Source organism: Halomicrococcus pelagicus, from assembly GCF_050954125.1.
In genome coordinates, this window is record NZ_JBPBWC010000023.1 from 1 (window position 1) to 54,208 (window position 54,208).

The 54,208-nt window shown below is 68.8% G+C and carries 60 protein-coding genes (1 of these 60 cut by a window edge); 34 read left to right on the top strand and 26 right to left on the bottom strand.

The annotated features are described in order from the left end of the window. The coding region (locus ACRYA2_RS23800) for a phytoene/squalene synthase family protein (protein WP_433633770.1) at positions 1 to 477 on the top strand (477 nt) is incomplete at its 5' end. Here ACRYA2_RS23800 and cruF read toward each other — a convergent pair. From cruF to ACRYA2_RS23815, 3 genes are read right to left on the bottom strand one after another with little or no spacing between them, the layout of a single operon-like run. Next, a complete protein-coding gene (gene cruF / locus ACRYA2_RS23805; RefSeq protein ID WP_433633772.1) occupies positions 474 to 1,328 on the bottom strand; it encodes a bisanhydrobacterioruberin hydratase in 855 nt (284 codons plus the stop codon). The two genes, ACRYA2_RS23800 and cruF, sit on opposite strands and share 4 nt — an antisense overlap. Further along, positions 1,321 to 2,181 carry a prenyltransferase gene (locus ACRYA2_RS23810; protein WP_433633775.1) on the bottom strand — a complete coding sequence of 287 codons (861 nt, stop codon included), beginning with the start codon at positions 2,179 to 2,181 and terminating at the stop codon, positions 1,321 to 1,323. The genes cruF and ACRYA2_RS23810 overlap by 8 nt, the downstream gene beginning before the upstream one ends. Beyond that, positions 2,178 to 3,659, bottom strand: a complete 1,482-nt coding sequence (locus ACRYA2_RS23815) for a phytoene desaturase family protein (protein ID WP_433633777.1) — start codon at positions 3,657 to 3,659, stop codon at positions 2,178 to 2,180. The genes ACRYA2_RS23810 and ACRYA2_RS23815 overlap by 4 nt, the downstream gene beginning before the upstream one ends. A gap of 333 nt (positions 3,660 to 3,992) precedes the next feature. On the opposite strand from ACRYA2_RS23815, the gene ACRYA2_RS23820 reads away from it, so the two are divergent. Next, positions 3,993 to 4,337, top strand: coding sequence for a hypothetical protein (locus ACRYA2_RS23820; RefSeq protein ID WP_433633779.1), 345 nt, complete (start codon positions 3,993 to 3,995; stop codon positions 4,335 to 4,337). A gap of 10 nt (positions 4,338 to 4,347) precedes the next feature. On the opposite strand, the gene ACRYA2_RS23825 is transcribed toward ACRYA2_RS23820, so the two are convergent. Both ACRYA2_RS23825 and btuC read right to left on the bottom strand, forming a co-directional pair. Next, positions 4,348 to 5,613 (bottom strand): heme ABC transporter ATP-binding protein, encoded by a 1,266-nt coding sequence (locus ACRYA2_RS23825; RefSeq protein ID WP_433633916.1) that lies wholly within the window; start codon positions 5,611 to 5,613, stop codon positions 4,348 to 4,350. Between the two features lie 23 nt (positions 5,614 to 5,636). Next, the gene (gene btuC, locus ACRYA2_RS23830; protein ID WP_433633781.1) at positions 5,637 to 6,653 is read right to left on the bottom strand and encodes a vitamin B12 ABC transporter permease BtuC; all 1,017 of its coding nucleotides are present in this window, start codon (positions 6,651 to 6,653) and stop codon (positions 5,637 to 5,639) included. Between the two features lie 61 nt (positions 6,654 to 6,714). On the opposite strand from btuC, the gene ACRYA2_RS23835 reads away from it, so the two are divergent. Then, the gene (locus ACRYA2_RS23835; protein WP_433633783.1) at positions 6,715 to 7,800 is read left to right on the top strand and encodes a PGF-CTERM-anchored ABC transporter substrate-binding protein; all 1,086 of its coding nucleotides are present in this window, start codon (positions 6,715 to 6,717) and stop codon (positions 7,798 to 7,800) included. Between the two features lie 9 nt (positions 7,801 to 7,809). Here the strand turns inward: ACRYA2_RS23835 and ACRYA2_RS23840 are convergent, their stop codons facing one another. Beyond that, positions 7,810 to 8,382, bottom strand: a complete 573-nt coding sequence (locus tag ACRYA2_RS23840; protein WP_433633918.1) for a GNAT family N-acetyltransferase — start codon at positions 8,380 to 8,382, stop codon at positions 7,810 to 7,812. Positions 8,383 to 8,472: 90 nt separating this feature from the next. Between ACRYA2_RS23840 and ACRYA2_RS23845 the strand changes: the two genes are divergently transcribed. Then, positions 8,473 to 9,042: a class I SAM-dependent methyltransferase gene (locus tag ACRYA2_RS23845; RefSeq protein ID WP_433633785.1), complete on the top strand. Its 570-nt coding sequence runs from the start codon at positions 8,473 to 8,475 to the stop codon at positions 9,040 to 9,042. A 50-nt stretch (positions 9,043 to 9,092) separates the two neighbouring features. Beyond that, positions 9,093 to 9,506: a DUF3054 domain-containing protein gene (locus tag ACRYA2_RS23850; RefSeq protein WP_433633787.1), complete on the top strand. Its 414-nt coding sequence runs from the start codon at positions 9,093 to 9,095 to the stop codon at positions 9,504 to 9,506. Here the strand turns inward: ACRYA2_RS23850 and ACRYA2_RS23855 are convergent. Next, the gene (locus ACRYA2_RS23855) at positions 9,503 to 10,144 is read right to left on the bottom strand and encodes an SdpI family protein (protein WP_433633789.1); all 642 of its coding nucleotides are present in this window, start codon (positions 10,142 to 10,144) and stop codon (positions 9,503 to 9,505) included. The genes ACRYA2_RS23850 and ACRYA2_RS23855 overlap by 4 nt on opposite strands. Positions 10,145 to 10,286: 142 nt before the next feature. Here ACRYA2_RS23855 and ACRYA2_RS23860 point away from each other — a divergent pair, with 142 nt between their 5' ends. Together ACRYA2_RS23860 and nucS are read left to right on the top strand one after the other, a co-directional pair. Continuing rightward, positions 10,287 to 10,790 carry a DUF6735 family protein gene (locus ACRYA2_RS23860; protein WP_433633791.1) on the top strand — a complete coding sequence of 168 codons (504 nt, stop codon included), beginning with the start codon at positions 10,287 to 10,289 and terminating at the stop codon, positions 10,788 to 10,790. 78 nt (positions 10,791 to 10,868) lie between these two features. Then, on the top strand, positions 10,869 to 11,621 hold the full coding sequence (gene nucS, locus ACRYA2_RS23865; protein WP_433633793.1) for an endonuclease NucS: 753 nt from the start codon (positions 10,869 to 10,871) through the stop codon (positions 11,619 to 11,621). A 54-nt stretch (positions 11,622 to 11,675) separates the two neighbouring features. On the opposite strand, the gene ACRYA2_RS23870 is transcribed toward nucS, so the two are convergent. Then, positions 11,676 to 12,260 (bottom strand): DUF420 domain-containing protein, encoded by a 585-nt coding sequence (locus ACRYA2_RS23870; RefSeq protein WP_433633795.1) that lies wholly within the window; start codon positions 12,258 to 12,260, stop codon positions 11,676 to 11,678. 173 nt (positions 12,261 to 12,433) lie between these two features. Between ACRYA2_RS23870 and mutS the strand changes: the two genes are divergently transcribed. Continuing rightward, complete coding sequence (gene mutS, locus ACRYA2_RS23875) at positions 12,434 to 15,109, top strand: DNA mismatch repair protein MutS (RefSeq protein ID WP_433633797.1); 2,676 nt, start codon at positions 12,434 to 12,436, stop codon at positions 15,107 to 15,109. Between the two features lie 115 nt (positions 15,110 to 15,224). Here mutS and ACRYA2_RS23880 read toward each other — a convergent pair whose 3' ends face one another. Continuing rightward, the gene (locus ACRYA2_RS23880) at positions 15,225 to 15,494 is read right to left on the bottom strand and encodes an HAH_0734 family protein (protein ID WP_113277254.1); all 270 of its coding nucleotides are present in this window, start codon (positions 15,492 to 15,494) and stop codon (positions 15,225 to 15,227) included. Positions 15,495 to 15,668: 174 nt separating this feature from the next. Between ACRYA2_RS23880 and ACRYA2_RS23885 the strand changes: the two genes are divergently transcribed. From ACRYA2_RS23885 to ACRYA2_RS23905, 5 genes are read left to right on the top strand one after another with little or no spacing between them, the layout of a single operon-like run. After that, positions 15,669 to 15,950, top strand: coding sequence for a 50S ribosomal protein L44e (locus tag ACRYA2_RS23885; protein WP_113277256.1), 282 nt, complete (start codon positions 15,669 to 15,671; stop codon positions 15,948 to 15,950). A gap of 2 nt (positions 15,951 to 15,952) precedes the next feature. Beyond that, a complete protein-coding gene (locus ACRYA2_RS23890) occupies positions 15,953 to 16,126 on the top strand; it encodes a 30S ribosomal protein S27e (RefSeq protein WP_113277257.1) in 174 nt (57 codons plus the stop codon). After that, complete coding sequence (locus ACRYA2_RS23895) at positions 16,123 to 16,923, top strand: translation initiation factor IF-2 subunit alpha (protein ID WP_113277258.1); 801 nt, start codon at positions 16,123 to 16,125, stop codon at positions 16,921 to 16,923. The genes ACRYA2_RS23890 and ACRYA2_RS23895 overlap by 4 nt, the downstream gene beginning before the upstream one ends. After that, on the top strand, positions 16,920 to 17,102 hold the full coding sequence (locus ACRYA2_RS23900; RefSeq protein WP_113277259.1) for an RNA-protein complex protein Nop10: 183 nt from the start codon (positions 16,920 to 16,922) through the stop codon (positions 17,100 to 17,102). The genes ACRYA2_RS23895 and ACRYA2_RS23900 overlap by 4 nt, the downstream gene beginning before the upstream one ends. Positions 17,103 to 17,107: 5 nt before the next feature. Further along, positions 17,108 to 17,869 (top strand): proteasome assembly chaperone family protein, encoded by a 762-nt coding sequence (locus ACRYA2_RS23905; RefSeq protein ID WP_433633801.1) that lies wholly within the window; start codon positions 17,108 to 17,110, stop codon positions 17,867 to 17,869. 10 nt (positions 17,870 to 17,879) lie between these two features. On the opposite strand, the gene ACRYA2_RS23910 is transcribed toward ACRYA2_RS23905, so the two are convergent. From ACRYA2_RS23910 to ACRYA2_RS23920, 3 genes are all read right to left on the bottom strand, one after another. Then, complete coding sequence (locus ACRYA2_RS23910) at positions 17,880 to 18,416, bottom strand: DUF7344 domain-containing protein (RefSeq protein ID WP_433633803.1); 537 nt, start codon at positions 18,414 to 18,416, stop codon at positions 17,880 to 17,882. Between the two features lie 165 nt (positions 18,417 to 18,581). Beyond that, positions 18,582 to 18,893 (bottom strand): hypothetical protein, encoded by a 312-nt coding sequence (locus ACRYA2_RS23915; RefSeq protein WP_433633805.1) that lies wholly within the window; start codon positions 18,891 to 18,893, stop codon positions 18,582 to 18,584. Beyond that, positions 18,890 to 19,699, bottom strand: coding sequence for a M99 family carboxypeptidase catalytic domain-containing protein (locus ACRYA2_RS23920; protein WP_433633807.1), 810 nt, complete (start codon positions 19,697 to 19,699; stop codon positions 18,890 to 18,892). Before ACRYA2_RS23920 ends, ACRYA2_RS23915 begins: the two co-directional genes overlap by 4 nt. Before the next feature lie 132 nt (positions 19,700 to 19,831). Here ACRYA2_RS23920 and coaBC point away from each other — a divergent pair, with 132 nt between their 5' ends. Further along, positions 19,832 to 21,001, top strand: coding sequence for a bifunctional phosphopantothenoylcysteine decarboxylase/phosphopantothenate--cysteine ligase CoaBC (gene coaBC / locus ACRYA2_RS23925; RefSeq protein WP_433633809.1), 1,170 nt, complete (start codon positions 19,832 to 19,834; stop codon positions 20,999 to 21,001). A gap of 26 nt (positions 21,002 to 21,027) precedes the next feature. Here the strand turns inward: coaBC and ACRYA2_RS23930 are convergent, their stop codons facing one another. Continuing rightward, on the bottom strand, positions 21,028 to 22,506 hold the full coding sequence (locus tag ACRYA2_RS23930) for a DHH family phosphoesterase (RefSeq protein WP_433633811.1): 1,479 nt from the start codon (positions 22,504 to 22,506) through the stop codon (positions 21,028 to 21,030). Positions 22,507 to 22,674: 168 nt separating this feature from the next. Between ACRYA2_RS23930 and mvaD the strand changes: the two genes are divergently transcribed. The 8 genes from mvaD to leuD all read left to right on the top strand — a co-directional run bounded on the left by mvaD (position 22,675) and on the right by leuD (position 31,601). Then, positions 22,675 to 23,649 carry a phosphomevalonate decarboxylase MvaD gene (gene mvaD / locus ACRYA2_RS23935; protein ID WP_433633813.1) on the top strand — a complete coding sequence of 325 codons (975 nt, stop codon included), beginning with the start codon at positions 22,675 to 22,677 and terminating at the stop codon, positions 23,647 to 23,649. A gap of 371 nt (positions 23,650 to 24,020) precedes the next feature. Beyond that, a complete protein-coding gene (locus ACRYA2_RS23940) occupies positions 24,021 to 25,232 on the top strand; it encodes a LeuA family protein (RefSeq protein WP_433633920.1) in 1,212 nt (403 codons plus the stop codon). Positions 25,233 to 25,638: 406 nt separating this feature from the next. Then, complete coding sequence (gene ilvB / locus ACRYA2_RS23945) at positions 25,639 to 27,459, top strand: biosynthetic-type acetolactate synthase large subunit (RefSeq protein WP_433633815.1); 1,821 nt, start codon at positions 25,639 to 25,641, stop codon at positions 27,457 to 27,459. Continuing rightward, positions 27,456 to 28,157 carry an acetolactate synthase small subunit gene (gene ilvN, locus ACRYA2_RS23950; RefSeq protein WP_433633817.1) on the top strand — a complete coding sequence of 234 codons (702 nt, stop codon included), beginning with the start codon at positions 27,456 to 27,458 and terminating at the stop codon, positions 28,155 to 28,157. The genes ilvB and ilvN overlap by 4 nt, the downstream gene beginning before the upstream one ends. 7 nt (positions 28,158 to 28,164) lie before the next feature. Continuing rightward, the gene (ilvC, locus tag ACRYA2_RS23955) at positions 28,165 to 29,211 is read left to right on the top strand and encodes a ketol-acid reductoisomerase (RefSeq protein WP_433633819.1); all 1,047 of its coding nucleotides are present in this window, start codon (positions 28,165 to 28,167) and stop codon (positions 29,209 to 29,211) included. Next, positions 29,204 to 29,572, top strand: coding sequence for a DUF7989 family protein (locus ACRYA2_RS23960; protein WP_433633821.1), 369 nt, complete (start codon positions 29,204 to 29,206; stop codon positions 29,570 to 29,572). The genes ilvC and ACRYA2_RS23960 overlap by 8 nt, the downstream gene beginning before the upstream one ends. Continuing rightward, complete coding sequence (leuC, locus tag ACRYA2_RS23965; protein WP_433633823.1) at positions 29,569 to 30,987, top strand: 3-isopropylmalate dehydratase large subunit; 1,419 nt, start codon at positions 29,569 to 29,571, stop codon at positions 30,985 to 30,987. The genes ACRYA2_RS23960 and leuC overlap by 4 nt, the downstream gene beginning before the upstream one ends. Continuing rightward, positions 30,984 to 31,601, top strand: coding sequence for a 3-isopropylmalate dehydratase small subunit (gene leuD, locus ACRYA2_RS23970; RefSeq protein ID WP_433633825.1), 618 nt, complete (start codon positions 30,984 to 30,986; stop codon positions 31,599 to 31,601). The genes leuC and leuD overlap by 4 nt, the downstream gene beginning before the upstream one ends. 153 nt (positions 31,602 to 31,754) lie before the next feature. On the opposite strand, the gene ACRYA2_RS23975 is transcribed toward leuD, so the two are convergent. After that, complete coding sequence (locus ACRYA2_RS23975; RefSeq protein ID WP_433633827.1) at positions 31,755 to 32,072, bottom strand: methyltransferase domain-containing protein; 318 nt, start codon at positions 32,070 to 32,072, stop codon at positions 31,755 to 31,757. Positions 32,073 to 32,118: 46 nt separating this feature from the next. Between ACRYA2_RS23975 and ACRYA2_RS23980 the strand changes: the two genes are divergently transcribed. After that, positions 32,119 to 32,415, top strand: coding sequence for a hypothetical protein (locus ACRYA2_RS23980; protein ID WP_433633829.1), 297 nt, complete (start codon positions 32,119 to 32,121; stop codon positions 32,413 to 32,415). Then, positions 32,412 to 33,392, top strand: coding sequence for an isocitrate/isopropylmalate dehydrogenase family protein (locus ACRYA2_RS23985; protein ID WP_433633831.1), 981 nt, complete (start codon positions 32,412 to 32,414; stop codon positions 33,390 to 33,392). Before ACRYA2_RS23980 ends, ACRYA2_RS23985 begins: the two co-directional genes overlap by 4 nt. 288 nt (positions 33,393 to 33,680) lie before the next feature. On the opposite strand, the gene ACRYA2_RS23990 is transcribed toward ACRYA2_RS23985, so the two are convergent. From ACRYA2_RS23990 to ACRYA2_RS24020, 7 genes are all read right to left on the bottom strand, one after another. Next, a complete protein-coding gene (locus tag ACRYA2_RS23990; RefSeq protein ID WP_433633833.1) occupies positions 33,681 to 34,991 on the bottom strand; it encodes an aspartate aminotransferase family protein in 1,311 nt (436 codons plus the stop codon). 24 nt (positions 34,992 to 35,015) lie between these two features. Next, positions 35,016 to 36,350 carry a dicarboxylate/amino acid:cation symporter gene (locus ACRYA2_RS23995; protein ID WP_433633835.1) on the bottom strand — a complete coding sequence of 445 codons (1,335 nt, stop codon included), beginning with the start codon at positions 36,348 to 36,350 and terminating at the stop codon, positions 35,016 to 35,018. Between the two features lie 342 nt (positions 36,351 to 36,692). Beyond that, positions 36,693 to 38,408, bottom strand: a complete 1,716-nt coding sequence (gene ilvD / locus ACRYA2_RS24000; protein WP_433633837.1) for a dihydroxy-acid dehydratase — start codon at positions 38,406 to 38,408, stop codon at positions 36,693 to 36,695. A gap of 66 nt (positions 38,409 to 38,474) precedes the next feature. Beyond that, positions 38,475 to 38,765: a DUF8152 family protein gene (locus ACRYA2_RS24005; RefSeq protein WP_433633839.1), complete on the bottom strand. Its 291-nt coding sequence runs from the start codon at positions 38,763 to 38,765 to the stop codon at positions 38,475 to 38,477. Positions 38,766 to 39,165: 400 nt separating this feature from the next. Next, positions 39,166 to 40,677, bottom strand: coding sequence for an Hvo_1808 family surface protein (locus ACRYA2_RS24010; RefSeq protein ID WP_433633841.1), 1,512 nt, complete (start codon positions 40,675 to 40,677; stop codon positions 39,166 to 39,168). Between the two features lie 159 nt (positions 40,678 to 40,836). Further along, complete coding sequence (gene sppA, locus ACRYA2_RS24015; RefSeq protein ID WP_433633843.1) at positions 40,837 to 41,844, bottom strand: signal peptide peptidase SppA; 1,008 nt, start codon at positions 41,842 to 41,844, stop codon at positions 40,837 to 40,839. 71 nt (positions 41,845 to 41,915) lie between these two features. Beyond that, positions 41,916 to 42,779, bottom strand: coding sequence for a coiled-coil protein (locus ACRYA2_RS24020; RefSeq protein WP_113277283.1), 864 nt, complete (start codon positions 42,777 to 42,779; stop codon positions 41,916 to 41,918). Positions 42,780 to 43,140: 361 nt separating this feature from the next. On the opposite strand from ACRYA2_RS24020, the gene ACRYA2_RS24025 reads away from it, so the two are divergent. Genes ACRYA2_RS24025 through ACRYA2_RS24040 form a run of 4 tightly spaced genes read left to right on the top strand, consistent with a single transcriptional unit; the run spans position 43,141 to position 45,155 of the window. Continuing rightward, a complete protein-coding gene (locus tag ACRYA2_RS24025) occupies positions 43,141 to 43,293 on the top strand; it encodes a hypothetical protein (RefSeq protein ID WP_433633845.1) in 153 nt (50 codons plus the stop codon). Positions 43,294 to 43,345: 52 nt separating this feature from the next. Beyond that, positions 43,346 to 43,768, top strand: coding sequence for a DUF371 domain-containing protein (locus ACRYA2_RS24030; protein WP_433633847.1), 423 nt, complete (start codon positions 43,346 to 43,348; stop codon positions 43,766 to 43,768). Between the two features lie 41 nt (positions 43,769 to 43,809). Then, the gene (locus ACRYA2_RS24035; RefSeq protein WP_433633849.1) at positions 43,810 to 44,313 is read left to right on the top strand and encodes a hypothetical protein; all 504 of its coding nucleotides are present in this window, start codon (positions 43,810 to 43,812) and stop codon (positions 44,311 to 44,313) included. A gap of 38 nt (positions 44,314 to 44,351) precedes the next feature. After that, positions 44,352 to 45,155, top strand: coding sequence for an endonuclease III domain-containing protein (locus ACRYA2_RS24040; RefSeq protein WP_433633851.1), 804 nt, complete (start codon positions 44,352 to 44,354; stop codon positions 45,153 to 45,155). A 1-nt stretch (position 45,156) separates the two neighbouring features. On the opposite strand, the gene ACRYA2_RS24045 is transcribed toward ACRYA2_RS24040, so the two are convergent. After that, positions 45,157 to 45,483, bottom strand: a complete 327-nt coding sequence (locus tag ACRYA2_RS24045) for a hypothetical protein (RefSeq protein ID WP_433633853.1) — start codon at positions 45,481 to 45,483, stop codon at positions 45,157 to 45,159. A gap of 144 nt (positions 45,484 to 45,627) precedes the next feature. Here ACRYA2_RS24045 and ACRYA2_RS24050 point away from each other — a divergent pair, with 144 nt between their 5' ends. Further along, positions 45,628 to 46,536 (top strand): beta propeller repeat protein, encoded by a 909-nt coding sequence (locus ACRYA2_RS24050; protein ID WP_433633855.1) that lies wholly within the window; start codon positions 45,628 to 45,630, stop codon positions 46,534 to 46,536. 42 nt (positions 46,537 to 46,578) lie between these two features. Here the strand turns inward: ACRYA2_RS24050 and ACRYA2_RS24055 are convergent, their stop codons facing one another. From ACRYA2_RS24055 to ACRYA2_RS24065, 3 genes are all read right to left on the bottom strand, one after another. After that, on the bottom strand, positions 46,579 to 47,832 hold the full coding sequence (locus ACRYA2_RS24055) for a sialidase family protein (protein WP_433633857.1): 1,254 nt from the start codon (positions 47,830 to 47,832) through the stop codon (positions 46,579 to 46,581). Positions 47,833 to 47,903: 71 nt separating this feature from the next. Further along, complete coding sequence (locus ACRYA2_RS24060; RefSeq protein WP_433633859.1) at positions 47,904 to 49,301, bottom strand: NAD-dependent succinate-semialdehyde dehydrogenase; 1,398 nt, start codon at positions 49,299 to 49,301, stop codon at positions 47,904 to 47,906. Positions 49,302 to 49,383: 82 nt separating this feature from the next. After that, positions 49,384 to 49,923 (bottom strand): DUF7097 family protein, encoded by a 540-nt coding sequence (locus tag ACRYA2_RS24065; RefSeq protein ID WP_433633861.1) that lies wholly within the window; start codon positions 49,921 to 49,923, stop codon positions 49,384 to 49,386. Positions 49,924 to 49,984: 61 nt separating this feature from the next. Between ACRYA2_RS24065 and ACRYA2_RS24070 the strand changes: the two genes are divergently transcribed. Then, positions 49,985 to 50,326 (top strand): DUF192 domain-containing protein, encoded by a 342-nt coding sequence (locus ACRYA2_RS24070; protein ID WP_433633863.1) that lies wholly within the window; start codon positions 49,985 to 49,987, stop codon positions 50,324 to 50,326. Here ACRYA2_RS24070 and nikR read toward each other — a convergent pair. After that, the gene (gene nikR, locus ACRYA2_RS24075; protein WP_433633865.1) at positions 50,323 to 50,751 is read right to left on the bottom strand and encodes a nickel-responsive transcriptional regulator NikR; all 429 of its coding nucleotides are present in this window, start codon (positions 50,749 to 50,751) and stop codon (positions 50,323 to 50,325) included. The two genes, ACRYA2_RS24070 and nikR, sit on opposite strands and share 4 nt — an antisense overlap. Positions 50,752 to 50,933: 182 nt before the next feature. Between nikR and ACRYA2_RS24080 the strand changes: the two genes are divergently transcribed. The 4 genes in view from ACRYA2_RS24080 to ACRYA2_RS24095 are tightly spaced (each overlapping or abutting the next) and all read left to right on the top strand, a layout consistent with a single transcriptional unit that may run on beyond the window. Continuing rightward, positions 50,934 to 51,920, top strand: a complete 987-nt coding sequence (locus ACRYA2_RS24080; protein WP_433633866.1) for a DUF4129 domain-containing protein — start codon at positions 50,934 to 50,936, stop codon at positions 51,918 to 51,920. Further along, on the top strand, positions 51,917 to 52,486 hold the full coding sequence (locus tag ACRYA2_RS24085; RefSeq protein ID WP_433633867.1) for a DUF7269 family protein: 570 nt from the start codon (positions 51,917 to 51,919) through the stop codon (positions 52,484 to 52,486). The genes ACRYA2_RS24080 and ACRYA2_RS24085 overlap by 4 nt, the downstream gene beginning before the upstream one ends. Further along, the gene (locus tag ACRYA2_RS24090) at positions 52,483 to 53,754 is read left to right on the top strand and encodes a DUF58 domain-containing protein (protein ID WP_433633869.1); all 1,272 of its coding nucleotides are present in this window, start codon (positions 52,483 to 52,485) and stop codon (positions 53,752 to 53,754) included. The genes ACRYA2_RS24085 and ACRYA2_RS24090 overlap by 4 nt, the downstream gene beginning before the upstream one ends. Beyond that, on the top strand, positions 53,751 to 54,208 hold the 5' portion of the coding sequence (locus tag ACRYA2_RS24095; protein ID WP_433633871.1) for a DUF7519 family protein. The gene runs 46 nt beyond the window's last position; the window shows 458 of its 504 coding nt (coding positions 1-458); its start codon is at positions 53,751 to 53,753; its stop codon lies beyond the right edge, outside the window. The genes ACRYA2_RS24090 and ACRYA2_RS24095 overlap by 4 nt, the downstream gene beginning before the upstream one ends.

Genomic DNA, 54,208 nt, shown 5'->3' on the forward strand with positions numbered 1-54,208 from the left:
TTCCAGCTGACGAACTTCCTGCGGGACGTCCGCGAGGACGTCGTCGACCGCGACCGCATCTACCTCCCCGCGACCACCCTCGAACGCCACGGCGTCACCCACGACCAGATAATACGGTTGGAGTTCTCGGAGGGGTTCGCGGCGGCGATACGCGAGGAACTTCGGCGCGCGGAGACCCTGTATCGCGAGGGGGTCGCCGGCATCCGATATCTCCCCGAGGACTGCCAGTTCGCCGTCCTGCTCGCCGCCGTCCTCTACGCCGAGCACCACCGGCTGATTCGGGCGGTGGACTACGACGTGCTGTCGACGACGCCCGAACTGGAGACGTTCCGGAAGCTACGGCTGGTCGCCCGGACGTGGTGGGAGTGGCGGCGGACCCGCGACCCCGAGACGGTGTTCCGGCGCGTCAGCGCCGTCGGCGAGGGCGACCGCGCGCCCGCCAGCGGGGGAACGCCGGCACCGACGCAGTCGGACTAGCGTTCGGCCGCGCCGGCCGGCCCGAACACGTCGAAGTCGAAGCGGTCGGTCCACAGCAGGCCGCCGCCGAGCAGTCCGGCGATCGCCACCGGCACCCAGTTGCCGAAGTAGGCGTTCATCGCGCCCCAGAGGAGGACGAAGCTCACCATGTCGTCGAGCATGAACTCACAGCGCCGGAGTCTGGTCCGGAGCGCCCGCCAGTCGAACCCGAGTTCCACGAGGGAGACCGCGACCGCGCCGCTGAGAATCCAGCCGAGGAAGTTAGAGAGCGGCACGCCGTAGTACGCGCCGCCGTCGGCGTACGCCCAGAACCCCAGCGCGACGGCGGCCGGGTCGAGTACGAGGTCGACGACGAGCACAACGGCGAGCGACGCCAGCAGGCGTGCCGGCAGCGAGTCGGTCCGGGGGCCGAGCAACAGCAGACAGAGCAGGTAGCTGTTCAGCACGAGCGGAAAGAAGAAGACGGGCAGGCCGACGGGGACGGTCCCGAACAGCATCGGCCCGAGCTCCAGCAGGTAGCGAAACTCGCCGTAGGGAAAGCCGGTCGTCACGCCGACGAACTCGACGGCGTACGTGTAGGCCGTCAGCGCGAGCAGGGCGATGCCGGCCCGCCGGTCGACGAGCGGTGCGAGTCCGGCGACTAGCGGCGACCGCATCACCAGCGTTCCGAAGAGGATGAGGGCGGGGTCGCGCGCCAGCCACGCCGGCAGCCAGGCCTCGTGACCCGCGACGAACAGCAGCGCGCCGACGAGCGGGAAGACGACGGCGATGGTGAACCGGTTCTCGCGGACGACCCGCGACAGGGTCGCCTCCACCTCGCGGCGGGAGACGGCGGGGAGAGGACTACCCACGGACGACCCTCCAGAGGCCGCCCAGGGTCAGCACCATCCCGACGACGGCGTTGATGGCGGGATACCACCAGTACGCGCGGTCGACGGCCACGCCGGTCGCGCGCCAGACGACGACTAGAACGGGATAGACCAGCAGGAGCGCGCCGGCCCGCCGGTCGAGCAGTCCGAAGGTCACCGCGGCGAGCAGCCAGACGACGCCGCAGTACGCGAGCGTCCTGCCCTCGCCGAGCACGGTCGCCGTGGTCCGGATGCCCGCCTCGCGGTCCGGTTCGACGTCGGGGATGGCGGAGAAGGTGTGCATCGCCATCGCCCAGAGCCAGCCGCCGGCGACGGCGAGCGCCGGAGGGTGGCCGCCGGCGAGCGCGGCGTAGGCGGCCGCCCCCGGCAGGACGTACAGGCCGTTCGACGCGGAGTCGAGCAGCGGCGTCGTCTTGAACCGCAGGGGCGGCGCGCTGTACTCCGCGCCGAGCAGCAGGAACCCGACCAGCCACGGCCACGCGACGCGCGGGGTGACGGCCACGAGCGCGACCCCGAGCAGCGCCGCGACCGCGACCGTGACCGGAACGAGGCGGTCGCCGCCGTACCGCACCTCTCGCCGTTCCTTCTTCGGGTTCCCCTCGTCCACGTCGGCGTCGAACACGTCGTTGACGCCGTAGAGGAAGACGTTCGCGGGGAGGAGGAAGTACGCGAACAGCGCGAGCGCGAGCGGGGAGAACAGCTCCGCTACCGACGACGCGCCGTAGGCGACGCCGACGACCACCGGCCCCGCGAGGTAGAGCCAGAACCGCGGGCGCGACAGCTTCAGGAGGTACCGCAGCGTCGTCGGTCGTCGGCTCTGGCCGGTCGTCGTCATTCCTGGTAGTCTTCGATCATCGCGTCGGCGGTGTGCTGGCCGCTGATGAGACACATCGGGACGCCGATGCCGGGCGTGGTGTACGACCCGGTGAAGTAGAGACCGTCGACCGCGGGCGAGCGACGCGCCGGGCGCATCGGACCGGTCTGGCGCAGCGTGTGCGCCAGTCCGAGCGCCGTCCCCCTCTTGCTGTTGTAGCGGTCGGCGAACTCCGAGACGGCGAACTGCTCCTCGAAGACGATGCGGTCGCGCAACTCGACGCCCGTGTTCGCCGCCACGTCGTCGAGAATCCGCTCACGGTACCGTTCGCGCCGCTCCGGGCCGTCGTCCAGGCCAGGCGCGACGGGGACGAGCACGAACAGATTGCTATGTCCCTCGGGTGCGACCCCGTCGTCCGTCTCGCTGGGGACGCAGAGGTAGTACGCCGGGTCGTCGGGCCACTCTCCCTCCTCGAAAATCTGGCGGAAGTGCTGGTCCCAGTCGGTCGGCAGGACGAGCGTGTGGTGGGCCAGCGGTTCCACGTCGCCCTCGACGCCGAGGTACAGGAGGAACGCGGACGGGGCGTAGGTGCGAGAGTCCCAGTAGTCGGCGTCGTACGCGCGGTGTTCGGGCGGGAGGAGCTCCTGCTCGGTGTGGGCGTAGTCGGCGTCGCTGACGACGAGGTCCGCCGGCATCGTCCGCTCGCCGGCGTGGACGAGGAAGTCGCTCTCGTGGCCGGTGATGGCCGTCACCTCGTGGTCCGTGCGGTACTCGACGCCGAGTTCGGCTCCGAGTTCGGCGATGCCGTCGACGACGCCGCCCAGTCCGCCCTCCGGATAGTGGACGCCGAGGTTGAAGTCGACGTGGCTCATCAGGTTGTAGAGCGCGGGCGTGTTGTGCGGCGACCCCCCGAGGAAGACGAGGGTGTACTGCATTATCTGCTGGAGCTTCGGGTGGTCGAAGAACCGCTCGACGTGGTCCTGCATCGTCCCGAGCAGGCTCAGCCCGCGGGCGTTCTTCGCCACGTCCCACGAGACGTAGTCGCGGAACCGACTCCGGTCGGTGTAGACGAACTTCGACATGCCGACGCCGTAGTTCGTCTCGGAGCGCCGGAGGTAGTCGTCGAGCGCGTCGCCCGCCCCCTCCTCGTAGGATTCGAAGACGGCGCGGTTGTGCGCCATGTCCGGTCGGATATCGACTTCGTCGCCGTCCTTGAAGAAGATGCGGTAGTGGGGGTCGAGCTGTTGCAGTCCGTAGTAGTCGGTCGGCTCGCGGTCGAAGTGGCCGAAGAACCGCTCGAACACGTCGGGCATGAGATACCACGACGGCCCCATGTCGAACTCGAACCCGTCGGCCTCCAGCCGGCTGGCTCGCCCGCCGAGCTGTTCGTTCTTCTCCAGTACCGTCACGTCGGCCCCGGCGTCGGCGAGGTAACACGCCGTCGACAGGCCGCCGAATCCGCTCCCGACCACGGCGACGGACTGGTCAGCGAGGTCCATACCGATTTCTGGGGCGCAACCCCAATAAAAGCGCTACACTGGGTCGTCCTCGGCGCTATCGCTGGGAATTTGCCAGTGGTATCGGTTCCGGGACCGGTCGTTTAGCAGGTGTATAACAAAGGGATTGCCTCCCCAAGGTCGAAGTGCGCCCACCCTGACTCGGGCGCGACAACGTGCCAGTGTGAACGCGTATCCCGGCGGCGCCAGGGGCTCTGGCGATGGGCTGGCCTCCCATCACTGTGTCACCAACCCCCTCACGAAAGTTCTCATCCCGGGGTACCACAGACCCCGCACGGCACATTTCTACTCTCTGACCTGTTATCCGGTATACTTATGTCTTCGTGCCGCCCGCTCACGGGCAAGGAGTTCATGCGCGTCATACCGTTCGTCCTGCTCGTCGGTGTCGCCGTGCTCTCTCTTCTCGTCGTTATCACGTTGTACGTCGTCTGGTCGCGGCTCGTCGGCCTCGACCCGACCGTCGCCAGGGAGTTCACGGCGCTGTCGGGTCTGCGACGGACGCTGCTCGCGCTCGTCTCCGGGGCGGTGCTCGGCGGCGGTGCCCTCATTGCCCCGTCCGTGCCGGTGGGGATAGCCGCCATCGTCATGCTCGCAGCGAGCACGTTCGCGGCGCTGATGGCGTTCGAACTCGTCAACGGCCGCCAGCGGACCGACGGGTAGGTTCCCCCGTCTACACCGCGTCCTCGACGGCGGCGAGCAGGTCGTCGGAGTCGACGACGGTGCCGCGTTCGCAGAGTTCCCGGTAGGTCGCGGCCGCCTCGCTGCCGGCGTAGTTGCGCTCCGCGAACGGTCGCTCCTCCACGACGACCACGTCGTCGGCGGCGCGAGCCGCGTCGAGGTTCGGAAGGTTGCCCGCGCCCACCTCGACGTCGGCGAGCACGGTCACGTCGGCGTCCTGGACGTACCGCTCGACCGCCTCGCGGGACTCGCCCGCGATGGGAGCGAACGGCTCCTCGGTCACGACGTCGAGGCCGAGCGTGCGGGCGGTTTCGAGGTCGGAGTCGCCCTCGTTGAGTACGCCGACCGACACCTCGTACCCCGCCGCCGACAGCAGGTAGAGGAGTCGCGAGACCGTGCCGCCCCCGCCGACGACGTGGACCCGGCCCTCCCGGGGGTCGGGGCGGTCGGGGAGCGCGGTGACGTACGTCGACCCCGTCACGGGGTGGCGCGAGACGACGGCGTTCGCGTCGAACGCCGCCTGGAGCGTCTCCTCGGCGAGGACGTCCCCGGGCGGTCCCTGGGCGACGAGTTCGCCGTCGGAGAGCAGGAGGAGTTCGTCGCAGTAGTGGGCCGCGAGGTTGAGGTCGTGGATGGCCGCGACGACCGTCTTGCCGTCGGCGACGAGGTCGTCGACGAGTTCGAGCGTCCGGACCTGGTGGTTGATGTCGAGGCTGGCCGTCGGTTCGTCCAGCAGGAGGACGGGGGCGTTCTGGGCGAGTGCCCGGGCGAGCAGGACGCGCTGGCGTTCGCCGCCGCTGACGGCGGTGATGGAGCGGTCGGCGAACTCGGCGACCGCCGTGCGCTCCATCGCGTCCGCCACCGCGTCGCGACCCTCGCAGTCCTTACCGCCGAACCGCGACCGGTGGGGGTGGCGGCCCATCGCGACCACGTCGCGCACGGCGAAGTCGAACGAGAGGGAAGTCTCCTGTGGCACCGTCGCGACCAGCCGACTGGCCGCCTTCGAGGAGAGGTCGTGGACGTTCCGGCCGCCGACCGTGACGCGGCCCGACTCGGGGGCGAGCACGCCGGCGATGGTCCGGAGCAGGGTCGTCTTCCCCGCGCCGTTCGGGCCGACGAGGCCGACGAACTGCCCGTCGTCGGCGGTGGCGTTCACCTTCCGGAGGACGGCCGCGTCGCCGAGCCTGACCGTGACGTCCTCGACGGCGATCGCCGCGTCGCCGTCTCCGGCGCCGTCGCTCTCGTCCTCGTCCGCCACACCGCGCGCGTCGGCGTACCGGCTCACAGGGCCGTCACCTCCCGGTTCCGGAGCAGGTAGAGGAAGAAGGGCGCGCCGAGGAAGGCGGTGACGACGCCGACGGGGAGTTCCGCGCCGCCGACGGCCGAGCGGGCGACGGTGTCGGTCGCGACGAGGAAGGTCGCGCCGGCCAGCGCGCTCGTCGGCAGCAGGATGCGGTGGTCGGGGCCAACGAGCAGGCGCATGACGTGGGGAACGACGAGACCGACGAACCCGATGACGCCGGAGACGGCGACCGCGGCGGCGGTGACGATGCTAGCGACCGCGAGCAGGAGTCGTTTCGTGCGTTCCACCTCGACGCCGAGCGTCTGTGCGTCCTCCTCGCCGAGGAGGAGGACGTTCAGGTCCTCGGCGTACGCGAACAGGACGACGAACCCGACCAGCGACACCGGGAGTGCGACGAGTATCTTGTCCCACGAGGAGTAGTTGAGGTGTCCCATGAGCCAGAAGACCGCCTCGCGGAGGCTCTCGCCGCTGTGCAGCAGCAGGAAGGAGACGACCGCGCCGAGCAGCGTCTGGACCGCGACGCCGGCCAGGAGCAGCGTGGCGACGGGCGTCCGGCCGTTCTCCGTGGCGAGCAGGTAGACGCCGAACGCGGCCACCAGTGCGCCGACGAACGCGAAGAGGGGGAGCGCGAACGGGACGGCGACGGAGAAGGCGATGGTCGCCACCGCGCCGACGGCCGCCCCGGCGGAGACGCCGATGATGGAGGGGTCCGCCATCGGGTTGCGGAAGAATCCCTGCATCACGACGCCCGCGGTGGCGAGGGCGAACCCGACCACGGCGGCGAGCGCGATGCGGGGCAGTCGGAGGACTACGACGATGCGCCGGGCGACGTCCGGGACCTCGTACGAGAGGGCGGGGAGCGCGTTCAGCACTGCCTTCCCGACGACCACGTAGTCGATGCTGACCGGCCCTGTCGCGGCGCTCGCCAGCATCGTGACCACCAGGGAAAACAGCAACCCCCCGCACCACAGCGTCGTCCGCGCACCCAGTCGCATGTAAGCAACTCTACTTGCTTTAGGTAAGTATTTATTGAATCCCTCCGATACGTCGACGTGCATGAGACGCGCGACATTTCTGGCGACGATACTCCTCGTCGCCGTCGTCGCACCCGTCACGTCGGCGGGTGCCGTGGAGGACGTATCGAAGAACGGACCGAGCGCAGTACAGCAGACCTGTTCGTTCCCGGTCACTGAGACCGACGCGACGGGAACCGAAGTGACGGTGGAGGGGGAACCGCAGCGAATCGTCACGCTCTCGCCGAGCGCGGCACAGACGATGTGGGAAATCGGGGGTAAGAGCAAGGTCGTCGGAGTGACGAAGTACGCCACCTACCTCGACGGCGCGGAGGCGAAGACAAACGTCTCCGGCTCCGGGATGACCACCGTCGTCGCCGAGAAGGTCGTCTCCCTGAAGCCGGACCTCGTGCTCGCCCCGAACGTCGTCCCCGACCAGACCGTGAAGCAACTCCGGTCGGCCGGACTGACCGTCTACAAGTTCGAGGAAGCGAAGTCCCTCGACGACGTCTACGCGAAGACGAACCTCACCGGTCGGCTCACCGGCGAGTGCGGCGGTGCGAGCGAGACCGTCGCGTGGATGAAAGACCGGGTCTCGACCGTTCGCGAGGCGGTGAAGGGCGAAGATAACCCGCGCGTCCTGTACACCATGGGCGGCGGCTACACCGCCGGCGAGGGGACGTTTATCAACGAGATAATCGAGACGGCCGGCGGCGAGAACGTCGCCGCCGAGGCCGGCATCCAGGGCTACAAGAAGATCAGCAACGAGGTCGTCGTCGAACGGGACCCACAGTGGATTATCACCCCCACCGGCATCGAAATTCCCGACGCCTACGGTTCAACCGCGGCCGTGAAGAACAACCAGACGGTGACGCTCGACACCAACTACGTCAATCAGCCGGCGCCGCGCGTCGTCTACCCCATCACGAAGCTTGCGAAGACGTTCCACCCCGAGGCGTACCAGCAGGCGAACGTGACGACCACCACGACCTCGTCGACCGGAAGTGACGAGACGAACACCACCGACACCACGACCGCCACGACGGAGTCGACCGGCCAACCCGGGTTCGGTCCCGGCGTCGCCGCCGTCGCGGCCGCCGCCGTCGCGCTGCTCGCCCGGCGCGAGTAGCGACTCTTTTCACTGGGACTCCAGCGAGTCGGGCGGTCGCTCGCCCGCTTTCTCGTTCAGGAACGACTCCTCCCGCGCAGAGAGGTCGCGGTCCCGGAACACGTCGAGGCCGGCCTGGTACGTCTCCCTCGTGCGCTCTCCCGGCCGTTCGAGCACGAGTTCCGCGATACCCGTCTCCTCGCCCGTGAATCCGAACCCGGCCTTCGAGAGCGCGTGGAACGCGAAGGGGTTGTTGACAGCGATGCGGACGCGGTCGTACCCCCGGTCGCGGAGTCGCTCGGTCGCGAACGCCGCGAGGCGTGCGCCCACGCCCTCGCCGCGCCGGTCCGCCCGGACGGTGACGTACCGGAGCCACGCCGTCGTCGGGTCCGTCCGGTCCTCGTTGAACGCGACGGCGGCGACGGGGCGGTCGTACTCTTCGTCGGCGTCCGCGCCGCCCGTATCGCCGGCACCGCCGGGCTCCTCGCGTGCGACGGCCTTCCCCGTGTTCGACATCACGAACTTGCCGGCGTAGCTGAACCGCTCGTGGTCGAGACGGAGCGTCGGCCCCTCGTCGGGCCAGCCCAGCAGCGCGTACTCCATGTCTCTACTTCGCACGCCGGAGCCAAGACGCTTGTTACGGACGTCGGACCACTCGCCGGACTTTTGCTCGCGCGGCGCGTCGGTCGGTGCATGACTCACGCCGGAGACGTGGCCATCTTCGACCGATTCGCCCGGTTCTACGACTACCTCACCCCGGACGCGGACGCCGACCTGCTCGCGGAGGGACTCGCGCAGGCCGAGCGCCCGGTCGAACGCGTCGTCGACCTGGCCGGCGGGACCGGGAGAGCGGTGCGAGCCATCGACGCACCGGAACGCGTCGTCCTCGACGCTTCTCGGGAGATGCTCCGGCAGGCCAGGAAGAACGGTCTGGACTGCGTCCAGGGGGACGCCGCCCGGCTTCCGCTCGCCGACGAGTCCGTCGACGCGCTCGTCATCTCGGACGCGCTCCACCACGTCGGAGACGTGGACGGCGCACTCGCGGAGGCGGCGCGGGTGCTGCGACCCGACGGCGTGCTCGTGGTCCGGGAGTACAACCCGGCGACGCTGCGCGGCCGGGCGCTGGTCTGGGGCGAGCACGCGTTCGGCTTCGACTCGTCGTTTCTCACGCCCGACGACCTCGCTCGGCGCCTCCACGACGCCGGACTCACACCCCGCGTGCGGAACCGCGGATTCGACTACACCGCCGCGGGAATCAGGTGAGCGGTCGTCCGAACCGGGAACGACTTGACCCCGGCGAGCCGAGTGGGGGTATGAGCAGTGCGTTCGGCGCTCGACGATTCGACCGCTCGCCCGCTACCGCGGCGCTCGCGCTCGGAGACCTGGCCGTCCTGACCGGACTCCTCGCCGCCGGGTTCCTCCGGCACAACGAGAGCCTGGTCGAGGCTCCCGTCCGCTTCGCGGACACGCTCGCCCCGTTCCTCGTCGGCTGGGTTGCCGCGTCGCTTGTGGTCGGCGCGTACAGCGTGCGGGCCCGAAGCTCCGTCCGCAGTGCGGTGCTGGTCGGCGGCGCGACGTGGCTTCTCGCCGTCGTCGTCGGGGCGACGCTCCGGGCGACCGATCTCTTCCACGGCGACGCGCCGCTGTCGTTCGTCGCCGTCGTCGGCGGTCTGGGGCTCGTCGCGTTCGTCACCTGGCGGAGCGTCTTCGCCGCGGTCAGCGGCTAGGCGGCCGTCCGGCGATACTCGACGTAGGAGTACGCGACGAGGTACAGCGACGCGACGACCGCGGGCGCGACGACGAAGAGGATGGCGTACTGCGGGACGAGAACGCCGACGAGCGCGGCGACGGCCGCGAGTTTGAACAGCGTTCCGGCGCGCTCGTGCGTCCGCTCCCAGACCGTCTCGCTGGTGAGCGTCCACGGCGTCCGGACGCCGAGGAACCAGTTCCGCTCGACGTGGTCCATCGTCGTCCCGAGGAGGTAGTACAGCGCGGCGAACGCCGGGACGAGGACGGTCGTGAACGCGAACCGGTAGCCGAGATTCCACAGCAGCACCAGCGCGTGGACATACAGCATGAACGCCGTGAACGCGACGACGAACAGCCCGTACTGGCGGTCGAACGCCCGGACGTTCTCGCCGAAGGGGTCTATCTTCGGCAACCCCACGAACAGCCCGAGGATGGCGGCACTGACGGCCGGAAGCAGGAACGCGCCCCAGCGCTTGGGCATCGTTCCGTCGGCCTGCCCGCTGGCGTTCCAGTGGGTCGCTATCGTCTCCGGCAACTGCGGGTAGTAGTACGCGCTCGATGCGAACGCGACGACGACCAGCGCCAGCGCGACCAGATACTGGTTCCGGAGATTCATGTTCGATATTCGAGCGCTTTCGCTCATAAATCTGTGCGTCAGCCCGCCGGCGGCGGTCGAGACGCCCTACCGGCGGGCGAACGCGCCGTCCGTCGTCCGCGGCGTACCTTTTTGTACGGTGACGGGACCATGCACCGCCGCCGTGGGACACCGAGCACTCGTCGCCTACGAGCGACCCGATGGCCGCTACGATTGCCACTACGCCCACTGGGGTGCGGCCGACCTCGCACTCCGCCGGGACGTTGCACCCGGGACGCCGTTCGCCGGGGGAGACGACGACCGCTGGCGGCCCCGCGTCGACCCCGCCCCGCGAGCGCGTGCCGTCCGGTTCGAGGACCTGACCGACCACCTCGATTTCGAGCAGGTCGAGGCGCTGTACGTGGTTACGCTGGTCTGGGTCGTCACAACCTACCTACCGCTGTGGTTCGGCCCGACGCCGGACAGCGACCGGCACGCCGGCGCGCTCGTCGCCGTCGAAGACCCCGACGACGCCAGACGGGTCCGCCGCTGGTTCCGTGCCACCCGCGCCGTCGTCCGCGACATGGTCGCTCGCGACGCCCTCGCCGAAGACGACGCGACCGACTACCTCGCCGCCCGCGTGACCGAGTGGGCCGGCGACCGACGGGCGGTGATACTCGCCGACTGAACGGAACCGTTCGGCTCCGCGGCCGTCCGCACGTCCGCGGACGGTCGGCTTAACTGTCCGCGTCGCCTATCGTCGCCAGTGACATCGACGGACAGCGGGGACGCTCCCGCCACGTTGCTCTCGCCGACGCACGAGGAGGCGCTGGTCCAGGTCGAGGCCGCAGTCGAACGGGGCGACCTCGTGACCGTCTTCGGTCGCTGTACCGTCGAGTACGACGGTCGGGCGAGCAGCCACCTCGGTCCGGGCGACCGACTCGTCGTCCTCAAGCCGGACGGGACGGCGCTCGTCCACACCGAGGAGGGTCACCAGCCCGTCAACTGGCAACCACCGGGAGCGACGGCCACCCCGCGTCTCCGCGACGACCGGCTCTGCATCCGGAGTGAGCGGACGAACCCCGACGAGACGCTGTCGGTCGAGTTCGAGAGCGTCGTCCAGACGTCGGCGTTCGACGTGACCGACGCGAACGACCTGTCGCTGGCGGGTACGGAGGAGGACCTCCGCCGGCGCATCCTGGACGACCCCGACCTCGTCGAACCCGGATTCACGCCGCTCGCGACGGAGCGGGAGACGCCCGCCGGCGCGGTCGACATCTACGGCGAAGACGCCACCGGAACGACCGTCGTCGTCGAACTCAAGCGTCGGCGCGTCGGTCCGGACGCGGTCGGACAGCTCTCGCGCTACGTCGACGCGCTCGGACGCGACCTCCACGCCGCGGCGACGGTGCGCGGGATACTGGTCGCGCCCTCGGTCACCGAGCGCGCGCGCCGCCTGCTCGCGGAGAAGGGACTGGAGTTCGTCTCGCTCGAACCGCCGGCGGAAGCCGGCGAGTAACCTGGGGCTGGTACTGCGGTGGCGCTCGGGGACCGAAGTGAGTCCGTCCCGGCGCTACGGGATGTACCAGCCGTAGACGTGGTTGAGGAGGACGTACGTGACGACGCCGAGGGTGAGCGAGAGGATCCACGCGGACGCGGCGATGCGGCCGACTCTTCTGTGGACCGTGTCGCGCAGTTCGGTCGGAGTGTGGGTCAGGCCGAGCACGAGCGCGTAGAGCACGACCGGGACGGAGACCACTGACAGCAGGATGTGGACCGCGAGCATGAGCAGGTACGCGTAGTAGACGATACCCTCGACCCGGATGTGTTTCTCGCCGCCGCTCCCGCCGACCTTCAGGAGGTACATTGCGAGGAAGACGAGGATGAGCGCGAACGCGGTTATCATCGCCGTGCGGTGCTTTTGCACCTCGCCGTTGCGAATCCAGTACCAACCGAGCACGAGCGTGACGGTGGCGACGCTGTTGACGACCGCGATGGCGTCCGACAGGAGGTTCACGGTCCCGACGTCGATGGAGGGGTAGATGGGCAACACCCCGGCGAACGTCCCGAGCACCAGCACGTAGCCGACGACCGATAGCAGGGCGGTGACCTTCAACGGGTTCTCGCGGGCGCGTTCGCGGGCGTTCGCCGTGGCCATGTCCGGCGCTTGGAACCGGTGCCCCAAGTGCGTTCGCTTTCGTCCCGTCGTCCACCACTGACCGGACGTCCGTGCCGACCGTGCGGCGGCGGAACGCTCCGCGAGCGGTCGAAGTCCCGGTTCCGTCGCTCGGTTCCGAGGGGTATTTCGGGCAGCGGAACCAGACGCTACCTATGGACGCGGCGCTGGGGCCACCGGAGAAGATGGCCGAGCGGAGCGACGAACTGACGCCGATGATGGCGCAATACTTCGAACTCTGCGAGCGATACGAGGACTCGCTCGTCCTCTTCCAGGTGGGGGACTTCTACGAGACGTTCTGCGAGGCCGCCGAGACGACGGCACGACTGCTGGAGATAACGCTCACGCAGCGCGAGGACAGCACCGGCGAGTACCCGATGGCGGGCATCCCCATCGACAACGCCGAGTCGTACATCGAGACGCTGCTCGACGCGGGCTACCGCGTCGCGGTCGCCGACCAGGTGCAGGAACCCGAGGAGACGACGGGCGTCGTCGACCGCGCCGTCACCCGGGTCGTCACGCCCGGCACCCTCACGGAGGACGAACTACTCGACACCGAGGACAACAACTTCGTCGCCTGCCTGACGCGCGAGGCGAGCGACGGGGGGAGCTACGGTCTCGCGGTGCTCGACGTCTCGACCGGCGACTTCTACGCCACGACGGTCGAGAGCGAGAGCGCGGCCCGTGACGAACTCAGCCGGTTCGGCCCGGCTGAGGCCGTCGTCGGCCCGGACGCCTCCGCCGACCCCTTCGACGCCGGCTGCGTAGTGTCGACGTACGACGAGGACGCCTTCGAGCGCGACGCCGCCAGCGACCTCGTCGCGGACTACTTCGGCCCGCCGGAGCGCCTGCTCGCCACCGACGGCGAGGTGCGGGCCTGTGGCGCGCTGCTGGCGTACGCCGAGTACGCCCGGGGCGGGGCCGACGAGGACGGGGACGCGGGGGGCGAGCACGGTCACCTCGACTACCTCAACCACCTCACCCGCTACGACCCGCGGTCGTACGTCCTGCTGGACGCCGTCGCGCTCCAGAGCCTCGAACTGTTCGAACCGCGTGCGGTCCACGGCCACGAGGACGCGACGCTCGTCGGCGTCCTGGACGAGACGGCCTGCGCGCTCGGCAGCCGGAAGCTCAAGGACTGGCTGCGCAGACCGCTGCTCGACCCCGAGCGCATCGATGCCCGTCTCGACGCGGTCGAGGAGTGGACCGAGCGGGTCCGCGCCCGCGAGGAGATTCACGACCTGCTCCGGGACGTCTACGACGTCGAACGGCTCATCTCGCGGGTCGCCCGCGGCCGGGCGAACGCTCGCGACCTCCGGTCGCTGAAGGACACCCTGGACGTGGTTCCGGCTGTCGCCGACGCGATGGACGGCGTCGAGTCCGAGAAGCTCCGGGACCTGCGCGCCGACCTCGACGAGATGGCCGACGTGCGCGACCTGATCGGCCGGGCCGTCCGCGAGGAACCACCCATCGAGGTGACGGACGGCGGCGTCATCAGGGAGGGGTACGACGACGAACTGGACGACCTCCGCGAGACCGAGCGCGCGGGCAAGGCGTGGATAGACGACCTGGAGCAGTCCGAGCGCGAGCGCACCGGCATCGACTCGCTGAAAGTCGGGTACAACCAGGTCCACGGCTACTACATCGAGGTGACCGACCCCAATCTCGATCGCGTGCCGGACGACTACACCCGCCGCCAGACGCTGAAGAACTCGGAGCGGTACGTCACGCCCGAACTGAAGGAGCGAGAAGACGAGATCGTTCGCGCCGAACAGCGCGCCGACGACCTCGAGTACGACCTCTTCCGCGAGGTCCGGAGCGCCGTCGCCGAGGAGTCCGAGCGCGTGCAGTCACTCGCGGACGCCCTCGCGGAACTGGACGTGCTCGTCGCGCTCGCCGAGGTCGCGGCCAGGCACGGCTACTCCCGCCCCGAGGTCGGCGGCGAGGGCATTCACGTCCGGAACGGCCGCCATCCGGTGGTCGAGCGCACCGAATCGTCGTTCGTGCCGAACGACACGCAACTCGACGACGACGCACTCGCGGTCATCACCGGCCCGAACATGAGCGGGAAGTCGACGTACATGCGCCAGGTCGCGCTCATCGTCATCCTCGCCCAGGTGGGGAGCTTCGTCCCCGCCGACGAGGCGCGGGTCGGCCTCGTCGACCGTGTGTTCACCCGCGTCGGCGCGAGCGACGACATCGCGGGCGGCCGTTCGACCTTCATGGTCGAGATGACGGAACTCTCCGACATCCTCCGGAGCGCGACCGAGGACTCGCTGATTCTGCTCGACGAGGTCGGCCGCGGCACCAGCACGGCGGACGGGTTCGCCATCGCGCGCGCCGTCACCGAGTACGTCCACGACGAGATCGGCGCGAAGACCCTCTTCGCGACCCACCACCACGATCTCACCGACGTTGCCACAGAGCTGGACGACGCGGTCAACCTGCACTTCTCGGCCACCCAGTGCGACGACGGCGTCGTCTTCGAACACGAGGTCGCGCCGGGCGCGACCACCGCCTCCTACGGCGTCGAGGTCGCGAAGACCGCCGGCGTCCCCGAGCGCGTCATCCGGCGGTCGCGTGAACTGCTGGACGCGGAGGAGAAGCCGGCCGAGCGCGACCGCTCCGACGGTGACGAGAGTGGCGAAGCCGGGGCGACAGCCGGCGAGCGGACGGCCGACGACGCGGCGAGAGACGAGACGCCGACCGACGCGACGGCGGAGCTTCCGGCGGCGGTCGCCGACGAACTTCGGCAGACGAGCGTCGCCGACACGACACCGCTGGAGGCGCTCCAGCTACTCGACCGACTGAAGCGACGGCTGGACGAGTGAGGCGACGGGAGAACCGGTGTGACACGACGAGTCGGCTCGGGCGACGGCGCGGGTCCGTCGAGTGGGGAGCCGCGGCCCGTCCGGACCGAGAGAACTGCTGGACGGAGACGACCGACTACGAGACCGCGGTCTCGTCGGCGCGCCGGACGATTTCGAGGGCCTCGGCGTCGATGGACTCGGTGTCGAGGAAATGCGGAACGTAGTTACGCCGCTCGAAGTCGTCGCGTTCGTCTTCCGTGCCGATGACGCACCAGAGCTGGGGCTCGTCGGGGCCGTGCCAGTCGCCCTGGCGGTTGATCGAGAAGCAGACGCGCTCGCCGCCGTCGTAGTCGATGACCGCGTTCTTCCGGATGCCGGGGTCCCCGTGAATGATGAGCCGCTTCATACCCGGCGATTCGGAAGGCGGTCAATTAAGCGCTTCGAAGGGTACTACGCGAGCGCTCGCCTCGGGACGGCCAGAACTCCGTCCGGACAGCGGGGTTCCACGGAGAGCGAGGACGCCCGAAACCAAACGGGTTTTAAGCCCCGAAGCGCAATCTCTCCGTAAGGTCGATACTCTATGCAGATGCCACGCCGATTTAACACGTACTGTCCGAACTGTCACGAACACAACGAACACGAAGTCGAGAAGGTCCGCAGCGGTCGCCAGACGGGCATGAAGTGGAACGCCCGCCAGCAGAAGCGCGGCACGAGCGTCATCGGGAACGCCGGTGGCTTCTCGAAGGTGCCCAGTGGGAACAAGCCGACGAAGAAGACCCACCTCAAGTACCGCTGCAGCGACTGCGGCAAGGCCCACATGCGCGAGGGATGGCGCGCCGGTCGACTGGAGTTCCAGGAGTAACCATGGCGGGGAGCTTCTACCGGGTCCAGTGTCCGGACTGCGAGAACGAACAGACCCTCTTCGGCAAGGCCGCGGACGAGGTCAACTGCGTGGTCTGTGGGCATCGACTCGCCTCGCCGACCGGCGGCAAGGCCGCAATCGACGGTGACATCGTCGAAACAGTAGAGTCCCGATGAAATACAGTGGCTGGCCCGACACCGGCGAACTCGTCGTCGGCAAGATCGACGAGATAGAGGACTTCGGCGTCTTCGTCGACCTCGAGGAGTACGAGGACAAGCGCGGCCTGGTCCACGTCAGCGAAGTCGCCAGCGGGTGGATCAAGAACGTCCGCGACCACGTCAGCGAGGGCCAGACGGTCGTCTGCAAGGTGCTCGACGTGGACACGTCGTCCCAGCAGATCGACCTCTCGCTGAAGGACGTCAACGAGCACCAGCGCAGCGACAAGATACAGGACTGGAAGAACGAGCAGAAAGCCGACAAGTGGATGACCCTCGCGTTCGGCGAGGACATGAGCGACGACCTGTACGGCCGCGTCGCGAACGAACTCCTCTCCGAGTTCGGGAGCATCTACGACGGGTTCGAACAGGCGGCCATCCATGGCCCGGAAGCGCTCACGGCCACCGACCTCGACGACGAGGAAGTCGAGTCGCTGGTCGCCACCGCCCGCGAGAACGTCTCGGTCCCGTACGTCACCGTCACGGGGTACGTCGACCTCCAGAGCTCCGCGAGCGACGGCGTCGACGCCATCAAGGAGGCCCTGCAGGCGGCCGAGGGCAACGGCGAGATTCCCGACGAGGTCGAACTCGACGTCACCTACGTCGGCGCACCCGAGTACCGCATCCGGGTGAAAGCGCCGAACTACAAGACCGCCGAGGCGCAACTCGAGGAGAGCGCCGCTCGTGCCGAGTCGGCCATCTCGGAGGCCGGCGGCACCGCCGACTTCCACCGCGGCCGACGCACCGACGAGGAATGAAATCCGACATCCGGGTGTGTTCCGACTGGAAAACGGAACACGACCGTCCCGTCTACACTCTTGCCGATTCCTGTCCCGACTGCGGAGCGCCCGCCGTCAACAGCGCGCCCGCTCCGTTCGACCCCGAGGACCCGTACGGAGAGTACCGACGCGCTCTTAAGCGGCGCACCCACGAGTAGTTCCTATGGACGAAGTAGATATCGAGACCGTCGCCGACCCGGAGCTACAGGACCCGGTACTGATAGAGGGACTGCCGGGCGTCGGCCACGTCGGGAAGCTGGTCGTCGAACATCTCCTCGAGGAGAACGAGAGCGAACTCGTCCGTCGCGTCTACTCCGAGTATCTGCCGCCGCAGGTGAGCGTCGCGGACGACGGCATCGCCGACCTCGTCTCCGCGGAACTGTACGCCCTCTCGCTCGGCGGGCGGGACGTACTGGTGCTCACCGGCGACCACCAGGCCCAGGACACCCGAGGTCACTACCGGCTGACGGACGCCTTCCTCGACGTGGCCGAGTCGTTCGGCGTCGAGCGCGTGTTCGCGCTCGGCGGCGTCCCGACCGGCGAACTCATCGAGGAGTACTCCGTGCTCGGCGCGGCGACGACCGAGGAGTTCGTCTCGGAACTGGAGTCCGTCGGCGTCGAGTTCCGCGGGGACGAACCCGCGGGCGGCATCGTCGGCACGAGCGGTCTCCTGCTCGGCCTCGGCGACCGGCGCGGCCTCGAAGCGACCTGCCTGATGGGCGAGACGAGCGGCTACCTCGTCGACCCCAAGAGCGCCCAGGCGGTACTCGAGGTGCTCCAGTCGGTGCTCGAGTTCGAGGTCGACTTCGAGTCGCTGGAGGAACGTGCCGACGAGATGGAGGAGGTCGTCAGCAAGATAGAGGAGATGGAGTCCCAGCAGGTCGGCGGCATCGGTGCGGACGAGGACCTCCGGTACATCGGATAGCGCAGACCGTTCAGGGAGCCAGTCCCTTCTCGCGGCCGCGATAGACGTGGTAGCTCGCCGAGACGATGAAGAGCGCGAGGAAGAACCAGGCCCAGACTCGAACGGTCAGCGCCTCGACCGAGAACAGTCGGAGTTCCGTGGCCACCAGCGCCACCAGCTCCAGGACGCCGAGTCCGAGGTAGTACGTCGCCCACGACACGTCGTATTCGGGGACGACCTCCATGTACACCTCGACCTCCCGGGCGCGGTCGGTGAGTTGCAGTTCCTTCGACCGCTGGTCGTACTCGACGATGTCGAGGTCGTCGAGTTTCGGCAGGTGAGTCTGGTGGAGCGAGACGTAGACGCTCTTCCGGACGTTCCGGGGCGGCGGCGACTCGTCCGTCTCCAGCGTGGCGATGTGTTCGGCGAGTTCGTCGACGGTCAGCGTCCCGTCGATCTCCCGGAGATGCTCGATGGTGCGCCGTCGCCGCTCGTTACGCAGAACGTTGTGTATCTCGCTCTCGTCGAGCGTCGACGGACTTTCGCTCTCCGGGTCGCTTAATTTCATGGATTGGCCAGGGCGGCAGTGTGAAACACATCTGATGCTGTGAGTATTAAGTTTATCATTGGTTCGGTGGTACCAGCGACTGAACAATCAAAGCATCGGTGAACGAGAAGGTATCCACGATTCCGACGTCGGAGCGGCCGGCCGCCGGTGGGACGCGGTGCTTCGTCACGCCGGCGATTCGGTGGACATCCGGGTTCGGACCGTCCGGTACGCGCCGGCCAGCGCCACGGCGACGGGGTACGCGCCGGCGAGGAAGGGCACCCAGAACACCCACAGTTCCAGCGTCGGGAACAGTTGGCTGCCGACGGCGCTGCCGAGCGTGAACACGACGTACCCCGGCAGCGCCAGCGGCGTCATCAGTCGAGCGTCGACGGCACCGGCGACCAGCGGCCCGACCAGGAGGACGTAGACGACCCAGACGGCGCGCCCGGCCAGTACCCGGCGCAGGTCCGACCGCGAGACACGGCCGGTACTCATCGCTTGCCTCCCGCCGGTTCGACGCCGTGGCGCGCCAGCAGGTCGGCGGCGGCTCGCTTCGTCCACCTGACCTGGGTTCCCTCGTCGAGCAGGAAGTCAGTCGTCTCGACGATGTACCCTGGCCTGTCGAGGTCGCCGGCGACCTTGTGGACCAGCATCGGGCTGCCGCCAGTGAGTCGCCCGCCGACCCGGTAGTCGTGGTACGGCATCGACCACGGGACGACGGCGTCGTTGAGGTGCGCGGCGGTCCGGTCGGCGTACGTCGCGGCCTTCCCGTCGTCGGTCGGCCAGAGCACCTGCCCGACGGAGTTTGCGTGGAGGCGGTAGATGCCGACGGAACTGTGCAGGTCGAGCACGACGTCGGGGTCGTGGCGCTCGACGACGCTCCAGATGGCGCGAGCGAGCTTCGTCGTCGGCCGCTCGCCGGTCGGGAACGCTCGGTTCAGGTCGCCGTGTGCGCCCTCGCGCCGGTCGTTGCGGATGGCCACCCGGTTGGCCCGCGGAATCGCGACGAGCGTTCCGGACCGCAGGGGCCGCTGCGCGACGTCGCCGGCCGCGCGGTAGCCGCTCTCCTCGTCGCCGTGCATCCCGCCGACGACGAGCGCGGTCGGACTCGCCGGGTCGGCCCTCCGGACGAACACCTTCGTCGCGTACCTCGTTTCGGAGAGGAGGGTGTACGACGAGGTTTCGTCGTCGCCCTCGGCCGCCGCCGAGACGTCGTCGCCGGACTGCGACGCCGCCAGTAGTCCCGTCGCTCCGAGCGCGGCCGCGCCGCCCGCACGGGCGAGGAACCGTCGCCGTTGCATGGCCGAACCACCACACCCGGCCCACATCAATTTTGTCGCCAGCCGCGAGGCGGAGCCCGGACCGGTCGATTCCGCGTCCCGACGCGCCGCAATCCGTGACTATTTACGCGACGCCGTGCCCAACTCCGGGTAATGCTCACCGGAGTGAACGTTGCGCTGGGGGTGACGGGCAGCATCGCGGCGGTGAAGGTCGTGGAACTCGCCCACGAACTGCGACGCCGCGGTGCCTCGGTCAGGGCCGTGATGACCGAGAGTGCGCGAGGCATAGTCCACCCCTGGGCGGTCGAGTTCGCCACGGAGAACCCGGTCGTCACCGAGATAACCGGGTCGGTCGAACACGTCGAACTCTGCGGACGCGACGGCTGGGCGGACGTGTTCCTGGTCGCCCCGGCCACCGCGAACACGGTCGGGAAGATGGCCGCCGCGGTCGACGACACGCCGGTGACGACCTGCGCGACGACCGCGCTGGGGGCCGACGTGCCGGTCGTCGTCGCGCCGGCAATGCACGAACCGATGTACGACCACCCCGGCGTGCTCGACGCCATCGACCGCGTCGAGGAGTGGGGCGTCGAGTTCGTCGACCCGCGCATCGAGGAGGGGAAAGCGAAGATAGCGACCGCGGACGACATCGCGCTCGAACTGGCCCGGGTCGCCACGCCCTCCCCCCTCGACGGCAAGTACGTCGTCGTCACCAGCGGCGCGACGAGCGAACCGATCGACCCCGTGCGCGTGCTGACCAGCCGGGCCTCCGGGAAGACGGGGCGGGCGGTCGCCCGCGCGTGCTACGCGTACGGCGCGAACGTCGCGCTCGTCCACGACGCGCCCGACACGAGATACTCCACCGGTCGGCGCGTCGAGACCGCGGAGGAGATGCTCCACGAGGTGCAGGACCTCATCACCGCGCTTCCCATCGACGCGCTGATCTCCGCGGCCGCCATCAGCGACTACACGACCGACGCCGCCGACGAGAAGATTCGCTCCGGTCGGAACCTCACGCTCGACCTCGAGCGGACGCCGAAGCTCATCGACGCCGTCCGCGAGGACAACCCCGACCTCCCCATCGTCGGGTTCAAGGCCGAGACGAGCGGCGACGACGGCGCGATGGTCGCGGCCGCCCGGGAGACGCTGCACCGGGTCGACCTCTCCTTCGTCGTGGCCAACGACGCGAGCGTGATGGGCGAAGACCAGACCCGGGCGCTGTTCGTCCACGAGGGAAGCGTCCGCGAGCATCGCGGAACGAAAGCGGACCTGGGATTCGCGGTCGCCGACGAACTCGTCGAAGAACTCGCGACCGAGACGTAGGAGCGGCGTCTGGGTCGGCGTTTCCCCTACTCCTCGTCGGCCAGTTTGATGTCGAACGACGCGATTTGCTCCGGGTCGGGGCCGAACTCGTCGCCTTCCGGAAGCGACCGCATCGTCTCGAAGAACCGTTCGGTGACGAGGTCGCGGACGACGTTCGACAGCGACTCCTCGGCTTCCTCCTCGACCTCGCCGAGCAGTCCGAGCGGAATCTGTGCGCCGGCCATGTCCGCGTGACCGCCCGCGCTCCCGATGCGGCCGAACGCGGAGCGCATCGTCTCGCCGAGGTCCACGTCGGTCCCGCGAGCGCGTGCCGAGACGTAGACGGTCTGGTCCATGAACCCGAACACGAGCGTGGTCGTGACGTCCTCCAGGTCGAGCAGTCGGTCGGCCGCCTGCGCGAGCGCGTCCCGGTCGGAGAGCGCGCCGACGCAACTGGCGAGCACGCTCCCGTCGAGTTGCCGGTTCCGGATGGCCCGGGCGATGGTGTCTATCGTCTCGTGACTGATCGAGGGGCTCTCGACGCGCTCCAGGACGTCCGTGTCGGCGTGGGGAAGCAGGAACGCGGCCGCCTCGAAGTCGGCCGTCGACGCCTCCCGCGTGAAGTCTTTCGTGTCCACGCGGATGCCGTACAGCAGCCCCGTCGCCACCGACTCGGCGGGTTCGACCCCGAGCTGCTGGAGGTGGTCGGCCATGAGCGTGCTCGTCGCGCCGACTGCGCTCCGGAGGTCGACGAAGGTAGCTTCGACCGGCATCTTCGGGGGATGGTGGTCGACGACTATCTCGATGGGCGTGTCCTCGGGCAACTGGTCGTTGACGCCCGGTCGGGAGTGGTCCACGAGCGCGATGGCGTCGAACTCCGAGAGGTCCGCGCCCGGTTCGAAGTTCCGCAGTTCGAGGTCGAGCAGGTTGACGAACGCGCGGTTCTCCTGGTGGGAGATGGCGCCGAAGTAACAGACCTCGGCCTCGGTACCGACCGCCTCGGCGATGCGTTCGAGCGCGACCCCGCCGGCGATGGCGTCCGGGTCGGGGTTGTCGTGCATGAAGATGCCGAGCTTTCCGTCCACGCGTCGGAGGACGCGCTGGAGGTTCCGGGTCCGGAGTGCGCCCTCGCTCTGGATAGTCGACAGCAGGTGCTGGGCGACCGTCCTCCCGGGACCGATGACGTCGTCCGCGAGCGCCCGGAGGTTGTCGCGGTCCTCGGGCGACGGGGACTCGCCCGCGTACACGACCAGATGGACGTCCGGGTGGACCGACCGGAGCGCCTTCGCCGCGGCCAGGTTACGGTCGGCGTCGTCGCTGGCAACGAGCGCCAGGTCGGCCCGGAGGTCGGCGAGCAGGTCCGGGTCGGTGGGGTCGCCTTGCCGCGCCGACACGTTCTCCGTGCGGAGCGTATCGACCCGGCCGCCGTTGTCGTCCACGACGACGACGCTGCCGGGCCAGTCGGCGAGCTCCTCCACGAGAGCGTGGCCGACCGACCCGCACCCGAGTACGAGCCGGGATACCATTCTACCCGCGATTGCTGTCGCGGGGCCTAAAACCTACCGGGACCACTCGTCACTAAATTCCCGGAGATAAGCGCTCTGAAACACCGCTAGAGGCCGATACCGTTTCGTCCGGGAACGTTCGAACCGCGTTCCAGAGATTTTAAACCCCGCTCTCGCCCCCTTCACGGTATGAAAGCGACCGCGAAAGCCCACCCGATACAGGGACTCGTCAAGTACCACGGGATGCGCGACGAGGAGCGTCGCTTCCCGTATCACGACAGCATTAGCGTCTGTACCGCGCCGAGCCACACGAAGACCACCGTCGAGTTCGACGCGGACCGCGACGAGGACGCGTACGTCGTCGACGGGGAGGAGCTCTCGGGCCACGGCGCCGACAGGGTTCGCGCTGTCGTCGATCGCGTTCGAGACCTCGCGGACGTCGACGACCGCGTCCGACTCGAGAGCCGGAACAGCTTCCCGTCGAACGTCGGGCTCGGGTCGTCGTCGTCGGGCTTCGCGGCTGCGGCGATGGCCTGCGTCGCCGCAGCCGGACTCGACTTCTCCCGTCCCGAGATATCGACTATCGCCCGCCTCGGTTCGTCGTCCGCGGCGCGGGCCGTCACCGGCGGCTTCTCGGACCTCCACACCGGACTGAACGACGACGACTGTCGCTCCGAACGAATCGAGTCGTCACTCGAAGACGACGTGCGCGTCGTCGCCGGGCTCGTCCCGTCGTACAAGGAGACAGAGCAGGCCCACCGCGAGGCCGCGGACAGCCACATGTTCGAGGCGCGACTCGCGCACATCCACGACCAGCTGGTCGAGATGCGCGACGCGCTCCGGGAAGGGAGCTTCGAGCGCGTGTTCGAGACGGCGGAACACGACTCGCTGTCGCTCGCCGCGACCACGATGACGGGACCCACAGGCTGGGTGTACTGGCAGCCGGACACGCTGGAGATATTCAACGCCGTCCGTCGGCTCCGCCGCGAAGAGTCGGTCCCGGTCTACTTCTCGACCGACACGGGCGCGAGCGTCTACGTCAACACCACCGACGAGTACGTCGACCGCGTCGAGGAACTCGTCGCCGACTGCGGCGTCGAGACCAGCGTCTGGGAGGTCGGCGGCCCGGCGACGGTGCTGTCCGAGGACGAGGCGCTGTTCTAGCTCTCCGCGACGGACGACGCGGCTGCCGACAGCGGTCCGCGAACGCCCGTCGGTCCCGCGCTGAATTATACCGAGTTTTCGGGTTCGTGGAGAGCGACGGCCGACCCGGAAGGTCACATGCAAGGTCGCGCCGGACCGCGCGCGAGTTAAGTTCTAAAGTTATGAAGTGAAATCAACTCTCCGAGCGCCGACTTGTAAACACTCGGCCAACTACCGTCAAAGGGCGTATAAGGAATTAAATCACTGATGGGGTCGACGATGTCGGGCGATTTTCCGAACGTGACAGCCGGCGTAGTGGTCTGGACGAGTGAGAGCACCTGTCTCACCACCACGCTTAAATAGGAGGTCGGCACTGGGACCGAGTGTAATGTCTGACCACGACGCACGCTCCTCCGAAAGGGGGGGTCGAGTTCTTCCAGGGCACGTTAGCTCACTCCCACGAAATCGATAACGTTCGGATTTTCGACACGACGCTGCGAGACGGCGAGCAGACGCCACGGACATCGTTCTCGCCAGCCGAGAAGCGCGAGATAGCGGCGACGCTGGACGAGATGGGGACCCACGTCATCGAAGCCGGGTTCCCCGTCAACGGCGACGCCGAGTTCGAGGCCGTCCGCGACATCGCCGAATCGACCGACGCGACCACCTGCGGGCTCGCGCGCGTCGTCGACGGCGACGTCAAAGCAGCGCTCGACGCGGGCGTGGAGATGGTCCACGTCTTCGTCTCGACCAGCGACGTACAGATAGAAGACTCGATGCACGCCACCCGCGAGGAGGTGAAAGCGAACGCGGTCGAGGCCGTCGAGCGCGTGAACGAGGCGGGCGCGATACCGATGTTCTCGCCGATGGACGCGACCCGTACCGACGACGACTACCTCATCGAGGTGGTCGAAGCGGTCACCGAGGCGGGCGTCGAGTGGATAAACGTCCCCGACACCTGTGGGGTCGCCACGCCCGCCAGGTTCGCCGACCTCATCGCTCGGATCAACGAACACACCGACGCCCGCATCGACGTGCACACGCACGACGACTTCGGGATGGCCACCGCGAACGCGATGGCCGGCCTCGAAGCGGGCGCGGAGCAGGTCCAGGTGAGCGTCAACGGCATCGGCGAGCGCGCCGGCAACGCGGCGTTCGAGGAGGTCGTCATGGCCGCCGAGAGCGTCTACGGCGTCGACACCGGCGTTGACACGCGAGGCATCGCCGACCTCTCGGAGATGATAGAAGCCTGGAGCGACGTCACCGTCCCCGTCAACAAGCCGGTGGTCGGCGACAACGCCTTCGCCCACGAGAGCGGCATCCACGCCGCCGGCGTCATCGAGAACAGCGACACGTTCGAGACGGGCGTGATGACGCCCGAGATGGTTGGCGCGGACCGGGAGTTCGTCCTCGGCAAACACACCGGGACCCACGCCGTCCGCAAGCACCTCGAACAGTCCGGGTTCACCCCCACCGACGCCGAGGTGCGCAAGGTCACCCGACGGGTGAAAGACCGCGGCGCGGAGAAAGAGCGCGTCACGGTCGCCGACCTGCGCCGGATGGCCCGCGAGATGGACGTCGACAGCGAGGAGGTCCGGGCGTAATCATGCCCGCCTGCCGCCGTTCACCCCCTCGACAGCCGCGGGTGGTGCGAGCGAACCGCCGAACGACGCGCAGGACGCGACCCGCGGGTCGCCGCAAGAATTACCCGGCGCGCAAGAGCTATGTGCGTGGCTGTGCGAAGAGCACCCACACGAATGCGACAGCTACTCGCCGTCGACGGTCCGCAGGCAGGGCGCCGGCGTACCGCGAGGACTGTCGAGAGCGCGCGTATCGTAGGGGCGTAGCCCCTGCACATTCCTTCTCCACCGACTCCGCCGCACCGTCTCCGACCAGCACCGACAACGCGCTCCAACAGATGTCCCAGTCACGACCCGACGACCACGAAAACGACCAGCAACGACACGACCGAACAGTTCGCCAGCCGACTCCGACGGAGGTGGGTCGCCGATGAGCGAACCCGCCGTTTCCGGCTCCCGCGAACCCCGTCCGGACGACGCCGAGGAGACGCCGGACGCCCCCGACTCGGAAACCGACGCCGAATCGGCCGACGCGGCGGACGCCGCCGGCTCCGAGGCCGCGACGAAGACGACCGGCGCGGCGGCCGTCGTCGCCGCGCTCGAATCGAACGGGGTGGAGACCCTGTTCGGCGTGCAGGGCGGTGCCATCATGCCCGTCTACGACGCGCTCGGGCGGTCCAGTCTCCACCACGTCACGATGGCCCACGAACAGGGGGCCGCACACGCCGCCGACGCGTACGGCGTCGTCGCCGGCGAACCGGGCGTCTGTCTCGCCACGTCCGGCCCCGGCGCGACGAACCTCGTCACGGGAATCGCCGACGCGGACATGGACTCTGACCCCATCGTTGCCCTGACGGGCCAGGTTCCGACGGAGTTCGTCGGCAACGACGCCTTCCAGGAGACGGACACGACGGGCATCACCACGCCCGTGACGAAGGAGAACTACTTCGCGGGCGACCCGGACACCGTCGGCGACACGGTCGGCGAAGCGTTCGCCCTGGCCGGCGCGGGCCGCCCCGGGCCAACGCTCGTCGACCTGCCGAAGGACGTGACGCTCTCGGAGACCGAGACTCGCGAAGCGACCTCCGAGACGCCCGAACACTACGACCCGCAGGAGGTCCCCGACGCCGACGCGGTCGAGGCGGCGGCGCGCACGCTGGAGGACGCAGAGCGTCCGCTCGTCCTGGCCGGCGGCGGCGTCGTCAAGGGCGAAGCGAGCGACGAACTCCGGGCGTTCGCCACCGAGCACGACGTTCCCGTCGCCACCTCGATGCCGGCCGTCGGGACGTTCCCCGAAGACCACGACAACTCGGTCGGCATGATCGGTATGCACGGCACGGGACCGGCGAACATGGCCGTCACGCACTGTGACACCCTGTTCGCGGTCGGGTGCCGGTTCGACGACCGCCTGACGGGCGGCGTCGAGACCTTCGCCCCCGAGGCCGAGGTCGTCCACGTCGACATCGACCCGGCGGAGATATCGAAGAACGTCCACGCCGACGTGCCGGTCGTCGGCGACGCCGGCACCGCAATCGCGGCCATCGCCGACGAGATGGACGAGTCGCCGGACGCGGACGACTGGCGCGACCAGGTCGACGACTGGCAGGCGGAGTACCCGATGACCTACCACGCCTCCGAGGACGGGCCCATCAAGCCCCAGTTCGTCGTCGAGGCGTTCGACGAGGCGACGGACGACGACGCCATCGTCACGACCGGGGTCGGCCAGCACCAGATGTGGGCGGTGCAGTTCTGGACGTTCACCGAGCCCCGGACCTGGGTCTCCTCGCACGGACTCGGCGCGATGGGCTACGGCCTCCCGGCAGCCATCGGCGCGCGACTGGCGGCCGACGACGACCAGGAGGTCGTCTGCTTCGACGGCGACGGCTCCTTCCTGATGACCGTCCAGGAGCTGTCGGTGGCGGTCCGGGAGAACCTCGACATCACGGTGGCGGTCCTCAACAACGAGTACATCGGCATGGTCCGCCAGTGGCAGGACGCGTTCTTCGACCGCAACCGGGTCGCCTCGGAGTACGACTGGTGCCCCGACTTCGCGACGCTGGCGGAGGCGTTCGGCGCGAAGGGGTTCACCGTCGACCACCCCGACGACGTGGCCGACACGGTCGAGGCCGCCATGGCGTACGACGGCCCCTCGGTCGTCGACTTCCACATCGACCCCGACGAGAACGTCTACCCGATGGTGCCGAGCGGCGGCGCGAACGGGAAGTTCGCCCTCTCGGAGGGCCAGCTATGAGCGGGGAGGACGACCAGCCGGTCGATGCCACCCCGCCCGGGATGCCCGGGTCCGCGCCCGAGGAGCGACCCCATCCCGAGGGGCGGCGCGACGCCCAGGGCGTCCGCGTCGGCGCGGGCGACGACGAACCCAGACAGCGAACCGCGGTCGTCTCCGCGCTCGTCGAGCACGAACCGGGCGTCCTGTCGAGCGTCTCCGGGCTGTTCTCCCGGCGGCAGTTCAACATCGAGAGCCTGACGGTCGGCCCGACGACGGTCGACGGTCACGCCCGCATCACGCTCGTCGTCGAGGAGACGGACCACGGCATCGACCAGGTGAAAAAGCAACTGGCGAAGCTCACCAACGTCATCCAGGTGGGCGAACTCGGCGACGACGCCGTCCGCGCGGAACTCGTCCTCCTGAAGGTTCGGGGGGACAGGCCGGACGAGGTCCACGCCATCACCCAGATGTACGAGGGCCAGACGCTCGACGCCGGGCCGCGGACCATCACGGTCCAGATAACGGGCGACCAGCAGAAGATCGACGACGCGGTCGACGCCTTCCGGCAGTTCGGCATCATCGAGATAGCACGGACCGGCCAGACCGCGCTCGCCCGCGGCGACACGCCGACCACGCCCGGCGAGGAGCCGGGGCACTCCAGCGAACCGGCCGACGACCACGACGGAGCACAGAGCGATACGACAGCCGCGAACGACTGAGATTTCCATGACAGACGAAACTGCGACGATTCACTACGACGACGACGCGGACGACGGACAGCTAGCAGAGAAGACGGTCGCGGTCCTGGGATACGGCAGCCAGGGTCACGCCCACGCCCAGAACCTCCACGACAGCGGGGTCGACGTGGTCGTCGGCCTCCGGGAGGAGTCTTCGTCCCGCGACGCCGCCCGCGAGGACGGACTGCGCGTAGCGACCCCGGCAGAGGCGGCGGGCGAGGCGGACGTCGTCTCGGTGCTCGTCCCGGACACCGTCCAGCCCGCGGTGTACGCCGACATCGAGTCGGAACTCGACGCGGGCGACACGCTCCAGTTCGCCCACGGGTTCAACGTCCACTACGGCCAGATAGAGCCGCCCGAGGACGTGGACGTGACGATGGTCGCGCCGAAGTCGCCGGGCCACCTCGTCCGCCGGAACTACCGGAACGACGAGGGGACGCCGGGGCTGCTCGCCGTGTACCAAGACGCGACCGGGGACGCGAAAGACGAGGCGCTGGCGTACGCGAAGGCCATCGGCTGCACCCGCGCCGGCGTCGTCGAGACGACGTTCCGCGAGGAGACCGAGACCGACCTGTTCGGCGAGCAGGCCGTCCTCTGTGGCGGCGTCACCGAACTCATCAAGGCCGGGTACGAGACGCTGGTCGACGCCGGCTACTCCGAGGAGATGGCGTACTTCGAGTGTCTCAACGAGATGAAGCTCATCGTCGACCTGATGTACGAGGGTGGCCTCGGCGAGATGTGGGATTCGGTCTCCGACACCGCCGAGTTCGGCGGGCTGACCCGCGGAGAGGTCGTCGTCGACGACCACGCCCGCGAGCAGATGGAGCAGGTCCTGGAGGAGGTCCAGAACGGTACGTTCGCCCGCGAGTGGATAACCGAGAATCAGGCCGGCCGGCCGTCGTACCGCCAGCGCCGGCAGGCCGAGAAGAACCACGAGATAGAGGAAGTCGGCGAGGAACTGCGCGACCTGTTCGCGTGGGCCGACGACGCCGACGGCGAGAGCGACGAGAAGGAGGAGGTGCCTGCCGATGACTAGCGAGGAGCGTAGCTCCTCGGACGAAGGGAACGGGGAGGAACGACGTTCCTCGACGGAATCGGCCGACCGACGGCGACGAACCGACGGCGAGACGATGGCCGACGTGAGCCACACCCACCCGTACGCCGACCGGGGAACGGTCAACCGGCCGTTCGAGCGCGGCCCGACGATAGCGGCCGACGGCGGTCGGCGGGGGGCCGCGGAGCGACCGTCGAACGAGCGCGCTTCCGCGGAGGACGCCGACGAGGAGTCGAGCGGCGTAGACGACGAGACGATGGCCGACGTCGACCACACGCCGCCCGGGGACGCTCCGAGCGCGGACGGCGTCTTCGAGCGCGGCAACGAACGCGGGGAGCCATGAGCGAGGGCACGCTATACGACAAGGTGTGGGACCGCCACGCGGTCACCGAACTGCCGACCGGCCAGACCCAGCTGTTCGTCGGCCTCCACCTCATCCACGAGGTGACGAGCCCGCAGGCGTTCGGGATGCTGCGCGAGCGCGACCTCGAGGTGGCGTACCCCGAGCGAACGCACGCTACGGTCGACCACATCGTGCCGACCGCCGACCAGTCCCGGCCCTACGGCGACGAGGCGGCCGAGGAGATGATGTCCGAACTGGAGAAGAACGTCCGGGACGCGGGCATCGAGTTCTCCTCGCCGGAGACGGGCGACCAGGGCATCGTTCACGTCGTCGGCCCGGAGCAGGGGCGCACCCAGCCCGGGATGACGGTCGTCTGCGGCGACAGCCACACCGCGACACACGGCGCGTTCGGCGCGCTGGCGTTCGGCATCGGGACGAGCCAGATACGGGACGTGCTGGCCACGGGGACGGTCGCGATGGAGAAACAGAAGGTGCGCCAGGTCCGCGTCACCGGCGAACTCGGCGCGGGCGTCACCGCCAAGGACGTCATCCTCGAGATAATCCGGCGGCTCGGCACCGACGGCGGCGTCGGGTACGTCTACGAGTACGCCGGCGAGGCCATCGAGTCGCTGGACATGGAGGGTCGGATGAGCATCTGCAACATGTCCATCGAGGGCGGCGCGCGAGCGGGCTACGTCGAACCAGACGAGACGACCATCGAGTACCTCCGGGGCCGCGACGCCGTGCCCGAGGGCGAGGCGTTCGAGGAGCTCGCGGAGTACTGGCGCTCCGTCCGGAGCGACGACGACGCCGAGTACGACGACGTGGTCGAGATAGACGGTAGCGCGCTCGAACCGATGGTGACCTGGGGGACGACGCCCGGCCAGGGCGTCGGCGTCACCGAGCCGATACCTCATCCGGACGAGCTCCCCGAGGACAAGCGCGAGACGGCTCGCCAGGCCCAGGAGCACATGCGCGTCGAACCGGGCGAGACGATGGAGGGGTACGAGGTCGACGTCGCCTTCCTCGGCTCCTGCACGAACGCGCGCCTGCCGGACCTCCGGCGGGCCGCCGAAGTCGTCGCCGGCCACGAGGTCCACGACGACGTGCGCGCCATGGTCGTGCCGGGCAGTCAGCGCGTGAAGGCCGCCGCCGAACGCGAGGGTCTCGACGAGCAGTTCCGCGAGGCCGGCTTCGACTGGCGCGGCGCGGGCTGTTCGATGTGCCTCGGGATGAACCCCGACCAGCTCGAGGGCGACGAGGCCTGCGCGTCCTCCTCGAACCGCAACTTCGTCGGCCGCCAGGGGAGCAAGGAGGGCCGGACCGTCCTGATGAGCCCCGAGATGGTCGCCGCCGCCGCGGTCCGCGGCGAAGTGACCGACGTGCGCGAGATAGCGGAGGTGGCGACGGCATGAGCGAGATAGAGACGGTCGAACACGTCTCCGGCAGCGGCGTCCCGATCCGGGGCAACGACATCGACACTGACCAGATAATCCCGGCGCGGTTCATGAAGGTCGTCACCTTCGACGGCCTGGGCGAGTACGCCTTCTTCGACCAGCGGTTCACGGACGACGACGAGCCCAAGGACCACCCCTTCAACGAGGAGCGGTTCCGGAACGCGTCGGTGCTGGTCGTCAACGCCAACTTCGGCTGCGGTTCCTCGCGCGAACACGCCCCGCAGGCGCTCGCCCGCTGGGGCATCGACGCCATCGTCGGCGAGAGCTTCGCGGAGATATTCGCGGGCAACTGCCTCGCGCTCGGCATCCCCACCGTCACCGCCGACCACGAGCAGATCACCGCGCTCCAGGACTACGTCGACGAGCACCCGGACGCCGATATAGCGGTGGACGTGGCCGACGAGACCGTGCGCTACGGAGACCGCGAGATCGACGCGACGGTCGACGACGCCCAGCGGAAGGCGCTCGTCGAGGGCGTCTGGGACACCACTGCCCTGATGAAGTCGAACGAGGCGGCGGTCGCGGAGACCGCTGCCGACCTGCCGTACGTCGAGAGCAGCGAGCACGTCTAGCTCGGACGTGACGCGGCCGGCGTCGTCGGACGCTGTCCCGGTCGTTCGTCGAGACTCTTCCCGATTCCGTTCTCACGCGGCGGTTCGCACCGCTATCGGTCAGTCTTCCGCGTCGAGTCGTCACTTCGGCACCCAGACCGACGGGACGTGGTCTCACACCCACCGCTCGTCGGGCCTGTCCGTGAACTCCCAGAAGCTCCGCGGCCAGGTGCCGAGCGCGTCGTGGATCGACCTGTACGAGAGCGTGCTCTCGCCCTCTACGACCAGGCGGAATCGCTCTTCGAAGCGCTCGGGGTCGAACGACTCGTCGGGATGGTCGTCGGGCGCGTCGAGCCACCCCTGGTAGGTCGCCCGTCCCTGGTCGTTGACGTACCCCAGGACGAGATACCCACCGGGGGCGACGGCTCCGTACAGGTTCCGGAGCGCCGGCGCGGACTCGGCGACGTAGCAGAGCGTCCCGTAGCAGAACACGCTCTGCTACCGCCCGCTCGGCTTCGGCGACCCAGTCGTCGCCCTGGTGAACCGTGGCGTTCGGCAGGACCAGCATCTCCTCCTCGTCGTGGACGCGGACGAGGAGTTCGTCCGCGTCGTTCACGACGCCGACGATGGCCCTGCCGGCGACCCCGGCCTCGCAGTGGTCCTCGCTCTCGTGGGGAAACTCGCTCGTGCAGTGGTTGACGTCGTCTTCGTCCGCGAGTCGGGTGGGGTCGGTCAGCGAGTCGATAGCGGTCGATTCGGCGGCGGTACCGACCACCAGAACACCTGCCGTAACCGAATCCCTTTCCACCCATTACGCCCTCTGGGGAGACGATGACCGACCAGATCGCAGTTATCCCGGGCGACGGCATCGGACAGGAAGTCGTCCCCGCCGCGGTGCAGGTGCTCGACGCGGTCGACCCAGAGTTCGCGTTCGTCGAAGCCGACGCCGGCGACGCCGTGAAGGAGTCGACGGGCAGCGCGCTCCCCGAGGAGACGCAGGAACTCGCGGCCGACGCGGACGCCACGCTGTTCGGCGCGGCGGGCGAGACGGCCGCCGAGGTCATCCTGCCGCTCCGACGCGCGGTCGACTCGTTCGTCAACGTGCGGCCGGCGCGGGCCTACCCCGGGACCGACGCACTGCGCCCGGAGACGGATCTCGTCTTCCTCCGGGAGAACACCGAGGGCGTCTACGCCGGCCACGAGTCGCGGCTGAGCGACGACGTGAGCACGCTCGCCCGGGTCGTCACCGAGTCCGCCTCGGAGCGCCTCGCCGAGTTCGCCTGCGAGTACGTCCGGGACAGGGGAGAAGACCGGTTCACCGTCGCCCACAAGGCCAACGTGATGAAGGAGACGGACGGGCGGTTCCGGGACGCCGTCGTCCGTGTGGCCGACGAGCGCGGCGTCGAGACCGACGAGGCGCTGATGGACGCGCTGGCGACCCACCTCTGTCTCCGCCCCGAGGAGTACGACGTGGTCGTCTGCCCGAACCTCGCCGGCGACGTACTCTCGGACCTCGCCGCCGGCCTCGTCGGCGGCCTCGGTCTGCTGCCGAGCGCCAACGTCGGCCCGGAACGCGCCCTGTTCGAACCCGTCCACGGCACCGCCCCGGACATCGCCGGCCAGGGCGTCGCCAACCCCAGCGCGACGATACTCTCGGCCGCGATGCTGCTCGAATATCTGGGCCACGACGCCGAGGGACAGCGCGTCCGCGACGCGGTCGAGGCGACGCTGGAATCGGGTCCGTGCACGCCCGACCTCGGTGGGTCGGCGTCGACCGCGGACGTGACCGAGGCGGTCATCTCGCGGCTCTAACCGGCCTTTTTACTTCGTCGGGTAGCCTCCGACCTTTTTACTTCGTCGGGTGTCCTCGCTCGCTACGCTCGCTGCGGGCACCCTCCTCGCAAAAACGTCGATGAAAAACGTCCCGCTCGCTCCCTGCGGTCGCTCGCGGAGAAACGGCGCGGAACGCGCCGTACGTTCCGCGACCACCGCCACCGCACCGCCTCCACACCGCCGACTCGAACGTCGTGCCGAAGAGAAGGGGTCCTGCGACCGTCGACGGGCCGCGTGGCTGGCGTCGGCGGTCCCTTTCTCCGCGAGTCAGAGGTCCGCCAGCACGTCGTCCGCGTCGTCGAGGTACGACGAGAGGTGCTCGTCGTCGTGCGCGAACGAGAGGTGGTGGCGCTTGTACGGATTCGGCGTGAAGAAGTGGCCGCGCTCGCGCATCCCGGCGGCGAACGCGCGGAACCGCTCCTCGTCCAGACCGAGCACGTCCGCGTACGACTTCGGCTCGCCGGTCACGCCGAACTGCGGACTGAAGATGGACCGGTGGCCGACGACCCGCCCCTCGACGCCGTGGTCGGCCATGAGGTCGCGGAGACCGTCGCGGTAGCGGTCGCCGAGGTCGGTGAGATAACCCTGGACGTCCTCCTCGACGACGGTGTCCAGCGTCTCCCTGGCGGCCGCCAGTCCGGGCAGGTTCCCGGAGTAGGTCCCGCTGATGACGACGCCGGACTCGTTGTCGCCGCCGGCCTGCGCGAGCAGGTCCTCGCGTCCGCCGACGGCCGCGACGGGGTAGCCGTTACCGAGCGCCTTGGCGACGCAGGTGAGGTCCGGTTCGACGCCGAACTCGCCCTGCGCGCCGTGCGGCGAGTGCCGGAAGCCGGTGATGACCTCGTCGAAGACGAGCGGGACGTCACGCTCGCGGGTCTCCTCCCGGAGCGTTTCGAGGAACTCCCGGTCGGGAAGCAGACAGCCGACGGAGTGCGGGACGGGTTCGAGGATGACCGCCGCGAGGTCGTCGCCGTGTTCGCGGAGCGCCTTCCGGACCGCGTCGGCGTCGTTGAACGGGGCGACGAGCGTGTTTTCGACGGCTGCCGAGAGCATCCCGTCCGACTCGGGGTACTGCTCGCCGAGGCGTTCCTCCGGCGGGTAGACGCTCACGTCGACGTAGTCGTGCCAGCCGTGGTAACACCCCTCGAACTTCAGTATCTTCTCGTTGCCCGTGAACGCGCGGGCGAGCCGGATGGCGTGGTACGTCGCCTCGGAGCCGGAGTTACAGAAGTTGACCATCTCGACGCTCGGCAGGAGGTCGACGAGGCGCTCGGCCACCTCGACCTCCAGCGGTGCGGTACCGGCGCCGTAGAGGACGCCGTCGTCGATGGCTCCGTGGGCCGCCGCGTCGACGGCCTCGTGGGCGTGCCCGAGGACGATGGGGCCGAACCCGAGGTGATAGTCGACGTACGTCTCACCGTCGACCGTGGTCAGGGTCGCGCCCGACGCCGACTCGAAGGCCACGTCGCCGGTGTCGTACGCCTGCGCTCGCAGGCCGGTCTGGGCCCCGCCCGGAACGACGCTCCGGGCGCGGTCGACGAGTTCGCTACTTCGCTCCGTAGTGTTACGTTCGCTCATTGTCGAAGATCTTCAGCTTGGACCTCAATCGTCGCCCGTCGTGCTCGACGGGATGTCGCGTAGCGATTCGGTCTCGCCCGCCCAGACGCCCGTGGTGAAGTCGATGGCGTCGTTCCACTTCGCGACGAGCGTCGTCACCGCCAGGTCGCCCGTCACGTTGTTCATCGTGCGCATGCGGTCAAGCAGCGGGTCGATACCGATGACGAGCGCGATGGCCTGGATGGGGAGGCCGACCTGCGTGAACACGACCGTCATCATGACGATGCTCGCCCCGGGAACGCCGGCGGTCCCGATGCTAGCGATGAGCGCGGTGACGAGGACGCTCACCTGCTGGGTGATCGTCAGCGGTTCGCCGACGACGTTGGCGGTGAAGATGGCGGCGATTCCGAGGTACATCGCCGTGCCGTCCATGTTGATGGTGGCACCGAGCGGCAGCGAGAAGCTGAAGACGCCCTCGTCGACGCCGAGGTTCTCGTCCGCGTTCGACATGGTCACCGGCAGCGTCCCGCTCGACGAACGGATGCTGAGCGCCGTCACCATCGCCTCGCGGCTGCCGCGCAGGAAGTCGATCGGCGACCGACCGACCAGCCCCTTGACGATGACGAGCAGGTAGACGAGGGTTATCTGGAGCGTTATCGCGATAGCGAGCGTAGCGAACAGCTTGACGAGCGAGAGAATCGCTTCCGGGCCGGTCTTCGCGAACAGCGCGGCCATCAGCGCGAACACGCCGATGACGCCGAACTCCATCACGCCCCAGACTATCTTGAACATCACTTCCGCGCCGGCCTCGACGATGTCGAAGGTGGTCTGGACGCCGTTGTACACCGTCGACCCTTCCTCGGCCTCGTCGCGGACCACCGTCAGTCCGATACCGAACGCCAGCGCGAAGAAGATGACACCGAGTATCTTCCCCTCGGCCATCGCGCTGAACGGGTTCTCGGGAACGATGCCGAGCAGGACCTGCGTGAGGCCGGGCGACTGCTTGCTCTCGACGGCCTGTTTCTTCATGGCGTCTTCGAGCAGCAGTCCCGTTCCGGGGTCGATGAGGTTGCTCACGCCCAGTCCGATGGCGATGGCCACCATCGTGGTGAAGATGTACAGCAGGACGACCTGCCCTCCGACCTTTCCGAGGTCCTTCGGCGCGAGGCTTCGCGCCGCCATCACCAGGGTGAAGACGACGATTGGGACGATGACCATCTTCAGCAGTCGGACGAACAGGTCACCGAGCGGTTGTAGGTTCGTCGCCGGTTCCCCGACGATCAGTCCGACGACGGAGCCGAGAACGAACGCGGCCGCGATACGGTAGACGATTGGGACGGACCGGTACCGCTGCCACGTCTCTTTAACAGTGTTCGACATACCCTAACACAGACGAGGCAAGAGTAACTAAAAATCCTTCCGGAATTACGGCAAATGTATATTCTGAATCCAATAATATGGAATACAATAGTAGTTCTATGTATGTTTGCCCGTGTCGCGTTATAAAATGTCACTATAAAGTTTTCTGACCAGTTAGCGAACGTCGACCCTCTCCCCGGTCCGGACTCGCGTGGCTAGCCGGTCGGAGCAGGTGGTTCGGCCGATTAGACAACGTAGCGCCGTCGCCGTCGCTCTCTCCCCCGGAAGCACTCGCGATGCCCCACGTCCCGAAGCGTCGTCCGGAACCACCGTCAAACGGCACTCTCCCGCCGACTCCGGACGCTACTGCTCTTTCGCGCCGGGATTGGTGACAGCGCCGTTGGCGGCCGAGCCGAACGCGGCCCCGTACTTCGCCAGCACGCCGGTCTCGTAGGCCGGTCCGTCTGGGTCGCGCTCGTCGAGACGCCGCTGGAGTTCGTCCTCGGAGAGGTCCACTTCGAGCGTCCGTTCGGGGATGTCGACGGTCACCTCGTCGCCGTCCGCCAGCGCCGCGATGGGACCGCCGCCGCGGGCCTCCGGCGCGACGTGGCCGATCATCGGGCCGCGGGTCGCCCCCGAGAACCGGCCGTCGGTGATGAGCGCCACGTCGTCCTCGTGTCCCTGGCCGACGACGGCCGCGGTGACGCCGAGCATCTCTCGCATCCCGGGCCCACCCCGCGGTCCCTCGTTGCGGATGACGATGACGTCGCCGCTCTCTATGTGGCCCTCCTGGACGTACTGCATCGCGTCCTCCTCGTTCTCGAAGACGCGGGCCGGTCCCTGATGGTGGAACTTGTCGTCACCGGTCACCTTCAGCACCGCACCGTCCGGTGCGAGGTTACCGGTGAGAATCTTGATAGCGCCCTCCTCGCTGAACGGGTCGTCGACGGGTCGGATGAAGTCCGCGTCGATCTCCTCGTCTGCGGGCAGTTCGAGGTGGTCCAGTTCCTCGGCGAGCGTGCGCCCGGTGACGGTCGCGGCGTCGCCGTCCACGAGACCGGCGTCGAGCAGTCGCCGGAGGACGACCGGGACGCCGCCCACGTCGTAGAGGTCCTTCATCACCCTCGTCCCGCCGGGCTGAAGGTTGACTATCTTCGGCGTCCGGCGCGCTATCTCGTCGAACTCCTCGATGTGGAGGTCGATGCCGGCCTCGGCGGCGAGTGCGAGCAGGTGGAGGACGGCGTTCGTCGACCCACCCATGGCGACCTGAAGCGCGATGGCGTTCTCGAACGACGCCTTCGAGAGCACGTCCGAGGGCCGGCGGTCGTTCTCGACGCAGTCGAGGACGAGTTCGCCCGCGCGCTCGGCGACCTCGTAGCGCTCATCGGATTCAGCGGGCGCGCCGGCCGACCCCAGCGGGGCGAGACCGAGCGCCTCGCTGATGGAGGCCATCGTGTTCGCGGTGAACATCCCGCCACAGGAGCCCGCGCCGGGGCAGGCGTCGCGTTCGAGGCTCTCCAGTTCGTCCTCGCTCATCTCGCCCTGGGCGTAGGTGCCGACGCCCTCGAACACGTCCTGGACGGTGACGTCGCGGCCCTCGTGTCGTCCCGGGAGGATGGAGCCGCCGTAGAGGAAGACGGTCGGCAGGTCGGTGCGGATGGCGGCCATCATCATCCCCGGGAGGTTCTTGTCACAGCCCGCGACCGTGACGAGGGCGTCCATGCGCTCGCCGAACGCGACCAGTTCGACGCTGTCGGCGATGACCTCCCGCGATATCAGCGAGGCCTTCATCCCCTCGGTCCCCATCGAGATGGCGTCGGAGATGGTGATGGTCCCGAACTCGATGGGCATCCCGCCGTCGGCGTCGATGCCCTCGATGGCCGCCGCGGCCACGTCGTCCAGGTGGACGTTGCACGGCGTGATGTCGGCGGCGGGGTTGGCGACGCCGACCATCGGCGAGGAGAGGTCCGCGTCGTCGTACCCCATCGCCCTGAACATCGCCCTGTGCGGCGCGCGCTCCGGTCCCTCGGTGACCTCGCTACTTCGCAACTGCTCGTCTTTCCGTGGCGGGTTTCCCATGACCACCTGTATCGGGGACGCGCTCGTTTAAAACCACCTGAAGTGACAGAGCTTGCTGTCGCCCCGTCAGTCGTCGTCCAGCCGTTCCAGCACGCGCTCTACCAGGTCGCGCGCCGCGTCGACGTGCTCGTCGGCCTCGTCGCTTCCCGTCGCCTCGACGTGCGAGAGCAGATCCCGAGCCTGTTCGACTCGCTTCGCGACGACCGACGCCGGCGGGTCGCCCCTCCTCGCGTCGCCGACGACCGCCTCGGCTTCGCCCAGCCAGCGACTCGCCTCGGTCGTCACCGGGAGTTCCGCCGTCGCTTCGAGGTGACCGTGCAGTTCGGCGACCATGTCGCGGCTCTCGGCGTCGACCATGCGCCAGGTTGGTCGCCCGGCGAGTATAACCGTTCGGCCGCCGCGACGGGGCCTCGGACCCCCGAATGTCCCCGGGTCTGAAGTTCCGTGCGGGGGTCCGCAGTGCGAGACGTGCTGCGACAACGATGTCGCAGGCGCGGCTCGACTCCGCATGAGCGAATTCGTAGCTGTATCTGGTGACGGATCGGCTCGGCACGGGAGTTCGTCACGCGTTCGCCTCGACTCCTCGTGTGGTAGTTCTCAGGTCACGCCGGGGTTGGCTTCGCTTCGATACTTGAACGTTCGCACCGACACGCCGCGGGACGACAGCGCCCACCGCCCTCGGCTCCGGCGCGGCTACAGTCGCGGAGGAGCAGATGCAGGTCTCGGTTGCGGTCGCGACAACTGAACCGTGTGACCGCTACTGTCCACAGTCGCAGCCGTCCTGTGCCGCCCGAATCTCGATGCTTGGTCGGATTTCCGTCAGGCTCTCGACGGTCGGCCCGTTCACGATCGTGACCCTCTTCCCGTCGCGGACCACGTGGAAGGCGTCCTCGAACCCGCCCCGCCGAACCACCCACGTGTTCCGCCCGACGCGGGTCGCGTTCTGGCCGGCGAGCAGTTCGCGGTACGCCCGCTCGAACTCCACGGCGTCCTCGTCGGTGTCCCACGTAGTCCGCCAGACGTACCCCCGCTTCTCACCGTCGTGATACGGCCAGAGGCGGTCGTTCCCCCAGCCGTCGGAGGGCTCGCTCGTGTAGTTGAACTCGTCGAGCGGGCCGTCGGCGGTATCGAACTCTCGCCAGGGGATGACCTGGTTGTCGTACGCCCGGCCCTGGTACCAGAACATCGTGTAGATGCCCGCCTCGCCGACGGTCTGGGAGCCGTTCTCGCCCCGCTTGCCGTACAGTCGCCAGCCGTCGGTCGCCTGTTCGCCGAGTCTGAGCGTCGGCGGCGGGTCGGCGTCCGTCGCCGGGTCGATGACCTGCTCGGAGCCGAACGGCGGACGACGGTAGTCGAGTCTCGACCAGTTCTTCTCCGACGCGTTACCGTCCGTACCGTCGGTTTCGTTCGCTCCTATCCGGGCGGCGACGTACGGCGGTCCGTCGGAGTACGGCTGGATGGTCGCCACCTGCATCGCGAGGTTGTAGTCCGGGAGCGGGCCGCCCTCGTAGGGGGCTTCCGGCGGGTCCGGGCCGGGCGTCGTCACGCACTCCCACCCGGACCGACAGCGGTGCTCGTACAGTTTCTCGACGTACATCGCCTCGCCCTCTACCAGACCGTCGACGCCGCGCCGCCCGTCCATCGTCTGCGCTCGCAGCGACGGCGAAGACAGGCCGACCTGCTGGTCCTGGAGCGCGTGGGTGAGTTCGTGAATCAGCGTCGCGTTGTCGACGACGGGACGGTCTTCGGACTCCGCGATGACGTAGATGTCGTTCGTTCCGGGGAGGTAGAAGCCGGCGATGCGCTCCTGGCGCAACTGGACCATTTCGCCGGCGGCGTCGGTCGACTCGTTCACGGCGAACAGCGCCTCCCAGACCTGGTTCTCCCAGGCGCGCTGAGCGGGGCCGAACTCCGCGTCCGCCTGCGCCCGGACGATGCGCCGGTATTGCTGGCGCGACAGCACCTTCAGTTCGACCCGCTCCTGGAACTCCTGGCCGCGCAACCGCTCGACGCGGGCCATGGCGCGGCCGACGTACGCCCGGCGCTCGGCCTCCGTCAGGCCGTCGCTCTGGTCGACGGCGATGGATTCGTCGTACCAGTATCCGTCTTCCCAGCCGACGACGTCGTTCTCCGGGTCGGACTGTTTCTTCACGTCCTGCGCGCCGGTCGCGTCGGACCCTCCCGTCCCGACGACGCCCCCCGGCGCGACGAGCACGACCGCGACCGCGACCAGCAACACCCCCAGGTTGCGTGCGCCGACTCCGTGCATACCACTGGCACGGACCTGACGACAATAACGGTTGGCCGTTCCGTACCGCGACCGCAGCCGTCGATTTTGGCCCGAACGGCGCGAAACCGCGCGGGTAGTCGCCGCCGTCGAACGGAACTCTGTACTGAGGCGGATTCCGGGAGCAACCGCCGTCGCTCGCTACCGCGCCCGGAAGCGGAACCCGTTCGCGTCGCCCTCGTCGTCGAACACGCTCGCGACGCCGGCACCGAACGAGTATGCCACCGAGCGCACGCCCGTCTGGAGTCGTTCGCGCAGACCGCGCTGGGGCTGGAACTCCTCGACGGTGACCGACTCGACGCCGAGGCGGTCGGCCAGTCGCGCTTTCACCTCCTTGCGAGTGCCGAGTTCGTCGACGAGGCCGATTTCGCGGGCCCGGTCGCCGAGGTAGACGCGCGCCTCCGTCTCCCGGACCGACTCCGCGTCCATCTCCCGGCCCTCTGCCACGCGGTCGACGAACGTCTCGTAGTAGCCGTCGATGATGCCCTGGAGGTACTCGCGTTCGTCTTCGGTCATCTCCTTCAGCGAGACGCCGGCGTCCTTGTACTCGCCCGCTGCGAGGCGTTCGTACGAGAGGCCGAGCTTGTCCGCCAGTCCCGTGGCGTTCACCCGCGAACCGATGACGCCGATGCTCCCGACCAGACTCCCCTCGCGGGCGTACAGTTCGTCGCAGCCGCTGGCTATCCAGTATCCACCGCTGGCGCAGACGTCGGTCGCGTAGGCCACCGTCGGCCCGTCGAAGCGCTCGGCGGCGAGGCGGATGTCGTCGCTCGGCACTACCTCGCCGCCAGGCGTGTTCAGGCGAAGCAACAGCGCCTCCGCCGCGTCGTCGTCGTCCGCGCGCCGAATCTGCTCGACGATGTCGTCCGTCGGCGTCCCGGTCGGCGTCGGAACCCGGCCACCGTCGCGGCGGGTTATCGGCCCCTCGACGGCCACCTCGGCCACGTCGTAGTCGGGGAAGAGTCCGCGCGCCGCGCGACCGGCGACCCGCGCACCGACCACGCCCACGAGCAGGACGGCGACGACGCCGAGCAGTTCCGCGAGGTCGGTGGGCAGTTCGACGAACAACAGCCAGCCGAGCGCGACCGCGACGATCGCGCCGACCAGTACGACGACCCTGCGTGCGAGCCGCGAACTATCGTCAGCCATACGGACACCTCGTCATGCGCTATTCGTGTGCGGGCGTCGGCGTTAAAACTTCGGCAGAGAGAACAGTCCGTCTACAGGAGACCCGTCTTCTGGAGCTTCATCAGGTCCTCGGTGTCGAGGGTTTCGCCTTCCTTGAACTGCTGGTAGATTTCCTCGGCCTCCTCTTTGGCCTTCTCGCGCTCTTTCTCCTTCTCGGACTTGCGCTCTTTCTCCTCTTTCTTGTCGAGTTCGCGCAGGCGCTTCTGGACGCGCACGAAGTCCTCGTGGTGCTGGTCGGCCGACTCCTGGGCCTCCACGAACTTCTCGTGCATCTCGTCGGCCTCGTCGCGGATGTCGTCGGCCTCGCGGTAGGCCTCGATCATCTGGTTGTGATGCTGCTGGGCCTTGTCGGCGAGTTCGGTCACCTTCTCGTGGTGACGGCTGGCCTCGGCGCGGACCTCCTCGGCCTCCTCGACGAGGTCCTCGAGTTCGTCGCTCTGGTCGAGTTTCTCCTTTCGCTGCTGGTACTCCTCGCGCTTGGCCTCGATCTTCTCGATGAGCTCTCGCTCTTCCTCGGTGGAGAGAACTTCGGTCTGCTGTTTGAACTCCAGGTCCTCGATCTCGTCTTCGAGCTCCTCGAGGTCCTTGCCCTCGTCGAGTTCCAGGTCCTCTTTCATCTCCTCGACGCGGTCGAACAGCTCGTTGGCCTTCGCGTTGAGCTCGTTGCGCTGCTCCTTGTGTTCCTGGACCTGCTCGTTGAGCTCGTCGCGCTTCTCGCGGTGTTCCTGGGCTTCGTCGACCTTCTCGCGCGTCTTCGCGTTGAGGTCGTCGCGCTTGGAGGCGCGCTTGCTAGCCTTCTGGTTCAGCTCGTTTCGTCGGTCTCGAAGCTGTCCCGCGAGTTTGATGAGTTCGCCTTTCGACTTGTTCTGGAGTTCCTCTTCTGTTACACTTACCATGCGTAGTTAAACCTCGGTGCCTTCCGCCCCGATCGTCGGGTAGCGTCGTCACTTTGCATCCTCGTATCAACCAGCCGGTTACAATATTCCCGTATCATCGGTTGACGCGCTGTTCTCCCGTGACGCCGGAGGCGTTCAGGTACTACTTCATATTCGGCATAGCTATTTAAAGTTTGTCCCTCTAATCATGTGGAAACCGTTGTCACGCGCCTCAGAACGCGTGGAAACGCTTCACACGCTCTCCGGGAGTGGATATAAAAGTCACCCGTCCTACCGGGCGCGTCTGCAGGCCGGCGTCGCCACTTTCACTTTCACTCCGCGGACGGCGCGCTTTGACGGTGATGGGGGCGAGAGAACCCGTATGAAAGAACAGCTCCGCTGTGCCTGTGAGGCCGCCGGCTGTGACCGCGAACTCGGCCCGGACCAGTTGATGCTGGCGATGACCGTGGACGCCGGCACCCGCCGCGCGTACGAGTGCGATTGCGGAGCCGTAACGGTGACCGTCTCGCGGTGAGCGCCGCCCCGAAGTGAACTCCTGAAGTGCGTCCGCTCGAAAGCGACCCACGATGAGAGAGACGATTCGCGCACGCGGCCACGAGAACGTGAGCGCGGCGCACGGAAGCACCTTCGAGGTGACGACCGACGACTTCCTCACCCCGGCGGGCGACTGCATCCTCGGCATCGAGGCCGACCGCGCCCCCGCGGACTTCGACCCCGAGTTCGTCGCCGCGTGTCGAGACGCCGACGCGGTCGTCACCGCGACGTTCGCGGCGGGCGACCACGAGGAGACGGTGACCGGTCGCGGCCATCCGGACCTCACCTTCGACAGCGACCGGAGCGCCGTTGGTCGGACCAGCGACTACGTGGACGACCGCACGGTTCTGGTCGGTGCCGAGTTCGCCGCGGAGGGGTTCGACCGGGAACTGGTCGCGGCGCTCGCCGACGGGGCCGAACTGACGGTGACGCTGACGGTGGAGCGCGACGACTGACCGACCGAACGCTTTTATCAACAGGACGTCACGTCCCGGGAGTGAACGTCGCCGACCCGCTCCTCGCGGCACTCGTCCTCGGGGGTGTGTGGCTGTTCGTCGTGCCGGTGCTGACGCTCGTTCACGAACTGGGGCACGCGGCCGCGACTCTCGCGTTTACCGACAGGAGCGCCACGGTCGTCGTCGGTGGCGAACGCTGGCGGTGGGCGCGCGGCCGCCTGGCGGTCGGGGGCGACCCCTCGGGTTGGCGTCGATGGTGGTACGGCTTCTGTCGATACGAGACCCTTCCGGACGGACGGTGGCGGGAACTCGCCGTCCACGCCGGGGGGCCCGCGGCGACCGGACTCGCCGCTCTCCTCGTCGGTCTGGTCGTCGGCCTCGCCGACGGACGGTGGACGCGGTTCGGTCTCTACGCCGCGTTCTGGAACTGCCTGTTCACGCTGGCGGTGACGGTCTCGCCGATTCGCTACCCCTCGTCGTGGGGGGCGATTGGAGGGCACCCGAGCGACGGGCTTCGGGCGTGGCGGGCGCTCGCGGACGAGTAGCCGACCGCTTTTATCCGCTCCGGCCCCAACGGCGTCACATGAGCGACGACCCGGAACCCGCGGAGAACATCAGCGGTGGGAGCGCCGGCGGCGGGGCGGCGGCCACGTTCGACCCCGGCGACGCCGACACGCGCGCCGAGGTGGTGGTCGACCGCCTCGGAGAACTCTACTGGCAGAAGACGTACGGCGGCCAGGACGCCTTCGAGTGTCTCGTCCGCACCATCCTGAGCCAGAACACGAGCGACGTGGCCAGCCAGCCGGCCCACGACGCGCTGATGGAGAGGTACGGGCCGGAGAACCTCGCGGACGCGCTGGCGCACGCCGACCGCGCGGAACTCGCGGACACCATCCGCCCGGCCGGCCTCTACAACCAGAAGGCCGAGGTCATCGTCGCCGCCGCCGAGCGCGTGCTCGCGGAGTACGGCAGCGCCGACGCGTTCGACGAGTTCGTCCGGGAGCGCGACCCCGCGGACGTGCGAACGGAACTGCTCGACATGAACGGCGTCGGGCCGAAGACGGCGGACTGCGTCCTCCTCTTCTCGGGCGGGCGCGGCGGCGTCTTCCCGGTCGACACTCACGTCCACCGCATCTACCGCCGCCTCGGCGTCGCACCGCCGGACGCCGACCACGAGGATGTCCGGGCCGTGCTGGAGCGCGACGTGCCCGCCGAGAAGTGCGGGTTCGGACACACCGCCAGCATCCAGTTCGGCAGGGAGTACTGTTCGGCGCGCAGGCCAGCGTGTCTCGACGGTCCCGAGGCCTGTCCGCTGTACGGCATCTGCGACAGGGTGGGCGTCGACCCGGAGAGCGGTGGAGTCGTGGACCCGGCGGACGCGGAGTAGGCTACTCGTCGGCCGAGACCGACTCCGTGACGTCGTTCACCGTCTCCGCCATCTCCTCGGTGGCCTCGTCGGCGGCGAGTTCCGTTCGCCGCTCGATGCGGTCCCACCAGACGAACGCCACGACCGAGGCGACGAACACGCCGACCCAGGCGAGCAGTTGTTTGCTCACTTCGCCGGCGAACGCGACCACGACGGTCTTCTCGGTTGCCTGCGTCGCGGCCGTCCCGACGAAGACGGCTCCGAGCATCTTGCGGCTGAACACCTTGTCTATGCGACGCCGGACGAACGGCTTTCCGAGTCCGGGAACGAAATCTTCCAGTCGGACCATACCACCGTTACGGCCCGGACCCGCCTAAGAGTGGACGACGTGCCAGGTTTCCGCACCGTTCGGATGTGCTGATTCTCCGGCCAAACGGACCGAATCGCCGCACCGTTTCCGGGGTTGATGGACGGGGACGCCGTACGTCTCCGCATGTGGCAGTTCGAATCCGAGACGAGCGTGCGGACCTGGCGGCCGGTCGACGTCCCGGCGTCGAGCACGCTCTACGACGTGACCGACACGGCCGCGGGGCCGTGCGCGGTCGGGGACGCCGGCGCGGCCGTCGGGCGCGCTAGCGACGGGACGTGGGGCGTCGTCCTCGATAACGGTCCGGCGGGCAGGGGCGAGACGCTCCGGGCCGTCGCCGCCACCGACGACGGGGAGCGGGTCTGGTTCGCGGGGTCGAACGGCGCGCTCGGCTACTACGACCCGGCGACGGGGGACCGGGGTAACTGCTCCGCGCCGGTCGGCGTCGAGAACACCTTCCGCGCGCTCGCCGTCGCCGGGTCTCGGGGGAACGAGCGGGTGCTGGTCGCCGACGGTAGCGGGAACATGCTCGTCGGAAACGGTGCCGGCACCGCGGTGGAGTGGGACCGCTGGAGCGCCCCCGGCGGCGCACCGACCGCGCTGGCGACCGACGCGGGCGAGACCTGGTACGCGGTGGACGGTAGCGGTGGCGCGTGGATGACGACGGACGACGAGTGGGAGCGCGTCGGCGTCGCACCGGCCAGCGGCAGCCTCTACGCCGTCTGCGTCGCCGAGTCACCGTGGGTCGGCGGCGACAACGGGCGCGTCTTCGAGTCGACCAGAACCGGACTGAAACCGGGCAGCAGTGCGTCGTGGACGCCGTTCGCGCTCGGCGACGGAGCGGTGCGCGCGCTCGACGCGAGCGGTAACCGCCTGCTGGCGGGAGGCGAGAGCGGCGGCCTGTTCGTCCGGAACGGCGACTGGACGGCGCTCGACTGGGGCGGAAGCGCCACGATTCACGGCGTGCTCGCGGGCGTCGGCGTCGCCGTCGGAGCGAACGCGACGGTGCTCGAAGCGCGAAAGAAAAGCGAGTGAAGCGGCGGCGCACGCCCCCCATGGAGTCGAGAGCGGGGGCGGTCAGCTACCGGTCGTCCTGTCGTTCGTCGTGGTGTCGTCGGTGGATTCGCCGCTGGACGACCCGTCGCCTGAAGAGCCGTCGTCGGTAGAGCCGTCGCCGGAAGGACCGTCATTCGTGGACCCGTCGTCTGTCGACCCGTCGCTTGTAGACCCGTCGTTCGTCGTGGTGTCGACGGAAGAGCTGTCGCTCGTGGATCCGCCGTCGGAGGACCCACCGTCGGAGGAGCCGCCATCAGAACCGCCGTCAGCGGAGCCGTCGTCCGTCGGATTCGGGTCGCCGTCGTAGTGCTCGCCACGGCCGTCGAACTGGTCGTCGTCGGGGCTGGTGCCCGCGTGGCGCGTCTCGCCGCGGAGTCGCTGGAGGATGGTTCCGGACGCGCCGACGGCCACGTCGGGGTCGCCGAGCGCGATGTCGTACAGTGTGTTCCCCGTCGGGGAGTGGACGGCCTCCCACCGTTCCTCGCCGGAGCGCTGGAAGATGCTACCGCCGTTGCCGAGCACGACCATCTGGTCGCCGTGGATGTCGAACGCCCGGAGCGAACTCTTGTCGGTGATTCCGATGGGCGTCCAGTCGTGGTAGGAGTCGTCGTACCGGTAGATGCGTCCGTCGCCGGCCGCGACGTAGACGCGCTTGTCCTTGCCGGCGTAGATGTCGTAGAACTTCACCTGCGCGTTGACGATACCGATGTCCTCCCAGCCGTCGTCTTTCGTCGTCTTGAACGCGTTCCCGCTGGTGTCGATGGCGTAGCCGTATCCGTCGGGCGACGCGGCCAGTGCCGCCACCTTCGAGCCCTTCTTCGCCGGCTTGCTGACGACGCCCCAGTTCTCGTCGAACCCGTCGACCGTGAAGGGCATGATCTCGCCGGAGCCGTTGGCCACGAGCACCTTCTCGGAGCCGCGCTGACCGGAGACGGCGATGCCCTCCCAGGTGCTGGTCATCTCGTTGGGGTTGGAGTAGTCGAACTTCCGGCGGGACTCCACGCCGTAACAGCCCAGCGCGCCCGAGGAGCCGGCGAACCAGACCCGCTCCCCGTCGTCGGTGACGGCCAGCCCGCGGAGCTGGTTGTCGCGAGTGCGCGGGCCGTCGTCGAGGACGACCTCCCACTCGCCGTCGCGGTTCGCCAGCAGCGTCCCGCCGTCACCGATGGCGTACGGTCCGGCGGCCGTACTCACTACCTCGTAGATGGACTTCTTGAACGGACTCTCGACTTCGTGCCACTCCGGCTCGTCTGCGTCGGGACCGAGTTCCCACATGCACCCCGACGTAGGACCGGAAGTGACATCAAACCGAGAGAACTGTCGGGAGTACAGTTCGAGTCGTCGGACTATTCGACGCCGCTATCGCGCTTCTCCGAGGGGAAGTCCGCCAGCCAGGTCATCTTCCGATTGACGAACTCCCGGATGCCGTGTCTCGACAGTTCGCGGCCGTAGCCGGAGTCTTTGACGCCGCCGAACGGGACGCGCGGGTCGGACTTGACGAGTTCGTTGACGAAAACGAGACCGGCTTCGATTTCGCCCGCGATGCGGCTCCCCCGTTCGCGGTCCTGCGTCCAGATGCTCGCGCCGAGACCGAACCTGATGTCGTTGGCGCGCTCGATGGCCGACTCCTCGTCTTCGACCTCGAAGACGGCCGCAGCGGGGCCGAACACCTCCTCGTTCGCCGCGGGGGCGTCGTCCGGCACGTCCGTAAGGACGGTGGGCGGGTAGTAGTTGCCCTCGCGGTCGAGCGGTTCGCCGCCGAGTTCGAGCGTCGCGCCCGCGTCGACGCTGTCCCGAACCTGCTCGTGGACGTCCTCCATCAGGTCCTCGCGGGCCTGCGGACCGATGTCGGTGTCGTCGTCGGTCGGGTCGCCGACCCGCAGGGACTCCATCTCCGCGAGGAACGCGTCCAGGAACTCGTCGTACACGTCGGTGTGGACGATGAAGCGCTTCGCGGCGATGCAGGACTGTCCGGAGTTGACGGTCCGCGACTGCGCTGCGGTCTCCGCGGCGTCCTGGACGTCCGCGTCCGGCATGACGACGAACGGGTCGCTGCCGCCGAGTTCGAGCACGGTCTTCTTGAGTTCGCTTCCGGCCGTCTCGGCGACGGCGCGCCCGGCGCGGTCGCTGCCGGTCAGCGTCACCCCGGCCACGCGGTCGTCCCGGATGACGTCGTCGGTCGCGTCGGAACCGATGAGCAGTGTCGTGAACGCCCCCTCGGGGAAGCCGGCCTCCTCGAACACCTCCTGGATGGCCGTGGCGCAGCCCGGGACGTTCGAGGCGTGTTTCAGCAGGCCGACGTTGCCCGCTGCGAGGTTCGGCGCGGCGAAGCGGAACACCTGCCAGAACGGGAAGTTCCACGGCATCACCGCCAGGACCGTCCCGAGCGGCTCGTAGGAGACGTACGAGTCGACGCCCGGTTCGGAGCCGATGCGTTCGTCCTGGAGGTGTTCGCCCGCGTGCTCGGCGTAGTAGTCACAGACCCACGCGCACTTCTCGACCTCCGAGACCGCACTGTCGATGGGTTTCCCCATCTCCTTCGTCATCGTCTCGGCGTACTCCTCCTTGTTCTCCCGGAGCACCTCGGCCGCCGACGCCATGAGTTGCTGTCGGTCCTCGATCGACCGTCGGTGCCACTCCTCGTAGGTCTCGCTCGCCCGCTGGAGCTTCTCGTCGACGGACGCCTCGTCGTCCGTCTCGTACGTTTCCAGCACCTCCCCAGTCGCAGGATTGCGACTCTCCATGGTCTCAACCAGGTCGCGAGTACTGATGTAATCTCTGGCGGCTTCGCCCCGACTGTCGTTGCGCCGGCGGCGACTCGACCGGTTACTCCTCGCCCTCTCCGCTCGGGTCGTAGCGCTCGGCGGCAGACTCGAAGGCGGCCTCGCGCTGTTCGCGACTCCGCCGTCCCTCCTTCTCCGCGATGGCTTCGGGGTCCGGGTTGGCGTCGTCGTCGATGCGCGCCCACGACCCGTGGACCTTGGCGTGACACCACCGGCAGAGGTAGACGGTTATCTCGTGGCCGAGCGTCTCGCCCCGGTCGGCGTACGAGAGGTGGTGTTCCTCCAGGAGCGGGCGCTCGTCGGAGTGTGCCATCCGGCGCTCTTCGAGGCCACAGCGCACGCACTCGCGGTCGCGGTTCCGGCACCGGTAGTGCGGGCAGTCCTCCCAGTCCCACTCGCCCTGCGGGTCCGCCGCGGGACAGCGGAACTCGTCTTCGCGGCGCTCTCGCGCGAACTCGAGGTCCTGCTCGGGGTGTTCGAAGGCGTACCGACACTTGCCCTCGTCCGTCAGGTGGTCGCAGAGCCCGGCGTGGTCGTAGGGGTCGTCCACGCCGACGGAGGTGCCCGACGGGGTCTTCTCCATGCCCGTCTCCTGGGCGCGCCATCGCACAAAAGTTTTGCCTCCCCGATGCGCACCCCCGAGCGTGCGCGTCGTACACGAGGACCGGTCGAAGACGCTGGCAGCCGACGTCGAGACGGCAGACTCGTTCCTCTCGCGGGCGCGGGGACTGATGTTCCGGCGGTCGATTCCGGACGACTACGCGCTCGCGTTCCGGTTCGACGAGGCCGCGCCACGGGACGTCCACATGGTGTTCGTGCCGTTCCCCCTCGACACCGTCTGGACGGTCGAGGACGAGGTCCAGCGCGTCGAACGCCTGTCGGCGTGGACTGGGACGGCGAAGGCGGCGGCCGACACGCTGTTCGAACTCCCGGCCGGGAGCGCGGGCGACGTGTCGGTCGGCGACACCGTTCGGCTGGTCGATTAGCTCGGGTCCGCCAGCGGCCCGAAGCTGTCCACGGGAATCACGGAGTAGTCGACCGTGAGCGTGTTCTTCGTGGCGCGAATCTTCCCGACGAACGAGGATATCTCCTCGAGCGTCCCCTCCAGCACGAACAGTTCCATGCAGTAGTGGTTGCCCACGTGGTTGTGGAAGTTCGACGCGACCAGCCCCTCGTGTTCGTGACGCAGGTGCATCATCCGTTCCTCGACGTTCGTCGTCTCGAAGTCGAACAGGACCGTGACGACGCCCATCAGCTCCCGGTCCTCCAGTCGCTTGTCCTCGAACTCGCCGAGCAGGTTCCGGGCGGCCTCCCTGACGACCTCGCTCCGACCGGTGTACCCGTGGTCGTCGGAGAACTCGTCGATTCGCTCCAGCAGTTCGTCGGGCATGGAGACGCTGACGACAGTCATATATTAATCGAAGGGGCCTGAGTTATTAGAACCTTATTATAATTCCGCCGGCGGCGATCCGTCGGTAGCGGTCCGATGAACGACCGGACCGGGACCCCTCGCCCAATGACCCGCGAGAACCGCCGAACGCCGCCCGCGAACCAGACAGAAAACCTAAGTTAACTTTCACGCTATACGGGACTGTGGACCTGGATAACGCCCGCCCCATCGCAGTGGCCCTCCTCTGCGTGTTAGCGATCGCGCTCGCCGCCGCGACGCTGAACACGGCTGTCACGACCGAGAACTCCGGTGGGAGCGGTCTCGGGTGGGGCGACGGCGGAGCCGGTGTCAGCGAGTCGAACGGCACCGAGTCGGGGTCTATCGGGGACGGGAAGCCGATAGGGGTACCCATCGAGCTTCCCTGTTTCCCGGTGTTGAACACGCTTCCCGCAGTCCTGGCCATCCTGGGCGGGTTCGCGGCCCTCGTCGGGTTCGCCTACCGGCGGAGGGGGTGGCTCGGGGTGTTCGCCGTCGTCGGACCCGTCGGCGTGCCGACGCTGCTCCTGCACGCGCTCCTGTCCGCGTGTTCGACGTCGCCGTTCGACCGGCGCGGTAGCTTGCTGCCCAACGGATCGAACGGCACCTCCCTCCAGTCGGGCGGAACCGGCGGGATGGGCGACGGCGGTGCGACGACGGTCACGCCGTCGACCGTCCTCCTGCTCGTGCTCGGCGTGGCGCTCGTCGGCGCGCTCGCCCTGCTCGTCCGGACCTCCGGCGGGAGCGAACTCGACGAATCGGAGACCGAGACCCCGCCGGACGACCCCGACGTGGCCGCCGTCGGTCGCGCCGCCGGCGACGCGGCCGACCGCATCGAGTCGAACGCGTCGGTCGAGAACGAGGTGTACCGCGCCTGGCGCGAGATGACCGAGCACCTCGACGTGGCCGCTCCGCAGTCGAGCACGCCCCGCGAGTTCGCCACCACGGCCGTCGAGGCGGGGATGGACCGGTCGGACGTCGACGAACTGACGAACGTCTTCGAGGTGGTGCGCTACGGCGGCGAGTCGCCGACCGGCGAGCGCGAGCGGCGCGCCGTCGAGGCTCTCCGGCGCATCGAACGCGAGTACGCCGACGCCGATTCCGACGGCGACGCGACCGGGGGCGAGGGAAGTCCCGACGGGGGGGAGCGATGAGCGACCGTCCGTTGCTCACCGCCGCCGGCGTCCTCGCGGCCGCGTGGGGAATCGCCGCCCTGTTCGCACCTCAGCTCGCGGCGGTCGTCAGCACGGACTACCTGTTCGTCAGGCTGGTCGGGGTGCTGGCACTGCTCCAGGGCGTCCGGGTCGTCCAGGAGCGCCGCCGGGGTTCCATCGACCAGGCCGAGACGGGCGACCCCGAGACGACCGTCTCCGTCCCGACGCCCGGCGGGGAGTTCGACGAGTCCCTCCGGCGCGTCCACGACGGCGCGCGCAAGTCGCGGTTCAAGTCGCGCAAGCGCATCCGGAAGCGACTCGAATCGGCCGTCGTCGACGCCATCGTCCAGCGCGAGGGCTGCTCGTCCGACGAAGCCCGGGAGGTCGTAAAGAGCGGCGAGTGGACCGACGACCCGTACGCCGCGTCGTTCGTCGGCGGGCCCGACCCGCCCCGACGCCCGCTGCGCAAGCTGTTCCGCCGGTCGGTCGACGGCGAGACGAAGTACCAGCGTCGCGCGCGCCGAACCGCGGACGCCGTCGCCCGCTACGTCGAGGAGGGACGATGACGCCGTACGAGACCAACCGCTGGCAGGGCGTCAGCGCCGTTGCCCTGCTGGCCGGCGGCGTCGGCGTCGTCGCCGGGAGTCCGGTGGTGCTGCTCGTCGGCGTCGTCGGCGTCGCGTTCGCCGCGTACGCCCGGTCCGGGTCGCCGCCGTCGACCGACGTGGCCCTCTCGCGGTCGGTCAGCGACCTCGCCCCGGCCCCGGGCGACGAGATTCGCGTCGAGGTGACCGTCGAGAACGCCGGCGACAGGACCCTGCCCGACCTCCGGGTCGTCGACGGCGTCCCCGAGGCGCTCCGGGTGGTGGACGGGTCGCCGCGGCTCGGCACCGCGCTCCGGCCCGGCAAGCAGGCGATGTTCGCCTACACCGTCGAGGCAGTCCGGGGCGAGCACGCGTTCGACCCGGCGACGGTCATCGCCCGCGATTTCAGCGGCGCGAGGGAACGGGAGTTCGAGGTGAAAAACGACACGACCGTCGCGTGCACGCCGGAACTGTCCGCGACCGCCGAGGACGTTCCGCTACGCGAGCAGACGACCCGCCACACCGGTCGAGTGACGACGAGCGAGGGCGGGGCCGGCGTGGAGTTCTACGCGACGAGGGAGTACCGGCGCGGCGACCCCGTCTCGCGCATCGACTGGAACCGTCGGGCGAAGACCGGCGAGTTGACCACCGTCGACTTCCGCCAGGAGGGGGTCGCGACCGTCGTCCTGCTCGTCGACGCCAGGGAGCAGGCGTACCTCGCCGCCGACCCCGAATCGCCCAGCGCCGTCGAGTTCGCCGTCCGGGCCGCCGGCAAGACGTTCGCCGCGCTGCTCGACGGCGGCGACCGGGTCGGCCTCGCCGCGCTCTCCCCCGAGAACCTCTGGCTCGCGCCGGGCGCGGGCGACCACCACCGGGCCGAGGCGCGCGAACTGCTTGCGCGCTCGGAGACGCTGTCGCGCACGCCTCCCGAGGAGCCGTTCTACTCGACCATCACGATGCGGTGGCTCCGGCGGCGACTCCCGACGAACGCGCAGGTGGTGTTCTTCTCGCCGCTCTGTGACGCCTACGCGCCGGAGGTCGCGCGCCGCCTCGCCGCCGCCGGCCACGCGGTCACCGTCGTCAGTCCGGACCCGACCACCGACGACTCGCCGGGCACGCGCCTGGCGGCCGCCGAGCGCACGCGACACCTCCGGTCGCTTCGCGCCGGCGGAGTTCGGGCGGTCGACTGGGACACCGACGAAGACCTCGGCGTCGTGCTGGCCCACGCCGACAGGAGGTGGCGGTCGTGAGCGGAGCGACCGTCGACCGCTCGCCGGCGCGCACGAGCCGGTTGCTCTCGCTGGTCGCGGCGTCGGTCGCCGTCGGGGCGGCCGCGCTGGCGAGTTCGACCGGCGCGCTCGCCGCTGTCGGCGGCGTCTTCCTCGTCGCCGTCGGCCTCGTTATCGGCTCGCGCCGGTTCGTCACCGTCGGCAGCTTCGTCGCCCTGCTGGGCGTCCTCTACGGGGGCCTCTTCGCCGCGCCGCCGGAGTTCCTCATCCTCGGGACCGCGGCGGTCGTGCTCGTGTGGGACTTCGGCGAGCAGGCCATCAACGTCGGCGAGCAACTCGGCCGCGAGGCGGACACGGAGCGCCTGGAGCTGATGCACGCCGCCGGGAGCACCGCCGTCGCCGCGTCGGCCAGCGGCGTCGGCTACGGCATCTACCTGCTCGGTGCCGGCGGCCAGCCCGTGACCGCACTCGTGTT

Coding starts and splice junctions, on each gene's coding strand:
- ACRYA2_RS23810 (WP_433633775.1), bottom strand. CDS start 2,181: ATGACGACGACCGGCCAGAGCCGACGACCGACGACGCTGCGGTACCTC.
- ACRYA2_RS23815 (WP_433633777.1), bottom strand. CDS start 3,659: ATGGACCTCGCTGACCAGTCCGTCGCCGTGGTCGGGAGCGGATTCGGC.
- ACRYA2_RS23820 (WP_433633779.1), top strand. CDS start 3,993: ATGTCTTCGTGCCGCCCGCTCACGGGCAAGGAGTTCATGCGCGTCATA.
- btuC (WP_433633781.1), bottom strand. CDS start 6,653: ATGCGACTGGGTGCGCGGACGACGCTGTGGTGCGGGGGGTTGCTGTTT.
- ACRYA2_RS23835 (WP_433633783.1), top strand. CDS start 6,715: ATGAGACGCGCGACATTTCTGGCGACGATACTCCTCGTCGCCGTCGTC.
- ACRYA2_RS23840 (WP_433633918.1), bottom strand. CDS start 8,382: ATGGAGTACGCGCTGCTGGGCTGGCCCGACGAGGGGCCGACGCTCCGT.
- ACRYA2_RS23845 (WP_433633785.1), top strand. CDS start 8,473: ATGACTCACGCCGGAGACGTGGCCATCTTCGACCGATTCGCCCGGTTC.
- ACRYA2_RS23850 (WP_433633787.1), top strand. CDS start 9,093: ATGAGCAGTGCGTTCGGCGCTCGACGATTCGACCGCTCGCCCGCTACC.
- ACRYA2_RS23855 (WP_433633789.1), bottom strand. CDS start 10,144: ATGAATCTCCGGAACCAGTATCTGGTCGCGCTGGCGCTGGTCGTCGTC.
- ACRYA2_RS23870 (WP_433633795.1), bottom strand. CDS start 12,260: ATGGCCACGGCGAACGCCCGCGAACGCGCCCGCGAGAACCCGTTGAAG.
- mutS (WP_433633797.1), top strand. CDS start 12,434: ATGGACGCGGCGCTGGGGCCACCGGAGAAGATGGCCGAGCGGAGCGAC.
- ACRYA2_RS23880 (WP_113277254.1), bottom strand. CDS start 15,494: ATGAAGCGGCTCATCATTCACGGGGACCCCGGCATCCGGAAGAACGCG.
- ACRYA2_RS23885 (WP_113277256.1), top strand. CDS start 15,669: ATGCAGATGCCACGCCGATTTAACACGTACTGTCCGAACTGTCACGAA.
- ACRYA2_RS23890 (WP_113277257.1), top strand. CDS start 15,953: ATGGCGGGGAGCTTCTACCGGGTCCAGTGTCCGGACTGCGAGAACGAA.
- ACRYA2_RS23895 (WP_113277258.1), top strand. CDS start 16,123: ATGAAATACAGTGGCTGGCCCGACACCGGCGAACTCGTCGTCGGCAAG.
- ACRYA2_RS23900 (WP_113277259.1), top strand. CDS start 16,920: ATGAAATCCGACATCCGGGTGTGTTCCGACTGGAAAACGGAACACGAC.
- ACRYA2_RS23905 (WP_433633801.1), top strand. CDS start 17,108: ATGGACGAAGTAGATATCGAGACCGTCGCCGACCCGGAGCTACAGGAC.
- ACRYA2_RS23910 (WP_433633803.1), bottom strand. CDS start 18,416: ATGAAATTAAGCGACCCGGAGAGCGAAAGTCCGTCGACGCTCGACGAG.
- ACRYA2_RS23915 (WP_433633805.1), bottom strand. CDS start 18,893: ATGAGTACCGGCCGTGTCTCGCGGTCGGACCTGCGCCGGGTACTGGCC.
- ACRYA2_RS23920 (WP_433633807.1), bottom strand. CDS start 19,699: ATGCAACGGCGACGGTTCCTCGCCCGTGCGGGCGGCGCGGCCGCGCTC.
- coaBC (WP_433633809.1), top strand. CDS start 19,832: ATGCTCACCGGAGTGAACGTTGCGCTGGGGGTGACGGGCAGCATCGCG.
- ACRYA2_RS23930 (WP_433633811.1), bottom strand. CDS start 22,506: ATGGTATCCCGGCTCGTACTCGGGTGCGGGTCGGTCGGCCACGCTCTC.
- mvaD (WP_433633813.1), top strand. CDS start 22,675: ATGAAAGCGACCGCGAAAGCCCACCCGATACAGGGACTCGTCAAGTAC.
- ilvB (WP_433633815.1), top strand. CDS start 25,639: ATGAGCGAACCCGCCGTTTCCGGCTCCCGCGAACCCCGTCCGGACGAC.
- ilvN (WP_433633817.1), top strand. CDS start 27,456: ATGAGCGGGGAGGACGACCAGCCGGTCGATGCCACCCCGCCCGGGATG.
- ilvC (WP_433633819.1), top strand. CDS start 28,165: ATGACAGACGAAACTGCGACGATTCACTACGACGACGACGCGGACGAC.
- ACRYA2_RS23960 (WP_433633821.1), top strand. CDS start 29,204: ATGACTAGCGAGGAGCGTAGCTCCTCGGACGAAGGGAACGGGGAGGAA.
- leuC (WP_433633823.1), top strand. CDS start 29,569: ATGAGCGAGGGCACGCTATACGACAAGGTGTGGGACCGCCACGCGGTC.
- leuD (WP_433633825.1), top strand. CDS start 30,984: ATGAGCGAGATAGAGACGGTCGAACACGTCTCCGGCAGCGGCGTCCCG.
- ACRYA2_RS23985 (WP_433633831.1), top strand. CDS start 32,412: ATGACCGACCAGATCGCAGTTATCCCGGGCGACGGCATCGGACAGGAA.
- ACRYA2_RS23990 (WP_433633833.1), bottom strand. CDS start 34,991: ATGAGCGAACGTAACACTACGGAGCGAAGTAGCGAACTCGTCGACCGC.
- ACRYA2_RS23995 (WP_433633835.1), bottom strand. CDS start 36,350: ATGTCGAACACTGTTAAAGAGACGTGGCAGCGGTACCGGTCCGTCCCA.
- ilvD (WP_433633837.1), bottom strand. CDS start 38,408: ATGGGAAACCCGCCACGGAAAGACGAGCAGTTGCGAAGTAGCGAGGTC.
- ACRYA2_RS24005 (WP_433633839.1), bottom strand. CDS start 38,765: ATGGTCGACGCCGAGAGCCGCGACATGGTCGCCGAACTGCACGGTCAC.
- ACRYA2_RS24010 (WP_433633841.1), bottom strand. CDS start 40,677: ATGCACGGAGTCGGCGCACGCAACCTGGGGGTGTTGCTGGTCGCGGTC.
- sppA (WP_433633843.1), bottom strand. CDS start 41,844: ATGGCTGACGATAGTTCGCGGCTCGCACGCAGGGTCGTCGTACTGGTC.
- ACRYA2_RS24020 (WP_113277283.1), bottom strand. CDS start 42,779: ATGGTAAGTGTAACAGAAGAGGAACTCCAGAACAAGTCGAAAGGCGAA.
- ACRYA2_RS24025 (WP_433633845.1), top strand. CDS start 43,141: ATGAAAGAACAGCTCCGCTGTGCCTGTGAGGCCGCCGGCTGTGACCGC.
- ACRYA2_RS24030 (WP_433633847.1), top strand. CDS start 43,346: ATGAGAGAGACGATTCGCGCACGCGGCCACGAGAACGTGAGCGCGGCG.
- ACRYA2_RS24040 (WP_433633851.1), top strand. CDS start 44,352: ATGAGCGACGACCCGGAACCCGCGGAGAACATCAGCGGTGGGAGCGCC.
- ACRYA2_RS24045 (WP_433633853.1), bottom strand. CDS start 45,483: ATGGTCCGACTGGAAGATTTCGTTCCCGGACTCGGAAAGCCGTTCGTC.
- ACRYA2_RS24050 (WP_433633855.1), top strand. CDS start 45,628: ATGTGGCAGTTCGAATCCGAGACGAGCGTGCGGACCTGGCGGCCGGTC.
- ACRYA2_RS24055 (WP_433633857.1), bottom strand. CDS start 47,832: ATGTGGGAACTCGGTCCCGACGCAGACGAGCCGGAGTGGCACGAAGTC.
- ACRYA2_RS24060 (WP_433633859.1), bottom strand. CDS start 49,301: ATGGAGAGTCGCAATCCTGCGACTGGGGAGGTGCTGGAAACGTACGAG.
- ACRYA2_RS24065 (WP_433633861.1), bottom strand. CDS start 49,923: ATGGAGAAGACCCCGTCGGGCACCTCCGTCGGCGTGGACGACCCCTAC.
- nikR (WP_433633865.1), bottom strand. CDS start 50,751: ATGACTGTCGTCAGCGTCTCCATGCCCGACGAACTGCTGGAGCGAATC.
- ACRYA2_RS24085 (WP_433633867.1), top strand. CDS start 51,917: ATGAGCGACCGTCCGTTGCTCACCGCCGCCGGCGTCCTCGCGGCCGCG.
- ACRYA2_RS24090 (WP_433633869.1), top strand. CDS start 52,483: ATGACGCCGTACGAGACCAACCGCTGGCAGGGCGTCAGCGCCGTTGCC.